Consider the following 57,671-nt stretch of genomic DNA (forward strand, 5'->3'; position numbering starts at 1 on the left):
TTCTGACCTTCGACAAGCCAGAACCTAGACAGGACAACGGCGTGCGCCACCCAGACGCCCAGAAACCACCCACACAAGCGTCAGTAGAACCACATTTTTCGGGGGTTCCATGGTGGTAGATATGCGTTACACGAAATGGGGCGGTAAGGGGCATTGGCGTTTTCCGGCCGAGGCCTTGGGAAACGACGAATTCGGCTGGTGGTACGGGAGCCGGGCGGGGACGCCGCTGCGGCGCGGGCTCGAGGAGCCGGTCATCGTGTGGCATGACTTCGTCGTGCTGGTGCCGGTCGCGGGGCGGTGGATCGCCTCGTGGAACGCGCCGGAGAACACTGAGGTCGAGGTCTACATCGATGTCACCGACCGGCCGGTGCGCACGTCGGAGCGGGTCGAGGCCGTCGACCTCGATCTCGATGTGGTTCGCATGCGGGACGGCTCGGTGCGGCTGCTCGACGAGGACGAGTTCGAGGAGCACCAGGTTCTCTACGGCTACCCGGCCGAGGAGATCGCCCAGGCGCTGGTCACCGCCGACGAGCTCATGGCCATGGTCGCCGAGCGCCGCGAGCCCTTCGACCACGTCGGCGACGTCTGGCTGGCGGCCTTCACCGCCGCTCGCTGACCGGCCGGAGCCGAGAGCGGGCCGATTCGAGAGCGGGCCGATCCGGGAGAACGGAGCCGCGGGCGCAGCCCTGAGCAAGAGCGGCGCCCGCGGCCTTCGTCAGCGACCCCGGCCGGCCAGCATGCGGCGCGGGCTGAACCGCGCCAGGGAATCGCGCAGCCGGGAGCCGGCGGCGACCATGCGGGTCGAGCCCTCGGCCATCGCCAGGCGCCAGCGGAGCAGCACCGACGGCGGGAACAGCGCCGCCGTGATGCGGGTGCGGCGGGTCGCCGAGCGGGCCAGGCCCTTGCGCACCCGGACCAGCGCCACCGTCAGCTCGCCACCCTGCAGTGGCTTGCGGGCGTAGCGCGCACGCTCCTCGGCCGTGCCCAGCAGGGTCGCGGCGGTGGCCGGCTCATCGAGGAGAACCGCGTCGGTGATCAGGCGCTGGGCGGTGACGCGCGGGGTCTCGGTGGGGTCGACGGGGATCCGGAAATCGATCATGGTGTCGAGGAGCTCGTCCCAGGCGGCGTGCGCGTCCTCGCGGGCGCGTACCGCCTCGGGTGTCACCACGATGTCGTGCTGGCCCGATGGTCCGGTGCCGGAGGCCGACAGGACCTTGGGCGCCTTGGGCGCCTTGGGCGCCGTCGCGGCGTGCCGTCGTCGGCGGACCAGAAGCCGGCGCAGCGCCGGCACCAGCAGCAGGGCGATCAGCAGTGCCAGCCCGGCAGCGATCCAGAGGGCCGTGTACGACGCCGGCGTGTTGCCCGTGTCGAAGCCGCCCGCCCCGGTCGGGTCGTCGAGGCCGCGGTCGAGCCGGTCGGGGTTGCCCGGAGCGACCGACGAGTCGGCCCCCGAGGCGGCAACGCCGGCCGGCGTGGTGGCCGCGGGAGTCGTGTTGTCGGGGTCGGGCGCCCACTCCGAGCGGGTCGAGCCGGCCACGCTCGACGCGGGCGTCGCGTCGAACGGGATCCAGCCGAAGCCCTGCAGGTAGACCTCGGTCCACGCGTGCGCGTTGCGGTTCGTGATGATCCAGGAGCTGCCCTGCTGGGCGCCCTTGGTGAAGCCGAAGGCGACCCGTGCCGGGATCCCGGCCACCCGCGCCATCCAGGCCAGCGCCGCCGCGTACTGCTGGCAGTAGCCGACCTTGTTCTTGAGGAACGCGGCGATCTGGGAGCTGCTGCCGGCCGGCTCGGTGGACAGGCTGTAGCTGAAGCCGTTCTCCTTGGAGAAGTAGTCGTACAGCGCGCGCATCTTGTCGTACTCGGTGGTCTTGCCCTTGACCAGGCCGGCCACCAGAGTGTCGACGTCGGAGTCGGGCGGGGTGTTCGTGTACTGCGTGCGCAGCGGGTTGTCCTTGTTCAGCGGCTCGGCGGTGCGCAGCTCGGCCTCGCTGTACGCAGCCCGCACGTAGTCGAAGTTGTACTTCTTCCCCTTGGTCGTCTGCCGGTTGGAGAAGATCACCTGCTGGTTGGGGTCGAAGGACCAGCCGCCGCCCAGGTCGGCCGCGCGGATCGTGTTCGAGTAGATCGGCAGCATGCTCTGCTGGAGGCCGTCGCTGACCTCGATCTGCGCGTGGTACTGCTGAAAGTCGCCGCCGGCCGTGCCACCGCGCGGGTCGGGCATGCCGCGGCTGACCGCGTTGCCGACCGGCGAGCGGTTGCCGAAGCCCTGGTTGGTGAGTTGGTCGGCGACGCCGAAGCGCAGGTAGTAGGGGTTCGGCTCGTTCGTCGTCAGCTTGATGATCTGGACGGTGTCGCCCTGGGTGAGGCGGCCGTTGAGCGACGCGAACAGGTTGATCCGCCCGCCCGTGCCGATGCCGGCCCCGCCGGTGCCGATGCCGTTGCCGCTCTGCGTGATCTGCGAGAGCAGCCCGCCGGTGACGGTCGGGACGAGCAGCGGCAGCAGCACAGCCGCGGCCACGCCGACCACACCGAGGCGCCGTCCCGCGGCGGCCAGCGGCGACGGCTCCCACACGTCGACGTCACGGCCGTCACCGGTGAATCGGCGGCCGAAACGGCGTACGCGATCGATGTTGTCGGAAACCAGAAGCCAGAGGAAACCGGTCGAGCCGACGATGAACGGAAAAACCGGGACACTGTCTACATAGATCGCGACGGGCACCGAGTAGATCGCCAGCATCGGGAGACCGGCCAGCGCCGGGCGCCGCGCGACGACCGTGAGCAGGTCGACCGCGATCGCGACCGCGCCGATGCCGAGCACCGCGACGAAGAGCAGGCCGTCCCGGTCGGGGACGGGCACGCCGTACGATCTCGTGTCCTGCCCGGCCTGGGTGAACAGATCGGCGAAGTGGCCGAAGGTGGCCGGCGTCGGGATGAAGACTTCGTGACCGCTGGGGAACATCCAGGTCAGCGACAGCAGAAGCACCACGACCATGCTCAGCGCCTGCGCCCAGGTCGGGAACCGCAGGGTGCGGGCGAGCAGCGCGGCGCCGGCGATCAGGCCGACCGCGAGGATGCAGCGGATCAGCCAGTTCCACGTGTCGAAGATCGACGTGATCGGGGCGGCGGCGAGCAGCGTGGCGGCCGCCGCGACCATCCCGAGGCGTCGCCTGCCGGTCATCGGTTCCCCCTGCCGACGGTCTCGGCCATCGCGGCCCGCCAGGCGAAGCCGCTGGAGCCGCGCGCGGCGGCCGGCCACAGGTTGGGCAGCGTGGCGCCGTGCGTGACGGGCACCGAGCGCCAGCCGGCGTGCACCAGGGCGAGCGCCGCGGCGGCGTGTTCCCGGTCGGCCTCCTGACGCTCACCGGGGGTCATCGACACCCAGGTCGAGCTGTCGATGGCGAAGCCGATGCAGGTGGCGCCGTTGCTGCGCAGGCCGGTGAGCAGCTCGGCCTCGGCGATCGTGAGCGTGCCGAAGATGCCGACCACGAGGCCGCCGTCGGAGCGGCGCCGGACCTGCTCGACGAGGAGCGAGATGTCGCCGTTCTGGGCGAGCTTGACGTCGGCGAGCGTGTCGAGGATGAGGCCCTCGCCGCCCTCGGCCGCGTCGATGTCGATGCCCGAGCCGGTGACCAGGCGCAGCTTGTAGCCGGCGTGGCGCAGGTGCATCGCGATGCTGGCGGTGGCCGAGACGGCCCACTCGAAGCTGGCGGTCGGCCCCTCGCCGCGGTGCGCGAAGACCCGGGTGTCGAGGACCACGGTGGCCCGGCTCTCCCAGGGCTGCTCCTCGCGGCGCACCATGAGCTCGCCGGTGCGGGCCGTCGAGCGCCAGTGCACGCGGCGCAGGTCGTCGCCGCGGCGGTACTCGCGGGTGGCGGCGTCGTCCTCGCCGTGCACGGCCACCGACCGGGCGCGGCTGTCGCCGGTGCCCGCGTACTCGCCGCCGATGCGGACCGCGGGGAGCGCGACCACCTGCGGGATGACCGTGAGCCGGTCGACGCTGGGGAACGAACGGGTGAGCTCGCACAGGCCGAACGGGTCGGTCAGGCGGATCACCAGCGGGCCGATCGGGTACCGGCCTCGGACGTCGGCGCGCACCGTGTATGCGACCGAGCTGGCCTGGTGCGAGCCGAGCCGCTCGAGCACGACACGAGGACGGCTGCCCAGCGCGTACGGAAGCTTGTCTTCCAGCAGAAGAGTGCCGGTGGGCAGGCGGGACATGTTCTGCAGGCGCAGGATGACCCGCGCGCTCGAGCCGACCGGGGCGCGACCGGGCTCGAGGGATCGGGTGCAGGCCAACTTGTAGCGGCTGCGCCCGACGTACGCAGCGGCGAGCAGCGGCAGCGCCGCGAGCAGCACCGCCACCCGCAGCAGGTCGCGCTCGCCCAGGACGATCGCCGAAATGCCGGCCGCGGCGGCCGCGGCCAGGAAGGACCGGCCGCGCGTGGTGAGTCCCCGCAAGGCCTCGCGCATGATCAGCGTCCCCGCGGCTCGTACTGGGCGCCGGGGGCCTGCGGCCGGGTGTCGTACGGCGAGCGGTTGCGCTCGTGCGGCAGCGGCAGGCGGTGCACGATCTCGGCCACGATGGCGTCCGTCGTACGGCGGTTGAGCTGCGCGTCGGCGGTCGGGATGATGCGGTGCGCGAGGACCGGGACGGCCAGCGTCTGCAGGTCGTCGGGGAGCACGTAGTCGCGGCCCTCGAGCGCGGCGACGGCCTTGGCGGTACGGATCAGCTGCAGGGTGCATCGCGGGGAGGCGCCCAGGCGGATCTCGGGGGCCTCACGGGTCGCGGTGACCAGGGCGATCGCGTACTGCTGGACGGCGTCGGCGGCGTGCACGTCGCGGACCGTGGCGATCAGCCGGCGGACCGTCGCCGCGTCGGCGACGGCGCGCAGGTCGTTCAGCGGGTCGTGGGCGCCGTGGCCGGTGAGCATGGCCAGCTCGGCGCGGGGGTCGGGGTAACCCATCGCGATGCGGGCGGTGAACCGGTCACGCTGCGCCTCGGGGAGCGGATAGGTGCCTTCCATCTCGATCGGGTTCTGCGTCGCGATGACCATGAACGGCGCCTGGAGCTCGTAGGTTGTGCCGTCGACGGTGACCTGCCGCTCCTCCATGCATTCGAGCAGGGCGGACTGCGTCTTGGGCGAGGCCCGGTTGATCTCGTCCCCGACCACCAGGTTGGCGAAGACGGCGCCCGGCTTGAACTCGAAGTCGCGGGTCTCCTGGTTGTAGACGCTGACGCCGGTCACGTCGCTGGGCAGCAGGTCGGGCGTGAACTGGATGCGCCGGACCGAACAGTCGATCGAGCGCGCCAGGGCCTTGGCCAGCTTGGTCTTGCCGACGCCCGGGACGTCCTCGATCAGCAGATGGCCCTCGGCCAGCAGCACGGCCAGCGCCAGCCGGACCGTCGCGCTCTTACCCTCGATGACCTGCTCGATGTTCGACATGATGGCCCGCGTCGCGGTGTGGAAGTCCTCGCCGGTCGTCGGTCCACCGGGCTCGTCCCAGGTCGGGGTTGTCACGGGCTTCCTCCAAAGTCGTTCCCGCCGCATCGGCGCCGCGAAAAGGGCGGCTCGCCGCCCGTCCCCACAGGTTAGCCCGATCACACCAAACCGCCGAGTCGGGCCAGGGGGACGATTTCGACAACCGTCAACCGGACGCCGATATCGGATGGGTAAAGAATCAGACATCGCTCTAGTTATATTTTCCGATCTTCGGACAGAGTCAGCGATCGACGGGCCACACAAGTGTGGTGCGGCCGGCGTGGGCGCTCACTCCCTGCCGGGCTGCACCGAGCCCGGCCGAGAGGGGCTGAATTGAATCCGTTATCCGTACCGTCCGTGACCCGGCGGGTGGGGACGGCGGCCGCCGGCGTGGTGTTGCTGGCGGGACTGCTGCCGGCCACTGCGCAAGCCGCACCGGACCAGAAGGGCGTGACCGGCGCCACCGACCACCAGCAGCGCCGTGCCGACTACGACAGCCGCCAGAACATCGCCGCCAAAGCCGCCGCGCAGCCCACCGCTGCCCTGAGCCGGGCGCTCGTCGCCGCGCCCAGCGCCACCGCGGTGCAGTCGCTGCGCAGCCAGCTGGGTGTGCAGGGCATCATCGACATCGACCACGCGACCGGCACGCCGCGCCGGGTCGCGAAGCTCGACGGGTTCCTGACCGGCCCGAGCCGTAAGAAGCCCACCAAGATCGCCCTCGGCTACATCGCGGCCCACCCCGACGTCTTCGGGCTGAGCGCGGCCGATCTGGCCAGCCTCGAGCTGCGCCAGGACTACGTCGACATCGAGGGCACTCACCACCTGAGCTGGTTGCAGGTGGCCGACGGCGTGCCGGTGTTCGGCAACGGCCTGAAGGCGCACGTCGCCAAGGACGGTCGCCTGATCCAGGTCGACGGGGCGCCGCTGCCGGCGTTGCCGTCCGCCGCCGGCGCCGCCAAGCTCACCGCGGCCGGCGCACGCGCCGCGGCCGTGAAGGACGTCTTCGGCACCTCCGCTGCCAAGGTCACCAAGACCGCGGCGGGCACCACCACCTTCAGCGACAGCGGCAACGCCAAGCTGGTCTGGTTCCAGACCGCCACGGGCACCCGCCTGGCCTGGCAGACGATCGTCGTCGACGAGGGTTACGTCCACGTGATCGACGCGGCCAGCGGCGAGGTGCTCTACCGGCACAGCACGATCGCCAACGACACCGCCGACGTCTGGACGAACTACCCGGGCGCCCCGCGCGGCGGGCAGCAGAAGACCACCGACATCACCAAGTGGCTGCCCAACAACGCGCCGATCCTGTCCGGCAACATCGCGCACGTCTACTCCGACGTGAACGACAACAACGTCGCCGACGCCAGCGAGGAGGTCGGCCCGTCCGGGCTGCGCAAGTGGTCGTACCCGTTCGTCGACTTCAACGACGAGGTCGGTGGGCTCTGCTCGGCGGCGTACCCGTGCTCCTGGGACCCCGAGACCCCGAACTCCTGGCAGGTCAACCGGAAGCAGAACGCGGTCCAGCTGTTCACCTTCCTCGGCACCTTCCACGACCACCTCAGGGACTCGCCGATCGGCTTCACCCGGGCCGCGGGCAACTTCGAGGCCCGTGACGGCGACGCGGTGCAGGGCCAGGCGATGGACGGCGCGAACACCGCGGACGGCCTGCCCGACCCCGACCACACCGACAACGCCAACATGAACACCCCGCCGGACGGCATCCCGCCGACGATGCAGATGTACCTGCTGAACCCGGGGCCGGAGTCGATCGCGGGCAACACCGGCGACGAGTCGGACGTGGTGTTCCACGAGTACACCCACGGTCTCTCCAACCGCCTGGTCGTCGACGCGGCCGGCAACTCCACGCTCAGCAACGTCCAGGGCGGCGCGATGGGTGAGGCCTGGAGCGACTGGTACGCCGAGGACTACCTGGTCGCCAAGGGCCTGGAGAAGGACACCGCGACCCCCGGCGACGTACGGATCGGCAAGTACTGGCAGGCCGGTGGCACGATCCGTACGGAGGGCATCGACTGCGCCGTCGGCGCGCCGGCCACGGCCTGTCCCGGCACAGCGCGGGCCGGCTCCGGCGGCTACACCTACGGCGACTACGGCAAGATCTCGTCCCGCGGCATCGAGGTGCACGCGGACGGTGAGATCTGGGCGCAGACCCTGTGGGACCTGCGTCGCGAGGTCGGCAGCAAGAAGGCTGAGTCGCTGGTAACCCGGGCCATGGAGCTGTCCCCGGGCAACCCGTCCTTCCTGGACATGCGCAACTCGATCCTCGCCGCGGACCTGGTGGTCGGCAAGGGCAAGGACCAGAAGACGATCTGGAAGGTCTTCGCCAAGCGGGGCATGGGCTACTTCGCCGCCGCGATCGACGGCGACGACTCGCAGCCGGTCGAGGACTTCTCGATGCCGCCGTCGGCGAACACCCCGCGGGGCACGCTGACCGGCAAGGTCACCGACCAGGACACCGGCGGCAATGTGAGCGGGCTGACCGTCGCGTTCGGCGGCCACGCCTCCGGCTTCGCCGGCGACTACCGGGCCACCACCGCCGCGGACGGCACGTACAAGATCGCTGGGATCATCCCGGGGACGTACGCGAAGGTGTACGCCCGGGGCGCCGGCTACGACATCGTCGTGAAGACGCTCTCGATCAACTCCGGCACCAAGGTCGAGAACTGGTCGGTCCGTAAGGACTGGGCCGCCTCCTCCGGCGGCGCCACGGTGGTCAGCTTCACCGGCCCCGACTACACGCCGTTCGGCTGCGGCCCGGCCTCGCTGATCGACCAGTCGCAGACCGCGGGCTGGGGCTCCGACGTCGCCGCGGGCGGGCAGAACATCGTGATCCGGCTCTCCGGCGCGGTGGACGTGTCCGAGCTGGTGATCAACCCGTCCGCGACCTGTGGTGACGACATCACCGCGGGCACCGGCGGCTACCGGGTGGAGACCTCGGCCGACGGCACCACGTGGGTGGTCGCCGCGACCGGCAACTTCCCGGCCTTCACCACGACCCCGACGACGGTCGCGCTGGCCGCGGGCACGGGCGACGGCATCGGGTACGTGCGGTTCACGATGGTGACCTCGCAGGGCCAGGACGCGGGCCTCTGCCCGGCCGGCCAGCCGCCGACGGTCAGCGGCTGCGTGTTCCTCGACAGCACCGAGCTGGCGGTCTACGGCCCCGCCGCGTAAGGAACGAGCGGATACCGGTCGCCGCCACAGAGCGGCGACCGGTATCATGCACGCATGGCCCGGCCATTCCTGCTTCTTAGCCGGCCGTGCTGCAGCCGCTGACTACGGGCACAGCACGGCGATCCCCTCCTGCGTGAGGGGCTTTTTTGTGCCCAACTACTGATTGAAGAGTTGCCGACCATGAGCGAGTCAGAGACCCCGCGGTTCCGGTACACGGCCGCACTGGCCAACGAGATCGAGCCGCGCTGGCAGGCCTGGTGGGCCGAGCACGGGACTTTCCACGCGCCCAACCCGGCCGGTGACCTGGCCGACCCGGCGCACCCCCGGGCCGGCGCGCCCAAGCTGCACGTCCAGGACATGTTCCCGTACCCCTCGGGCGCGGGCCTGCACGTGGGTCACCCGCTCGGGTACATCGGCACCGACAGCTACACCCGCTACAAGCGGATGGCCGGCTTCAACGTGCTGCACCCGATGGGCTTCGACGCGTTCGGCCTGCCCGCCGAGCAGTACGCGGTGCAGACCGGCACCCACCCGGCGATCACCACGGCGGCGAACGTCGAGCGGTACAAGCACCAGCTGACGCGCCTGGGCCTGGGGTACGACGAGCGCCGTTCCTTCGCGACCACCGACCCGGACTACTACCGGTGGACGCAGTGGATCTTCCTGCAGGTCTTCAACTCCTGGTACGACGAGAAGATCCGCAAGGCGCGGCCGATCTCCGCCCTGATCGCCGAGTTCGAGGCCGGCACGCGCCCGACGCCGGGCGAGCCGTGGTCGTCGCTGCCCCCCGTCGAGCGCCGCAAGCTGGTCGACGACCACCGCCTGGCCTACATCAGCGAGGCCCCGGTCAACTGGTGCCCGGGTCTGGGCACCGTGCTGGCCAACGAGGAGGTCACGCCGGACGGGCGCAGCGAGCGCGGCAACTTCCCGGTCTTCCAGCGCAGCCTGCGGCAGTGGATGATGCGGATCACCGCGTACGGCGACCGCCTGATCGAGGATCTGGACACACTGGACTGGCCGGAGCCGGTCAAGCTGATGCAGCGCAACTGGATCGGCCGGTCGCGGGGTGCGCACGTCGATTTTCCGGTCGAACACGACAAGATCACGGTATTTACGACCCGGCCCGACACGCTGTTCGGCGCGACCTACATGGTGCTGGCGCCCGAGCATGAGCTGGTCAACAAGATCACGCCCGCGGAGTGGCCGGACGGGACAAATCGGACGTGGACCGGCGGGTATGAAACGCCCGGCGAGGCGATCGCTGCATATCGGGCACAGGCTGCCGTCAAGACCGATGAGGAGCGCACGGAGTCGAAGGAGAAGACCGGCGTCTTCACCGGCGCGTATGCGACAAATCCGGTTAACCAGGCGAGAATCCCGATCTTCATCGCCGACTACGTGCTGGCCGGCTACGGCACCGGCGCGATCATGGCGGTGCCCGGCCAGGACGAGCGCGACTGGGAGTTCGCCGAGAACTTCGAACTGCCCATCATCCGTACGGTGAAAGCTCCTGATGATTTTGAAGGCGCCTTCACCGGCGAGGGTCCCGCCATCAACAGCGACTGGCTGGACGGCAAGGGCGTCGCCGAGGCCAAGGCCGCCACGATCGCCTGGCTGGAGCAGCACGGTCACGGCCGGGGCGCCACCACCTACCGCCTGCGCGACTGGCTGTTCAGCCGCCAGCGCTACTGGGGCGAGCCGTTCCCGATCGTGTACGACGAGACCGGCCTGCCGATCGCGCTGCCCGACTCGATGCTGCCCGTGGTGCTGCCCGACGTCGACGACTTCTCGCCGCGCACCTTCGACCCGGACGACGCGAACAGCGAGCCCGAGACGCCGCTGTCCCGTAAGAAGGAATGGGTCGAGGTCGAGCTGGACCTGGGCGACGGGCCGAAGCGGTACACCCGCGAGACCAACACGATGCCGCAATGGGCCGGCTCCTGCTGGTACGAGCTGCGCTACCTGGACCCGCGCAACGAGAAGGCGCTGGTCGATCCCGACAACGAGGCGTACTGGATGGGCCCGGCCCGCGACGGCGACTCCGGCGGCGTCGACCTGTACGTCGGCGGCGTCGAGCACGCGGTGCTGCACCTGCTGTACGCCCGCTTCTGGCACAAGGTTCTGTACGACCTGGGCCACGTCTCGTCCTTCGAGCCGTTCCGGAAGCTGTTCAACCAGGGCTACATCCAGGCGTACGCGTTCCGGGACGCCCGCGGCGTCATCGTGCCGGCCGAGGAGGTCGTCGAGCGCGACGGCCAGTACTTCTACGACGGCGCCGCGGTCTTCCGCGAATACGGCAAGATGGGCAAGTCGCTGAAGAACGTCGTGACCCCCGACGAGATGTGCGAGCAGTACGGCGCCGACACGTTCCGGGTGTACGAGATGGCGATGGGTCCGCTGGACGTCTCCCGCCCCTGGGAGACCCGTGCCGTGATCGGCTCGCAGCGGTTCCTGCAGCGGGTGTGGCGCCTGGTGATCGACGAGGAGTCCGGCGCCGTACGCGTCACCGACGAGCCGCTGGAGCCGTCGGTGCGCAAGCACCTGCACCGCACGATCGCCGGCGTCCGCGACGACCTGGACGAACTGCGGTTCAACACCGCGATCGCCAAGCTGATCGAGCTGACCAACACGCTGACCCCGCTGCCGGTCGTCTCGCGCGAGGCGGTCGAGCCGCTGGTGCTGATGGTGTCGCCGTTCGCACCGCACCTGGCCGAGGAGCTGTGGCGCAAGCTGGGCCACGCCGACACCTTGGCTTACGCGTCGTTCCCGGTGGCGGACCCGGCGCAGCTGAAGGCCGAGTCGATCACCTATCCGGTGCAGGTGAACGGCAAGGTGCGCGGCCGGATCTCGGTGGCGCCGGAGACCGGCGAGGCCTCCGTTCGCGAGGCGGCACTGATCGAGGTGGCCGACGTGCTGGCGGGGCGCACACCTAAGAAGGTCATCGTCGTGCCGGGCCGCCTGGTCTCGGTCGTCGTCTGATTCGCCTACGAAAAGGGGCGCCCCGCGAACCGCGGGGCGTCCCTTTTCGTGGGTTGTGTCAGGCGATTCGGCGTACGACGTAGTTGCTGCCGTACATCTTGTGCTTGCCGACCCGCGCGCCGGTGTGCGGGGAGTCGTACATGTACCCGTTCCCGGCGTAGATTCCCGCGTGGTAGCCGTACGAGCCCGAGCGGAAGACGATCAGGTCGCCGACCTTCTTGTTGCTCTTGGCGACGGCCTTGCCGTACTTCTGCTGCGAGTTCGCCTTGTGCGGCAGCGACTTGCCCACTGACTTCTTGTAGACGTACTTGGTGAACCCGGAGCAGTCGAAACGCTTCGGGCCCGCCGCGGCGAACTTGTACAGCGCACCGGTGTGACGCTTGGCTTCGGCCAGGATCTTCGCGCCGTTGCTGGACTTGACGGTCACTGCGAACTTGGCGCCGTACACCGCCGAGTTGGCGCCCGTGCCGCCGTACACGACCCGGAACCACCCGGACGCCGAGGGAGCGGCGTACAAGGTGGCGGAGCCGTTGCTGTTCAGATTCGCCTTCGAGTAGCCGATCCACTTGCCACGCCACACCATGAGGTGCGCCGTGCCGGTCGTGAGCGGCTTGCCGTTCTTGGGGTTGATGTACCGGACGGTCACCCGCAGCTTGGCGCCCTTGGAGATGGTCCTGCTGCTGATGCTGGTGGTGACCCTCGGCTTGACCTTGGCCACCGCGGCCGCCTGCACGACGGGTGTTGCGGCGACGGGGGTTACGGCGGCGCTGGCCGGTGAGGTTGCGATGAGCTGTCCCGCACAGAGACAGAGACCCAGGGACAGCGCGGCGGTTCCGGTGCCGACGGACAGGCGCCGACGCCGGCTCGAACGATGTTCGTGCACGGTAAGGGAATCCCTCCGGCACGCCTGCGAGGTTAGCTGTCGGGTTCGGGCGGGAAGGTTGCCCGGTCGCCGTGGTGGCCGACTTCACCCCGAGGTTGCCCCGTTGCCCGCCACCGGAGCGGGTGGCGGCGAGGCGGACCGGCTGTCTCTCTCGAGAAGCTGTGGGTCCCCCGTCCCTGCCCCCGTATGCCTTTGTGGTCGTGCGCGCTTCGTGGTCGCGGCGCCCGGCCCGGGGCAGGGCTCGGCGTGAGCCTGGTCGTCGCGAGCCGGTCCATGGCGGACCGGCCCAACCTTGCTACCTGATATTTCGCTTGATCGTCGGTCTTGGATCCGTCACTCAGCGTGTTTGGCACATTGGTTACTGTCCAGTTTGTTACCTCCAGGAGATAAATGCCATCGCGTACGGTCATGGCGTGATCACCTGCCGTGGAAGGTTACGGGTGAAACACAACACACAAAAAGTGGCCGTAACGGGCCCGTAACCCCTCCGTCGCTGGCCAGAGGGCATTCAGTAGACTCCGGGCCGCCGGCAACCGGATGTAACCGTTGGGTCGGGTACCCTCGCTCCCGTGACGGACGGCAAGATGCCCCTGCGGGCCAAAGTGGCGACGAGTGTCTCGAAGACCGCGGCGGCGCTCTCCAGGGCCGCGGGACGCGGCGACGGCTCGGTCATCGGCGGATGGATCGGCCTCAAGATCGACCCTGATCTGCTGGCCCACCTGGCCTCGGGCCGGGCGGTCGCGCTCATCTCGGGGACCAACGGCAAGACCACCACGACCCGCCTGGCCGCGGCCGCGATCTCGCACATCGGCCGGGTCGCCACCAACTCGTTCGGCGCCAACATGCCGACCGGGCACACGTCGGCGCTGGCCAAGGCCGGCACCACCCCGTTCGCCGTCCTCGAGGTCGACGAGCACTACCTGGCCCGGGTCATCGACGCGACGACCCCGCGAGTGGTCGCCCTGCTCAACCTCTCGCGCGACCAGCTCGACCGGGCCAAGGAGGTGGCGATGATGGCGCAGCTCTGGCGCGATGCCCTCGCCGGCCACCCGGAGGTGCGCGTGGTCGCCAACGCCGACGACCCGATGGTCGTCTGGGCGGCCGAGGGCAGCGGCCAGCAGGTCACCTGGTTCAGTGCCGGCCAGCGCTGGCACGACGACTCGTTCGTCTGCCCGCAGAGCGGCCACCCGATCGAGCGCAACGGCGGCGACTGGTGGTGCGTCGGCTGTCCGCTGCGCCGCCCGCAGCCCCACTGGCGCGTCGAGGACGACGGCGTCGTCGACCCGCGCGGCGACTGGCACCTCGTCAAGCTCCAGCTCCCCGGCCAGGTCAACCTGGGTAACGCCGCCACCGCCCTCGCGGTCGCGGCCGAGTTCGGGGTCCGCCCGATAGAGGCTCTGCCCCACCTCGCCACCGTCGCCTCGGTCGCCGGCCGCTACGCCCAGGTCGACCGGGACGGACGAAACGTCCGTTTGCTCCTCGCGAAGAACCCGGCAAGCTGGCTCGAGGCGTTCGACATGGCCGAGCAGGCACCCACCCTGCTCTCGGTCAACGCCCGGGACCCCGACGGTCTCGACACCTCGTGGCTCTACGACGTGAACTTCGCGCCGTTGCGTGACCGGCCGGTGCTGATCACCGGCGACCGGGCCTATGACCTGGCGGTTCGCCTCGAGGTGAACGGTGTGCCATTCCGGCACGTTATGAGTTTTGACGAGGCGATCCAGGCAGTACCGCCCGGCCGCCTCGAGGTGATCGCCAATTACACGGCGTTCCAGGACATTCGAGCGGAGTTGGACCGTGTCAACTGAGAGCATCTTGCGGATCGTCTGGATCTATCCGGATCTGCTCTCGACGTACGGCGACCGGGGCAACCTGCTCATCCTCGCCCGGCGTGCCGCGATGCGGGGCATCCCGGTCGAGACGTACGAGATCCGCTCGGACCAGGCCATGCCGTCCAGCGCCGACATCTACCTGATCGGCGGTGGCGAGGACGGGCCGCAGGCCCTGGCCGCGCAGCGCCTGATCAACGACGGCGGCCTGCACCGGGCGGTCAACCAGGGCGCGGCGGTCCTCGCGGTCTGCGCCGGATACCAGCTGTTCGGCCACTCGTTCTTCGCGAAGGGCGCGAAATGCCCCGGCCTGGGGCTGCTCGACCTGCACTCCGACCGCGGCGAGACCCGAGCGGTCGGCGAGATCCGCGGCGACATCGACCCGCGGCTCGGCCTGCCGGCGCTCTCCGGCTTCGAGAACCACGGCGGCCGTACCCACCTCGGCCCCGGGGTGCAGCCGCTGGCACGGGTCACCGCCGGCATCGGCAACGACGGGCACACCGAGGGCGCATGGCACGGCAAGGTCCTGGGCACGTACTCCCATGGGCCCGCGCTCGCTCGCAACCCAGCTATAGCCGATCTGCTACTGCGTTGGGCGATCGGCGCGGATAGTCTTTCGCCCGTTGACGACACCTGGCCGGAACGGCTCCGCGCCGAAAGGCTCGCTGCGGCGGGCGCATGACCAGCACACGGACAACCAGTTGGGCGGTACGACTGCATGACTGACACCCTGATCGCGCCTTCCCCGGCCCCGGCCACCCACGCTCCTTCGCTGCCGGCGCCGGCACTGCCCGCGCCCGCGACGATGGGATGGAAGCGCCGCCTGGTCCGGTTCGGCGTCTTGGGCGTCGTCGTCGGCGGTCTCGCCGCCGCCGCGGCCATCCTCCCGCTGCGCGACGTCGGCGACGCGATCCTGGCCCTCGGCCACGTCGCGCCGGTCGCGATCGCCGTGGTGGGCGGCCTCCTCCTCTCCGTGCTGGTCCCGCGCACCGCCATCACCATCGCGTGCGGCGCCCTGCTGGGCGCCGCCACCGGCGCCGTCACCGCCCTCGCGGCAGCCGTGATCGCCGCCACCGCCACCTACTACGCGGGCCGCTGGGCCGGCCGAGGCGTCCTGCACGCCCGCGCCGGCGGCCGCCTGGCCCGCCTCGACGGCTGGCTCAACCGCCGCGGCCTCTCCGCTGTTCTTCTGGTGCGCTTCCTTCCGCTCGCCCCCTTCGGCCTGATCGGCTACGCCTACGGCACTACGAGCGTCTGCCGCAAGCGCTACCTCTTCGGCACGTTCCTCGCCTCCATCCCGTCGGCCGTCAGCTACGCCGTCATCGGCGCCGCGGTAGCCAACCCCCACGGCATCAACCCGCTGAGCCTGGCCCCCGCCCTCGTCGGCTTCGCCCTCACCACCACCATCGTCTGGCGCTGGAAGCGCTCCGCCCGCCGCGCCGCGGCTGCTTCCGCCGTCGCCGCCTGAACTCCAGCTTCCGGTCGCGCCCACCGCCTCACTTGCGGTGGGCGTTTCCTTTTGTCCGGTACTTGTCTGGTACGCGCAGAGCGGCCCCGCTGCAGCGCACAGTCCTCGCTCCCCAGCCGGCTAGCGCGCCCTCAGCAAGGGCACAGTCCTCGCTCGTCGGGCGGCTAGCGAGCCTCAGCAAGGCACAGTCCTCGCTCGTCGGGCGGCGGCTAGCGGGCCTCAGCAAGGCACAGCGCTCGCTCGTCAGGCGGCTAGCGTGCCCCGGGGCAAAGCGCGGCCCCCGCTCCTCATGCTGCTAGCGCGCCCTCTCACACTCTGTCGCCCGTGTCGTGGCCTCCTCGCACCTATGAACTCGGACCTCAACCGTGGGCCCTGCCCCAAGGGGAGGGTCAAGCCCCGTGCCGACGAGCTCGGCCAGCCCGTGCGCCGTCCGCGCGATCTTGATGATTTGCAGCGCATGGCGTGCATGGCGTGCTGCAACTCATCAAGATCGCGATGCGGGGCGGGGCCGGCGAGGCGGGCGAGGCGGGCGAGGCGGGCGAGGCGGGCGAGGCGGGCGAGGCGGGCGAGGGCCGCGGAGCCGGCGAGGTGGCGCAGGCCGATGAGGCGCGTGCGGAGGCGGGCGGGGCCGGTGCGCAGGCGGATAGGGCGCGTGCGCGGGCCGGCGGGTCGGGTGCGCAGGCGGGTGCGGGCCGGGCGTGTGGGCGGGTGCGAGCCGGGCGTGTGGGCCGGGCCTGAGGGCGTGGAGGGGAGTGGGGTGGACGGGTGGCAAGGGCTCCACCTGAGGGCGCCACTTTCCTCCACGGGAGGGGTTGACAGGACGTGGTAGCGGGAGATTTAGGACATTTTACGATGGTATATGCCTTGGTGAGTAGGGGGTGTCGGGAAGGCGACGGGGTTGATCATGGGGATGCCCTCCACATTGCGGGCAAGGGTCTGAGCTGGGACTTTGCGCGTGAGGCGATCTCGCTTGCGTGCTCATTCGGCTTGCGGGTGGAGGGAAGTGGAGTAGAGTGGAGCGCAATGGCAGGGTCGAGGGGGACTGGACCTGGGAGGCCTGCCGGCCCGAGTTGACAGGCGGACCGCGAACCGCTGGGGCAGGGGGTGGACGGCCGATGTTCCTCGGCACCCATACCCCACGCCTCGATGACAAGGGGCGGCTGATCCTTCCGGCCAAGTTCCGAGATGAGCTGGCGGGAGGTGTCGTGATCACCAAGGGGCAGGAGCGTTGCCTTTACGTGTTCCCGATGCCTGAGTTCCAGCGCATCGCGGGCCAGCTTCGTGAGGCGCCGGTGACCAACAAGGCCGCCCGGGCGTACAGCCGGGTGTTCTTCGCCAGCGCTCACGACGAGGTGCCCGACAAGCAAGGAAGGGTGACCATCCCGGGACACCTGAGGGACTACGCGGCCCTGGACCGCGACCTCGTGGTGATCGGGGCGAGCACCCGCGTCGAGATCTGGGACAAGCAGTCCTGGGACGACTACCTCGCGGCGAGCGAAGACGAGTTCGCCGACATCGAGGAGGGGGTGCTGCCCGGCGGACTGTAGGGCGTGGCACCCTGCCGGGCCGATTGCGGTTCCGGACGTCACTGCCGCCGTACTGCGAGATCTCCAGCCGCTCCCGCTCCTGGCGCCTCTTCCCCGGCGCCAGGCGCGTGTCAGAAGGGAAACGCCCGCCGGCAACGGGCGCGGCCCGCGACATGAGCGGATGGGGATCTGGCGGTACGGACGACGTCCGGACCGGACAGGCTGACTTGGGAACGGCCGGGTGGGCAAGGGGGTCGACATGGGGGAGCTTCGTGGCACACATGTGCCCGTGTTGCTCGAGCGCTGTCTCGAGCTGCTCACTCCCGCGCTCGACATGCCCGGCGCCATCCACGTCGACTTCACGCTCGGGCTGGGCGGGCACGCCGAGGCGGTTCTCGAGCGCTTCCCCGAGGTGGTCCTCATCGGACTCGACCGGGACACAGAGGCGCTCGCGCACTCCCGGCAGCGGCTGGCCAAGTTCCGCGCCCGGACCCATCTCGTGCACGCGGTCTACGACGAGCTCCCGCAGGTGCTCGCCGACCTCGGGTACGAGCAGATCCACAGTGGCCTGTTCGACCTGGGTGTCTCCTCGTTGCAGCTCGACGAGGCCGACCGCGGTTTCGCGTACGCGCAGGATGCTCCTCTCGACATGCGGATGGACCAGACCAGGGGGGTCACCGCCGAGCAGGTCGTCAACGAGTACGAGCCGGGCGATCTGGTACGGATCCTGCGGCATTACGGCGAGGAGAAGTTCGCCCCGCGGGTCGTCTCGGCGATCGTGCGGGAGCGGTCGAAGGGGCGGATCACGTCGACGGCCCGGCTGGCGGAGCTGGTCAAGGACGCGATCCCGGCCGCCGCGCGACGAACGGGTGGAAATCCCGCGAAAAGAACGTTTCAGGCGTTACGCATTGAGGTAAACGGGGAGCTCGCCGCCCTTGAGTCGGCGCTTCCGGCGGCTTTGGACGCACTCGCGCCAAAGGGCCGGCTTGTGGTGATGAGCTACCAATCGTTGGAGGACCGGATCGTCAAGCGCGAGCTCACCGCGAGGTCGCGCAGCACGGGCCCGATCGACCTGCCGGTCGAGCTGCCCGGGACAGGTCCGACCGTGCGGCTGCTGACCAGGGGGTCGGAGCCGCCGACCGACGAGGAGGTTGCGGCGAACCCGCGAGCGGCTTCGGTGAAGCTGCGCGCGGTGGAGCGCCTCGGCCGGAACGACCAGGCATCGGGTCGCGAGCGACCCCGCATGTCAACGCACGGGGGACGAGGGCGGTTACGCCCGGGGGAACGCGACGAGGGGGAGGGAAAGAAATGAGCGAGCGCGCCAACTCGCCGCGGCCGGGGGGCCGCAACGCGGATGGTCGGCGAAGTGACGCCCGGGGGGCGCGCCACTTCAGCGACGACCAGGCCGACACGCGCCGTTCCGGGATCCGGGGGGACTCCGAGCAGACGCGGCGTGAGAGCCGGGAGAGCGGCGTGCCGCGGGCACGGTTCAATGACACCGATTCCGTACGCGCGGAGCGCCGCGCGACGGATGACGGGCGTGGTGAGCGCCGCCCGGGTGCGGACCTGGCGCGCGGCAAGGGCCGCCGTCCGGAGCCGATGATCGGCAAGAGCCGGTCGGAGGCCACCCGTAAGCGCGACACGGGCTCGGTCGAGGGCCGCAAGCGTGAGGTCGAGGGCCGCAAGCGTGAGGTCGAGGGCCGCAAGCGTGAGGTCGACGGCCGCAAGCGTGAGGTCGACGGCCGCAAGCGTGAGACGGGCACGGTCGACGGCCGCAAGCGCGACACCGGTTCCGTTGCGGCTCGCAAGCGTGACACCGGCCCGATCGAGGGCGGGCGCAAGCGGGATCTCGGCGTGCTCGCGGAGCGCGGGATGGGCAAGACCGTGCTCGGCGGACGGCGGCGCGACGCGCGGGCCGGCGGGCGGCGTCCGGTGCTGGACGCACCCGTGGACGGCACGGCTGCCCTCAAGCCCGAGGCGGTCATCGAGCTCGACGTGGCGACGCCCGAACCGCTGCGGATCACGCCTCCGGTGCGGAACACCGGCGAGGTGGAGCCGCCGCGTCTGCGGGTCGCTCCGCCGGCGCCGATCAGCGCGCCGCGGGCGCCGTTCGTGGCGTCGGTCATCGGCCTGGTGATCGTCGGGGTGCTCGGCATCCTGCTGATCAACACCAAGACCAACGAGAACTCGTTCCGCATCGACGACCTGAAGAAGCAGGACGCCGCGCTGGACAACACCGAGCAGGACCTCGACAACCAGTTGGTCGCGGTCTCCAGCATCGGCAACCTCGACGCGGCGGCTCGCCGTCTCGGCCTGGTCAAGGCGGAGAACCCGGCCCTGTTCACGCTGCCCGACGGCAAGATCATCGGGGTGCCGACGCCGGCCAAGGGCAAGCCGGCCGTGACGGCGCAGGACGCGGCGACCGCCGGCGCCGGCAAGACCGCCGCCACCGGCACGGCCAAGACCGCTGACGGGCAGCAGGCCGGCAACACGGCCGCGACCGGCAACGCTGCGGCCAACGGGACCACGGCGAACAACGGGACCACCGCGAACAACGGGAATACCGCGGACGGGAGCCAGATGACCACCGGCACGACCAGCGGCACCGACGGCACCGGGCAGTAGCCATGTCGCCGCGCAACGACGACGACACACCGCGCCGGGGCGACTCGCCCCGGCGCGGTACGTCTCGCGACCTTCCGACCGAGGGCGACGAGACCCCCGACACCGGCCGGAGCCGTGGCTTCGGCGGGATCGGCGACGCGCGGGCGTACACCCCGCGCGGTCGCACCATGGCCGAGCGCGACCAGCGCACCCGCTCGCCGCGAGCCGGCCGCACCACCGACCCGTTCCGCCCCGCGCTCCAGGTGCTCGACGGCGGGCGCCCGCAGCGTGGCCGGCGACCGGCCGAGCCCGAGCCGCCGGCCCCCAGCGATGCCACCAAGACCAGCGATGCCACCAAGACCGGCGCGAAGACCGAGAAGCCCGTCCGGACAGGACAGCGGGACCCGCGGCGCGAGCCGCCGCGCAGCCGCCGTCCGGAGGCCGCCGAGGACGACGGCGACGAGCTCCGGCAGCGCCGCGAGCGGGCCGCGGGACGCGGTGTCCGGGTGCGGGACGGCGCGCGGTCGGGCGCGAAGACCACGCGTGACGCCCGGTCGCCCTTCGCCGCCCGTACGCGCAAGGAAGCCGCCGGAAAGCCACCTGGCCGGACCATTGCCAAGGGGTCGCCGGCGGCGGCCAAAAGCCCTGCCAAGAGCCCGGCGGCCAGGAAGCCGCCGGCGAAGAGCCGCGCCGTGCGCGCGATCGCCCCCGAACCGCCCAAGCTGGCCAATTCCACCAGGCGCCTGCGGCTCGGCACCGTGCTGGCGCTCTCGCTGTTCGTGATGATCGGCGTGCGGCTGGTCGTGCTCCAGGTCGCCTCGTCCCCGGCGGATGCCGCGCGGCTCGTCAAGCTGCGTGAGGACCGGATCAGCGCGATCACCCTGCCCGCGCCGCGCGGCAGCATCCTCGACCGGGACGGCACCGTGCTCGCGCACAGCGTGGAAGCGCGCTACGTGGCGGCCGACCCGATGCTGGTCAAGAACCCGTCGCAGACCGCGGCCGTCCTCGCGCCGCTGCTCGGCGTCGCCCAGTCCAAGCTGATCCCCAAGATGACCAAGCACACCCGGGCGGACGGGCGGCAGTCCCGCTTCGAGTTCCTGGCGCAGGGCGTGGACATCGCGGTCGGCGAGCGGATCGCGGCGATGGAGCTGGACGGCATCGTGGTGCGCCAGGACGAGCGTCGCGACGCGCCGGGCGCCGACCTGGCGGCGAACCTGATCGGCTTCACCAGCGCCGACAACTCCGGCCTCGAGGGCATGGAGGCGCGCTACGACTCGCTGCTTCGCGGCACACCGGGCAAGCAGGAGTTCGAGATCGGCAAGGGCGACCTGGACGCGCCGATCCCGGGCGGCTACCAGAGCTACACGGAGCCGCAGCCGGGCAACTCGATCGAGCTGACCATCGACGGCGACCTGCAGTACGAGGTGCAGCGCATCCTCGGCGAGCAGTTGCGCGACTGGAAGGCGTCGATCGGCGGCGCCGTGGTGATCGACGCGAAGACCGGCGAGGTGCTCGCGCAGGCCAGCTACCCGCCGTACAACGCCGCGCAGCCGCTCGAGGTGTCGCCGTCGAACCGGGACGACGTGCCGAGCGGCATCGTGGCCGACCCGGGCTCGGTGCACAAGGCGTTCATGATCGGAGCGGCTCTGGAGGAGGGCGTGATCACGCCCGATTCGGCGATAACCGTCGGGCCGGGGCTGGAGCGGGGCGGATACCCGTTCCAGGACAGCCACATGCAGCCCAAGGGCACCAAGATGACGATTCCGGGCATCCTCGCGCTGTCGTCCAACGTCGGCACCATTCTGATCGCCGATCGGCTGGGCAAGCAGAAGGTGTACGAGTACCAGCAGAAGTTCGGTCTCGGCAAGCTGACCAACGAGGGCGTGGCCGGCGAGGTGCCCGGCAGGATCCTCGCGCCCGACGAGTGGAGCGGTTCGGCGTCCGGCTCGGTGCCGATCGGGATGAGCGTCGACGCGACCCTGGTGCAGATGGCGGCCGGGTACGCGGCGATCGCGAACGACGGCGTGTACATCCAGCCGCACCTGATCAAGGACGTCATCTCGGGCCGGGACGGCAAGGTCATGCCGGCGGCCGAGCCCGAGACGCACCGGGTGCTGCGACCGGAGGTGGCCAAGGAGCTGCGGACCATGATGGAGGCGGTCGTCGACGAGGACGACGCGACCGGCACCCAGGCTCGGGTCAACGGCTACCGGGTGGCGGGCAAGACCGGCACCGGCAAGCGGCTGATCGACGGAAAGTACACGAGCAGCAACTACGGGTCGTTCATCGGCATGGCGCCGGCGGAGAACCCGCGGTTCGTGATCGCGGTCTCGGCCGAGGTGCCGCACGGCACCGGCGGCGACGTGGCGGCGCCCGCGTTCAGCAAGATGATGTCGGACGCGCTGCTCCACTACCGGGTGCCGCCGTCGACCACCCCGCCGCCGAAGTTCCGCATCCATCCGTGAGCCGTGGCGTTTTCTTCTCGTATGCGGGCACCGGGTAGGGTCTGACGCCGTGTCCGGCATTCCCCGTCCCGAGTCCGTCGCGCCGACGCGGCTGGAGCGCTTGGCGGCCCTGCTGCCGGCGGCGCTGGCCGGCGTCGACGTCGAGGTCACCGGCATCACGCACAGCAGCAACGACGTGCGTCCCGGTGACCTGTACGCCGCCCTCGCCGGGGCCAACCGGCACGGCGCCGAGTTCATCCCGGGGGCCGTGGCCGCCGGCGCGGTGGCGGTTCTGACCGACGCCGCCGGTCTCGAGCGGGCGCGGGCGGCCGGGCTACCGGCTCTGGTCGCCGACGACCCGCGGGCGCTGCTCGGCGCGGCCGCGGCGGCGATCTACGGCGACCCCTCCGCGCGTCTCACGATGATCGGCATCACCGGCACGGCCGGCAAGACCTCGACCGCATACCTCGTGGAATCGGGGCTGCGCGCCGCCGGCCTGGTCACCGGGCTGATCGGCACGGTCGAGACCCGCCTGGGCGACCTGGTGGTGGCGAGCGTGCGCACCACGCCGGAGGCGACCGACCTCCAGGCGATCCTGGCCGCGGCGGCCGAGCGCGACGTCAGCGCGGTTGTCATGGAGGTCTCCAGCCACGCGCTCGCGGTCGGCCGGGTCAACGGGATCGGGTTCGCGGTCGGCGGCTACACCAACTTCGGCCTCGACCACCTCGACTTCCACGCGGATGTCGACGACTACTTCGCGGCCAAGGCGCGGCTCTTCGACGGGCGCAGCCGGGTCGAGGTGCTCAACTACGACGACCCGGCGCTGAAGCCGCTGTTCAAGCCGGCCACGGTGTCGTATTCGGCCGCCGGTGCGAAGGAAGCCACCTGGTGGGCCGACGAGGTGCGGCCGTCGGCGTTCGGGCAGCGGTTCGTGGCGCACGGGCCGGGCGGGATCACGGTCGAGGCCGGGGTCTCGCTGCCGGGCCGGCACAACGTGGCGAACGCGCTGCTCGCGCTGGCCTCGCTGGTGGCGGTCGGTGTGGACGCCCAGGTCGCGGCCCGGGGGATCGCGGCGTGCCCGGGGGTGCCGGGACGGCTCGAGCGGGTGGACGCGCCGGGCGAGGTGCTCGGGGTGGTCGACTACGCCCACAAGCCGGACGCGATCGTGGCGGCCCTGACGGCCCTGCGCGAGCTTGCTGCCGGGCGCGGCGGGCGGGTCATCAGCCTGATCGGGGCGGGCGGGGACCGCGACAAGGGCAAGCGCCCGCTGATGGGCGCGGCGGCGGCGCGCGGGTCCGACCTGGTGATCGTGACCGACGACAACCCGCGCACCGAGGACCCCGCGGCGATCCGCGCGGCCGTGCGGGCGGGGGCCGAGGAGGCCGCGCTGTCACCGGAAAAGGCGAAGGTGATCGAGGTGGCCGGCCGGCGTGCCGCCATCGACGAGGCGGTCCGGCTCGCCGGTCCCGGCGACGTGATCGCGTTGCTCGGCAAGGGACACGAGCGGGGCCAGGAGGTCAACGGGCAGATGCTGCCGTTCGACGACCGGGTCGAACTGGCGGCGGCCCTGGGGAGTGGCTCTTGATCCGCATGACTCTGGACGAGATCGCCAAGGTCACCGGGGGGCGTCTCGTCAACGCCTCGCCGTCGGTGGCCGTGACCGGGCCGGTCGAGTACGACTCCCGGAAGATCGGGCCGGGCGGGCTTTTCGTCGCCTTCGCCGGCGAGAAGGCCGACGGGCACGACTTCGCGAGCAGGGCGGTCGCCGCCGGCGCCGCGGCCGTGCTGAGCACCCGGGACACCGGGGAGCCGGGTGTCGTCGTCGACGAGCCGCTCGCGGCGCTGGCCTCGCTGGCGCGGGCCGTGGTCGAGCGGCTGCCGGAGCTGACGATCGTCGGGTTGACCGGCTCGTCCGGGAAAACGACGACGAAGGACTACATCGGCCAGCTCCTGGCGAGAAATGGGGCGACCATCGCCCCGGCCGGGTCGCTCAACAACGAGCTGGGCTTCCCGTACACGGTGCTGCAGGCGACCGAGCAGACCCGGTTCCTGGTGCTCGAGATGGGGGCGCGGGGGATCGGGCACATCCGCTATCTCTGCGAGATCGCCCGGCCCGAGGTGGGCGTGGTGCTCAACATCGGGGCCGCGCACATCGGGGAGTTCGGCTCGGTCGAGGGGACGGCGCTGGCCAAGGGCGAGCTGGTCGAGGCGCTGCCGGCCACCGGGGTCGCGGTGCTGAACGCCGACGATCCGCTGGTGGCGGGGATGGCGCCGCGGACGCGGGCGCGGGTTCTGCTCACCGGGGAGGCGGCCGGAGCCCAGGTCCGTGCCACGGACGTGGCGCTCGACGCCGCGGGCAAAGCCACGTACACGCTGCATTTCAATCAGCAGGTCGGAAGTGTCCGGCTCGGGGTGGCCGGGCGGCATCAGGTGGCGAACACGCTGGCGGCGGCGGGGGTGGCGCTGTCGCTGGGCATGATCTTCGAGGACGTCGTGAGCGCCCTGGGCGAGATCGGGATCGTGTCGAGCCGGCGGATGGACGTCTTCGTCCGCCCGGACGGCGTCACGGTGATCGACGACTCCTACAACGCGAACCCGTCCTCCACCGCGGCCGCCCTGCACGCGCTGGCGGCGATGAGCGCGGGGGGCCGCCGCATCGCCGCGCTGGGCTACATGGCCGAGCTCGGCGAGCACGAGCGCGACGGCCACGAGGAGGTCGGCCGGCTCGCGGCCGAGCTCGGCGTCGACCGGCTCGTCGCGGTCGCCGGGAATGCCCGTCCGATCCTGGACGGCGCCGCCGGGGTCCAGGGGTGGACCGGCGAGGCGATCTTCGCGGAGGATCAGGCCGCCGCGCTCGAGATCGTCAGGGGGGATCTGCGGGCCGGCGACGTCGTGCTCGTGAAAGGGTCCAGGTACCGCACGTGGGACGTGGTCGATGGACTGCGTCCCGAGGAGGGTCGCCCGTGAGGGCAGTCATAGTCGCGGCCGCGGTCGCGTTCATCATCTCGCTGTTCGGCACGCCGGTGGCCATCCGAGTCTTCACCGCGCTCAAGGCCGGCCAGCCGATCCGTACCCTCGGCCCGGCCAGCCACCAGGGCAAGAAGGGCACGCCCACGATGGGCGGCGTGGCCTTCATCGTGGCCACCGTCTTCGCGTACGTGGCGGGGCACGTCGCCCTGACCACCCTGCCCGACCGGCAGATCGCGCAAGAGGGCCCGACGATGACGGCCCTGGTCCTGCTCGGGCTGTTCGTGTTCTGCGGCGTGGTGGGCTTCCTGGACGACTTCCTCAAGGTGCGCCGGCGCAACTCCGACGGACTGAGCGCCAAGGGCAAGCTGCTCGGCCAGCTCATCGTCGGCGCCGGCTTCGGCATCGCGGCGTTGTACGTGGCGAGCACCAACGGCCAGACCGTGGCGAGCGAGCACATCTCGTTCATCCGGGACATCAGCTGGCTCGACGTCGGCAAGGTCGGCTCGGTGATCGTGTTCGTGTTCGTGATCATGGCGATGTCCAACGGCGTGAACCTCACCGACGGTCTCGACGGCCTCGCCACCGGCGCCTCGATCCTGGTGCTCGGGGCGTACGCGCTGATCGGTTTCTGGCAGTACCGGCACTGGTGCGGCGACACCGACTACGCCCGGGTCAACGACTACTGCTACCAGGTGCGGGATCCTCTGGAGATCGCGATGATCGCCGCCGCCGCGGCGGCCGCCTGTGTGGGCTTCCTGTGGTGGAACACGTCCCCGGCCCGGATCTTCATGGGCGACACCGGCGCGCTCGGCCTCGGCGGCCTGATCGGCGGCCTGGCCGTGTCGACCCGCACCACGCTGCTGTCGATCATCATCGGCGGCCTCTTCGTGATCGTCACGATGTCCGTGGTCATCCAGATCATCTCGTTCAAGACCACCGGTAAACGGGTGTTCCGGATGTCGCCGCTCCAGCACCATTTCGAGCTGGCCGGCTGGAGCGAGGTCAATATCGTGGTCCGGTTCTGGATCGTCGCGGGCATCTGCGTGGCGATCGGGCTGGGCCTGTTCTACTCGGACTTCCTGGCGGTCATGGGCTGAGTCACATCGAGCGGCGACACGCCAGCGTGGCGACAACGGCTGGCGTGTCGGCCGCACGATGATGTGTCCATGGCGGACGACCGGACACAAAAGGTGGCTCGCCCGTCGCTCAGCAGGCAGCTCCTGCCCGCCGTGCACGGGTTGCTCGCCCGGCCCCTCTCCTCGTACTACCTGCTGATCGCCAGCTCGGGCCTGCTGCTGCTCATCGGCCTGACCATGGTCTTCTCGGCGACCAGCGTGAAGGCGTACGCGGAGAACGGGAACGCCTTCTCGTCGATCGCCAATCAGACGGTCTACGCGCTGCTCGGCCTCGTGATGTTCTGGGTCTGCCAGCGGCTGCCCGCCGGCACCCTGCGCGACCTGGGCAAGTACATCCTCGGCGTGGCCATCGTGCTGCTCGCGATCCTCGATCTGCTCGGCGCGCTCGTCTCGGTCGGCGCGCTCGAGAAGCCCATCCTCGGCCCGATCCACGCCAACCTGCTCTGGTTGTACCTCGGCCCGGTCGGCCTGCAGCCGGCCGAGCTGGCCAAGCTGGGCATGGTGCTCTGGGGCGCCGACGTGATCGCCCGCAAGGGCCCGGCGCTCGGGCACTGGCGCGAGCTGTCCCGCCCGCTGTTCCCCATGGTCGGCCTGCTGTTCGTCCTGGTCGGCTACAACGACCTCGGCACCATGCTGGTGCTGCTCGCGCTGATCGTCGGCCTGCTCTGGGCGGCCGGGGTGCGGCTGCGGGTCTTCGCGGCGCTCGGCGTGCTCGGCCTGGCCGGCGTCGGCCTGCTGATCGCGGCGGCCTCCGGCGGCGCGGGCTCCGGCTCGACCGGCGACGACGAGAACTACCGCCTCGCCCGGCTCACGAACTTTCTCCAGCCGATCGAGAAGTGCAACCTCAACGACGCCTGCTACCAGATCATCCAGGCCCGTTCGGCGATCTTCGAGGGCGGCTGGTTCGGCGTGGGGCTGGGCAAGGGTGTGCTCAAGTGGAACTGGCTGCCCGAGGCCTCCAACGACTTCATCTTCGCCGTGGTCGCCGAGGAGCTGGGGGTGGTCGGCTGCGTGGTGATCCTCGCGCTGTTCTCGGTGCTCGCGTACACCGGCTTCCGGATCGCGCGCCGCTCGGCCGACCCGTTCCGCCGGCTGGCCGCCACGGCCATCACGACCTGGCTGGTCAGTCAGGCCGTGATCAATGTCGGCGGCGTGACCGGCATGCTGCCGATCACCGGCCTGCCGCTGCCGTTCATCTCCTCGGGCGGCAGCGCCCTCGTCGTGACGCTCGCGGCGATCGGCATGCTCGCCTCGTTCGCCCGCGCCGAGCCGGACGCGGCCAAGGCCCTGAACGCCCGTCCGCCCGCGAGATGGGTGCGGCTACTCTGGGCCCCGCTGCCGCCGCTCCCCCCGCAACGGCAGCCGGGTTCCGGCCGGGCGCCCGCTGGCACAAAAGGCCGTCTTTAGTCCGGTTAAGGGCGGTGGGTGGGGCGGTTGATGGGAGAGGAGACGGTGATGTCGCTGCGGTCGGTCGTGCTCGCCGGAGGAGGCACCGGTGGTCACATCTATCCGCTGCTCGCCTTCGCCGACGCGCTGAAGAGGCACTTCCCGGACGTGCGTATCACCACCGTGGGCAGCCCCAAGGGCATGGAGAACGAGCTGATCCCGGCGGCCGGGTACGACCTGCGGGTCATTCCCGCGTTCCAGCTGCCCCGCTCGGTCAACCTGAACCTGCTGCGCACCCCCGACCGGATGTACAAGTCCGCGCACGCCGCCGGCAAGATCCTCGATGAGGTGCAGGCCGACGTGGTGGTCGGCTTCGGCGGGTACGTCTCCGTCCCGGCCTACCTGGCCGCGTGGCGCCGCGAGGTGCCCATCGTCATCCACGAGGTGAACGTGCCGCCGGGCGTCGCCAACCGGATGGGCATGAAGTTCACCAAGAACGTGGCGGTCGGCTTCCCCACCCAGCCGCAGCAGGCCGAGTCGCTGCGCGACGCCCGGGTGGTCGGCGTGCCGCTGCGCACCGCGATCACCCACCTCGACCGGGCCGCGCTGCGCCCGCACGCGCTCTACCAGTTCGGCCTGCGCCCCGACCTGCCGGTGCTGTTCGTCTCGGGCGGCTCCTCCGGCGCCCGCACGATCAACCTGGCCGTGGCGGCGGCGGCCAAGCGGCTCGCGCACGCCGGCATCCAGGTGCTGCATGTGCAGGGCGGGCGCAACGACCCGTTCGACGTGCCCAACGACCTCCCGGTGCCGTACGTCGTGATCCCCTACCTCTCCGACATGCAGCTGGGGTACGCGGCGGCCGACCTCATGCTCTGCCGGGGCGGCGCGATCACGGTGGCCGAGACGACCGCGCTCGGCGTGCCGGCGGTCTACGTGCCGTACCCGCACAGCAACCAGGAACAGAAGCGCAACGCCCTGCCGGTGGTCGAGGCGGGCGGCGGCGTCCTGGTCGACAACAGCGAGCTCACTCCCGAGTGGATAGAGCAGCACATCATCCCGTTGGCACGCGACCGGCAGCGGCTCGCGATGATGGGCGCGGCCGCTTCGCGGTACGGACGCCGCGACGGTGACGAGGCCCTCTTGGAGTTTGTGTTGGAAGCGGTGGCGAAGGCAAGATGATCTCTTCTTCCGAGCTCACCCCGGCCGGCGAGTTGACCGCCGAAGACCTGGGCAGCGTGCACCTCATCGGGATCGGCGGGGTCGGCATGGGCGGCCTGGCCCGGCTGCTGCTCACCCGGGGCGTGCCGGTCTCGGGCAGCGAGCTGCGCGAGTGGCCGGCGCTCGCGGCGCTGCGCGCGCTCGGCGGCACGGTGCACATGGCGCACGTCGCCTCGAACCTCGACGGCGTCGACACGGTCGTCTACTCGACCGCCATCCCGCACGATCATCTCGAGCTCGTCGAGGCGCGCCGCCGCGGCCTGCGGATCATGCACCGGTCCGAGGCGCTCGCCGCCGCGATGACCAACCGGCAGACGATCGCGGTGGCCGGCACGCACGGCAAGACCACCACGACCTCGATCATGACGGTGATCCTGCAGCACGCCGGGCAGGACCCGTCGTTCGTGATCGGCGGCGAGATCTCCGAGGCCGGCTCCAACGGCCACCACGGCACCGGGCCGCACTTCGTGGCCGAGGCCGACGAGAGCGACAAGTCGTTCCTGATCTACCGGCCGCACGTCGCGATCATCACGAACATCGAGGGCGACCACCTCAACAACTGGGGCGACCTCGACGGGCTCAAGGCGGGCTTCCTGGAGTTCGCTTCGTTGACCGACCCCTCCGGTTTCGTCGTGACATGTGCCGACGATCCGGGCACGCAGGATCTGATCGCGGCGCTTCGCGCTCAGGGCAAGACCGTTTACACGTACGGCGAGAGCGAGCTCGCCGATCTGCGCATCGCCGAGGTGGTCTCCACGGTGAGCGGCGTGCGCTACGACGCGTGGCTCGACGGGCGGCCGCTCGGCGAGATCAAGCTGGCGCTCCCGGGCCGGCACATGGGGTTGAACAGCGCGGCCGCGGTGCTCACCGCGCTGCGCCTGGGCCTACCGCTCGACAAGATCACCGAGGCGCTGGCCTCGTTCCCGGGGGTGCGCCGGCGCTTCGAGCGCAAGGGCATCGTGGCCGGCGTGCGGGTCTACGACGAGTATGCGTACCACCCGACCTCGGTCAAGGCGGCGCTGCTGACCCTGCGCGAGGTGGCCGGCGACGGCCGCCTGCTGGTGGTCTTCCAGCCGTACCGGGTGTACCGCACCCGCGACCTGCAGGCCGAGCTGGCCGAGGGGCTCGCGATCGCCGACCAGGTGATCGTCATGGAGGTCTTCGGTCCGGGCGAGGTGCGCGGGCCGGGCGAGGGCGGGGTGGCGCTGACCGCCGCGATCGACCTCCCGGCCGAGCGCAAGGTCTTCGTCCCCGACTGGGAGGACGTGCCGGCCGAGGTGTTGCGCCGGTCGCGGCCCGGCGACGTGGTCGTGACCATGGGCGCCCCGCCGATCTCGTTGATGGGCGACGAGCTGCTGGCCGCGCTCGCCGGAGAGGGCAACGAGGAGTAATCACATGAGCGGGCGCAACTGGCGGCTGGTCCGGGCGAACACCGACGCGGTGCCGTCCTCGGCCCGGCGGTTCATGGCGCGCGCCCGCCAGCGCCGGATGCGGGCGGCCCTGCCGTGGGCGGTCGCGGGCGGGGTCCTGCTCGTCGCCGGCGCGCTCGTCTGGACGGTCTACGGCACCTCGGTGCTCGCCGTACGGCAGGTCAAGGTCGTCGGCGTCCAGTTGGTCACCCCGCTGCAGGTCGAGCAGGCCGCCGCGGTGCCGCAGGACGAGCCGCTCGCCCGGGTCGACCTGGACGCGGTGCGGGCCCGGGTACGCGGCATCCCGGCGGTCGACCGGGTGACCGTGCGGCGGGGCTGGCCGTCGACGCTCGTGGTCGAGGTGGTCGAGCGCACGCCGGTGGCGGCCGTGCCCGCCGCGCCCGGCAAGCTGACCCTGATCGACGCGACCGGCATGCCCTACCGCGAGGTGGCCCGCAAGCCGGAAGGGCTGCCGCTGGTGCGCACCGCGACTCCCGGGCCGTCCGATGTGAACACGAAGTCGGCGCTGAACGTGCTCGGCGCGCTCAGCCCCGAGCTGCGCGAGCAGCTGGTGTCGATCTCGGTGGCGGCGCCCGCGCAGATCAGGCTGGAACTGAGCAAGAGCCGCACGGTGATCTGGGGCGACGACACCCAGAGCGACACGAAGAGCCAGGTCGCGACGGCGCTGCTGAAGAAGGCTTCGAAGGAGATCGACGTCAGCGCGCCGTCCGTCGTGACGATCCGCTGATAGTCGGACATTGCGGCACGAACGGCGTATTTTGCGGGAGGTTACGGCCGCGTCGGATATTCGCCACGTAAGCGGGTCTCGACACGCCGCGCCGGTCCTTGGTTGATGCCTGCCGTCCGCTTACGTTGCCTCCAGAGGTTGAATGGTTGACATAACCCTAAGCCTCTAGTAGAGGGTGAGGGTTTCCTCGCCCTCCCTTACACGGCAGCGGATGTTCGACATGCGGATTCCTGGCCGGGACCGCACGGGGCCCACGACATCCGCCAACCCCGAAGGGAAGGCTGAGCCCGATGACACCTCCACACAACTACCTGGCCGTCATCAAGGTGGTCGGTATCGGCGGTGGCGGCGTCAACGCCGTGAATCGCATGATCGAGGTGGGGCTCAAGGGCGTCGAGTTCATCGCGATCAACACCGATGCTCAGGCGCTGCTGATGAGCGACGCCGACGTCAAGCTCGACGTCGGCCGCGAGCTCACCCGCGGCCTCGGCGCCGGCGCTCAGCCGGATGTCGGCAAGAACGCCGCCGAGGACCACCGCGACGAGATCGAGGAGGTGCTCAAGGGCGCCGACATGGTCTTCGTGACGTGCGGCGAGGGTGGCGGCACAGGCACCGGCGGCGCGCCCGTCGTGGCGAACATCGCCCGCAAGCTCGGCGCGCTCACCATCGGCGTGGTCACCCGGCCGTTCTCGTTCGAGGGCAAGCGCCGCCAGGTCCAGGCCGAGGCGGGCATCGACGAGCTGCGCAACCAGTGCGACACGCTGATCGTGATCCCGAACGACCGGCTGCTCGCGCTCGGCGACCGTGGCATCAGCATGATGGACGCGTTCCGTCAGGCCGATCAGGTGCTGCTCTCGGGCGTCCAGGGCATCACCGACCTGATCACCACGCCGGGTCTGATCAACCTGGACTTCGCCGACGTCAAGAGCGTGATGAGCGGCGCCGGCAGCGCGCTGATGGGCATCGGCTCGGCCCGCGGCGACAACCGCGCCGTCGAGGCGGCCGAGAAGGCGATCTCCAGCCCGCTGCTGGAGCAGAGCATGGACGGCGCCCGCGGCGTGCTGCTCTCCATCGCCGGCGGCTCCGACCTCGGGCTCTTCGAGATCAACGACGCGGCGCAGCTGGTCACCGACGCGGCCCACCCGGACGCGAACATCATCTTCGGCGCGGTCATCGACGACGCGCTCGGCGACGAGGTGCGGGTCACCGTGATCGCGGCCGGGTTCGACGGCGGCGCGCCGTCGTACAAGCCGGCCGAGCCGGCCCGCAAGGCGCCGCCGGTCCAGTCGACGTCCGTACCGGCCGCGGCCACCTCGGCGCCGGTGGTCACCACGCCGACGCCCGCGCCGGCCCAGACGTCGCGCCGGGTGCTCTTCGACGATGTGGACGTGCCGGACTTCCTCAAGAACGGCTCGTGATAGACACCGCCGGTCGTCAGGACCAGCTCGCCGCCTCGCTGGCCGAGGTGCGGGAGCGGATCGCCCGCGCGTGTTCGCGTGCGGGGCGGCCGGCGGAGGACGTCACCCTGGTCGCGGTGACCAAGACGTACCCGGCGAGCGACGTCGTGCTGCTGGCCGGGCTCGGGGTCACCGACGTGGGGGAGAACCGCGATCAGGAGGCGGCCGCCAAGGCCGCCGAGGCGCGCGCCGCCGGCGCGACGCCGCGCTGGCACTTCATCGGCAGGCTTCAGCGCAACAAGGCCAGATCCGTGGCCGGGTACGCGGATGTGGTCGAGTCGGTCGACTCGCTCCGGCTGGTCTCGGCGCTCGAGCACGCTTGCGACGAGCGCCCCGGAAAGCTCGAGGTGCTCGTGCAGGTGAGCATCGACGGCGATCCGGCCCGCGGGGGAGCGGCCGGCGACGATCTATGGCGGATATCCGACGCCGTGGCGGCCTCGCCGTCGCTGCGACTGGGCGGGCTGATGGCGGTCGCGCCGCAGGACTGGGACCCGGACCGCGCGTTCGAGCAGCTCGCCGTCCTGCACCGGCGCCTGCTCGCGGCGCACCCGGCGGCGACCACGGTTTCGGCGGGCATGAGTGGCGACCTCGAAGCGGCCGTCCGGCACGGTGCGACACACGTCCGGATCGGCACTTCTTTGCTCGGAATGCGAAACCCGCTGCGGTAGCCTTGCGGCGGGCAGCAAACTACATAGGTGTTGTTTACCGCGCCGCCGGGAACAGGGTCGCGGGGAACAGCACGGTTTCGCCGCGGGTCGCCCGTCCGTTTCGGACTCCGGCCCGTGCAAGGGGGGAATGCGGTACGCCAGGGGGCGCGGGCCGCTCAGCGGACAAAGGTGGGGGACATGGCTGGTCGGGTCGGCACTTTCGCCGGGGTGCGGAGTGAGGTGGGGGCATGAGCGCGCTTCGGAAGGCGGGCGTCTGGCTGGGCCTCGTCGAGGAGGATGACGAGCGGTACGACGACCGCGAGTACCGCGAGACCTCCTACCACCGCAACCGCGATCGCGACCGCGACCGGTACTCGTCCGACCGGTACGCCGAGGAGTTCGGCGACGAGGACGACGACGTCGAGGAGGAGCGGGCCGTCCCGCGCGCCCGCAGCGAGCGGTCGCGGATCTCGGAGCGGCTGTCCCGCGCCGACCTCGACGACCACGATCGAGTGGAAAACACGGATCGGGCACGCGTGCGCTCCATCACCCGGCCGACCACGGCGAGCGAGCCCGCGACCACGTCGAGCTACGCCACCCGCGAAAACCTCGCCCTCGCGCCGCAGCAGGTGCACCAGACGCAGCCGCAGTCGCGCCCGGTCGAGGAGGAGCAGCGGTACCAGATCACGACGCTGCACCCGACCACGTACCGTGAGGCCCGGACCATCGGCGAGCACTTCCGCGACGGCGTGCCGGTCATCATCAATCTCACCGAGATGGATGAGGGCGACGCCCGCCGACTGGTCGACTTCGCGGCGGGTCTGGCGTTCGGCCTTAGGGGTACGATCGAGCGCGTGACCAACCGGGTTTTCCTGCTCTCGCCGGCAAATGTCCAGGTCACGGCGGAGGACAAGGCCAAAATCGCAGAGGGTGGGTTCTTCAACCAGAGCTGACCCGGCAGAACTGACCCGACCGGGGGACCCTCAGACGTGCTGTCGATCCTTTTCCAGATCCTCTACCTCATCGTGTACCTCTTCTTTCTGGTGCTGCTGGCCAGGTTCGTCCTGTCCGCTGTGCTCCAGTACGGACGGCGGTGGCAGCCCGGCCGGGGCGCCTCGGCGGCACTCGAGACGGTGTGGACCGTCACTGATCCGCCTCTCAAGGCGTTGAGGCGTGTGATCCCACCGCTGCGCATTGGTAACGTGAGCTTGGACCTGGCGTTCATCGTGCTGCTGGTTATCCTGTTCGTGCTCATGGAGTTCGTGCTCAAGAATCTGATCGTGACGTACAGCTAGACAGCAGCCCCAACCGCGGCCGCGACTGACCCGAGGAGTTTCGATGCCGCTGACCCCGGCCGACGTGCATAACGTCGCCTTCAAGAAGCCCCCGATCGGCAAGCGGGGGTACGACGAGGAGGAGGTCGACGCCTTCCTTGACGAGGTTGAGCGTGAGCTCGCCCGTCTGATCGAGGAGAACAGCGAGCTGCGCGCCCAGATGGAGCGCGGCGGCCGAGGTGGCGCACCAGCCGTCTCGGGTGCCGACCCCCGTCTTGCCGCCGAGCTCAACGATGTGAAAGCGCAGCTCGACCGCGTGCAGCGGGACAAGGCGCAGGCCGAGCAGGCCGCTCGCCAGATGCAGGCCGAGCTGGAGCAGGTGCGGGCCCAGGGTGGCCCGGTCGGCGCGCCCAGCGGGGCCGGCGGTGACGGTGAGCAGCAGGCCCTCCGGGTGCTGATGATGGCCCAGCGCACCGCCGACGACCACGTCGCCGACGCCCGCCGCGAGGCCGACAAGCTCCTTTCCGACGCCCGTTCCAAGGCGGAGGAGGTCACCCGCGAGGCTCGCGCCAAGGCCGACGCCCTCGAGCGTGACGCGCGTCAGCGGCACCAGGAAGCCATGGGCGGCCTGGACGCCAAGCGCTCCGCGCTGCAGAAGCACATCGAGGAGCTCAAGCAGTTCGAGCGCGAGTACCGCACTCGACTGAAGGCGTACCTCGAGAGCCAGCTGCGCGACCTCGACGGCCGGGGCCAGGGCCTCGACGCCGAGTTGTCGCGTGCCGACTCGAGCCGTGCGGTCGGCGGATCCGGCGGCCTTGCCGCAGCCGGTCTCGCCGGGTCGTACGGCGGCTCCCGCACGGGCGCCATCGAGTCCGGGCGCTGACCCAACTTCCTTCCGGAACCTCGACGAGGATGAGCCATGATCGTTGCTAGCCTGCTGCTCATCCTCGTCGCGGTGACGTTGCTCGTGCTGGGCCTCACCGGCGGATCGAGCAACCTTCTGATCAGCTCGATCGTGGCCAGCCTGCTGGCCGCGGTCGCCCTGGTCATCGGCGCGCGGCAGAGCGGAGCGGCCCGTCGGGCCGCCCGAGAGCCCGCAGCCGGCCCCACCGCGCCCGAGTACGCCGCGGAGCCCGCGCCTGCCGAGCGCATCACCGATGATTTTGCCCCGGCGGGCGCGACCTTCGCCGCTGAATCGGCCCAGTCCGATTTGTCGGACAAGCGGGAAACCGTCCAGCTCGAGCCGGTCGCCTACGACGACGTGGATCTCGAGGAGCCCGAGCCCGCTCCGGAGCGCGAGCCCGGGCACGCCGAGGCCTATGACGAGGTCTACGACGAGGCCTTCGAGGCCGGGCGTCGCGACGCCGCCGCCGGCATGACCGGCGCCTCGGGTGCGCGCCGCGACCCCGACCTGGCCGATCCCGACCGTGACCTCGCCGCCGAGGCGATCAACGCGGCCCGCAGCGAGAACCCCGATGAGCACGCCTGGCGCCGGCCCGAGGCCGCCGCCCACGCCGAGTCCTCCGCGGTGGCCGAGCACGACGCCGCGTTCGACCTCGACGACGCCGACGACGACGATCCGGCCGACGAGCCGCTGCCGCAGAAGGTCAGCCCCGCCGATGCCGCGCGGGTGGCCCGGCTCGACGCCGAGGTGCTGGTCGTCGACGGGCGGCCGCGCTACCACCTGCCGGAATGCCCGCACCTGATCGGCCGGCTGACCGAGCCCATCCCGGTGAACGAGGCGGTCGAGCTCGGCTTCAGCCCGTGCGGCCTCTGCCGCCCGGTCGACCACCTGGTCGCCGCGGCAGCGCGGCATTAGGCCCTGGCGCTGTGCGACGCCTTCTGCACAATGAGGCATGCTCAACCGCCCCGCAGGTCTCTCCGTCCCCGTTCGCGTGCGACCCGGGGCCGGGCGAAACCGGGTGGGTGGCCGATATGAGGGCCCGCACGGGCCCGCGCTGATCGTCGCGGTGGCGGCGCCGGCGGTCGACGGGAAGGCCACCGAGGCGGTCCGGCGCGCGCTCGCCGACTCGCTGGGGCTGCGGCCGGCCGACGTGGAGCTGCGGCTCGGCCGGACCAGCCGCGACAAGGTCTTCACGGTGCCGTCCGGCGACGAGATCCGGACTCGTCTTGCCGCCCTGCGCGACGGCCCCCCGGCCCCGTGACGGGGCACCTCGACCTCGCGCTGCTCATCGGCGCCGCGGTGCTGCTGGTGGCGGTGGCCGCGGTGCGTCTGTCCACTCGCCTCGGCCTGCCCAGCCTGCTCGTCTACCTGGCGCTCGGGATGGTCATCGGCGAGGCCGGCTTCGGCATCCGCTTCGACGACGCCGAGCTCACCCGTACGCTCGGCTTCTGCGCCCTCATCGTGATCATCGCGGAGGGCGGGCTCACCGCGCGGTGGAGCACGCTGCGGCCGGTGCTCGGGCTCAGCGTCTCGCTCGCGACGGTCGGCGTCGCGGTGAGCATCGTGGTGGTCGGCCTGTGCGCACACCTGATCTTGGGTCTGAATTGGCGATTGGCGCTGCTTTACGGCGCGGTGCTCTCCTCGACCGACGCCGCCGCGGTCTTCGCGACCCTGCGCCGGTTGCGGCTGCCGCCGCGCCTCGTGGCCACCCTCGAGGCCGAGTCCGGCCTCAACGACGCCCCGGTGGTCCTTCTGGTCGTGCTGCTGAGCGCCACGAGCGTGGCCGTTCACCCCTGGTGGTACGAGGTCCTGATCGTCGCCTACGAGCTGGCCGCCGGCGCCGCGATCGGGCTGGCCGTGGGCGCGGCCGGCCGGTGGACGCTGCGGCACGCGGCGCTGCCCTCGGCCGGCCTCTACCCGATCGCCGCGGTCGGCCTCACCGTCCTCGCCTACGCGGCCGGCGCCGTCGCCCACGCCTCCGGGTTTCTCGCCGTCTACGCGGCCGGGGTGGTGCTCGGCAACGGCAAGCTGCCGCACCGCCGGGCCGTCCTCGGGTTCGCCGACGGCCTCGCCTGGGTGGCCCAGATCGGCCTGTTCGTGCTGCTCGGCCTGCTCGCCTCGCCGGGCCGGCTGGGCGGCGCGCTGGTGCCGGCCCTGGTCGTGGGCCTGGCCCTGGTGCTGCTGGCCCGGCCGCTGTCGGTGATCGTCGCGGCCGTGCTGGCTCGCCCGTTCCGCCGCCCGCGCCGCTCGTTGCCTGGCCCGCGCCGCTCGTTGCGTGGCCTGGGCCGCTCGTTGCGTGGCCTGGGCCGCTCGTTGCGTGGCCTGGGCCGCTCGTTCCGTGGCCTGGGCCGGCGCCCGCGCCGCTCGGGCGACCGGGGCTGGGCCGCCGGCGCGTGGCCGTTCGTGCGCAGCGGAGTGCCCGAGACCCTCCGGGTCGGCTGGCGCGGGACGGCGTTCCTCTCCTGGGCCGGGTTGCGCGGCGCGGTGCCGATCGTGCTGGCCACGATCCCGCTCTCGGCCGGGACGCCGGGCGCGGACGGCCTGTTCGACGCGGTCTTCGTGCTGGTCATCATCTTCACGCTGCTCCAGGCCAGCACGCTCGGGCCGGCCTCGCGCCTGCTGCGGGTCACGGCGCCGCACGAGCCGGCCGAGATCCACGTCGAGACGGCGCCGCTCGAGAACATCGCCGCCGATCTGCTCCAGCTGGACGTGGCGCCGGGTTCGCGGCTGGCCGGGGTGTACATCGACGAGCTTCGCCTGCCGGTCGGGGCGTCGGTGACCCTGGTGGTCCGCGACGGCGCCGGCTTCGTGCCGGGTCCGGACACCCGCTTGCGTACGGGCGACGCCTTGCTCATCGTGGCGACGGCGGCCGTGCGGGACGTCGCCGAGCGGAGGCTGCGCGCGGTGAGCCGCCGTGGCCGGCTGGCCCGCTGGTTCGGCGAGGAGGGGCGCGAGGAGCCGGCCGGCCGGTGAATCGGGAACGGTCAGGTATCCGACTGGGGGATTTATGACCTTTACTCCCACAAGATCGGAAGCTCTTGTTGTCGCTGCCGGATACGTTCCGTATCCTTGCCACCCTCCGGAGTGCGCGGCTGTCGGTTCAGCCGCGCCATTTGTGCAGGTGGGGCAAGATCTACGGGTCCGGGCACCACCGGGGGGCGTGGTGGGTGGGCCACGACCGGCACGACAAAGGGGACCCTGCCCCGGGTCCGAAGACCGCTGATCGCCGCGCCGGGGGGTGCGGCTGAGGGAGCGACCATGGCCAAGGCAACCGATACCCGCACGACCACGACCGCCAAGGCCGCAACGAAGCGGACGCGTAGCGCGGCCGAGACCGAGAAGATCCGGGTGGCGCTGGTCGAGCGCCGCGACGATCTCCAGAGTGAGTACGACAGCTCGCTCAGCGAGCTCACCGAACTCCAGCGCGACCGGCTCTCCGACTCGGCCGGTGACGACCAGGCCGACACCGGCACCAAGACGCTCGAACGTGAGCAGGAGATCACTCTCGCGAACAATCTGCGCGACCGGATCACACAGGTGGAACGCGCCATCGACCGGCTCGGCGAGGGCAACTACGGTTGGTGCGAGCGGTGCGGCAACGCGATTCCGGTCGAGCGTCTGGCGGCGTTCCCCTCCGCTACCCTCTGTGTGTCCTGCAAGCAGCTGGAGGAACGACGCTGAACGCCGACGAGGCAACATCGGCCGCGGTAGAACCGGAGCCGGGCGCCCGGCCCAGGTTCAGCGGCCGTGCCGTCGTGGTGCTCGGGCTGACCGCGGTGATCGCGGTGGCGCTCGACCAGTGGGTCAAGTGGCTGAGCACCGAGCATCTGACCGAGGGCGAGCCGGTGCGCATCCTCGGTGGCCTGATCTACCTGTCGCTGCTGCGCAACAGTGGCGCCGCGTTCAGCATGGGCAGTGACCACACGTGGGTGTTCCCGGTGGTCACGCTCGTGGTGATCGGCTGGATCACCTACATGGCGACCCGGCTGCGCTCGATCCCGTGGGCGATCTCGCTGGGGCTGGTCCTCGGCGGCGCGTTCGGCAACCTCGCCGACCGGTTGTTCCGCGCCCCCGGCCCGTTCCGCGGGCACGTGGTCGACATGATCAGCCTCTTCGCGCCGTACGCGGAGAAGTTCGCCGTCTTCAACATCGCCGACAGCTGCCTCACCGTGGGCGTCATCCTGGCCGTGCTGCTCGAGCTGACCGGGCGTCAGCGGGACGGCCGCCGGGTCGTACGGAAAAAGCCGGAGCCCGCACAGTGACCCAGCGTTCCCTGCCGGTGCCCGACGGGTTGGACGGCATGCGTCTCGACCAGGCCGTCTCGCGGCTCTTCGGGCTGTCCCGCACGGCGGCGGCCACCCTGGTCGAGGCCGGCGACGCGCTGGTCGACGGCTATCCGCGGCCCAAGTCCGACAAGGTCAGCGCCGGTTCCTGGCTCGAGGTGACGCTGCCCGCGCCGGTCTCCGCGCCCGTCGTGGTGGCCGAGCCGGTGACCGGGCTGACGATCGTCTACAGCGACGACGACATCGTGGTGGTCGACAAGCCGGTCGGCGTGGCCGCGCACCCGAGCCCCGGCTGGACCGGGCCGACCGTGGTCGGCGGCCTGGCCGCGATGGGGCAGAACGTCGCGACCAGCGGCGCGGCCGAGCGGCAGGGCATCGTTCACCGGCTCGACGTGGGCACCACCGGGCTGATGGTGGTGGCCAAGAGCGAGCTCGCCTACAGCGTGCTCAAGCGGGCCTTCAAGGAGCGTGAGGTCGACAAGCGGTACCACGCGGTCGTGCAGGGCCACCTCGACCCGCTGCGTGGCACCATCGACGCGCCGATCGACCGGCACCCGACCGCCGACTACAGGTACGCGGTGATGACCGGCGGCAAGCCGAGTGTCACCCACTACGACACACTCGAGGCGTTCCGCTCCGCGAGCCTGGTCGACGTGAAGCTCGAGACCGGCCGCACCCACCAGATCCGGGTGCACTTCTCGGCGATGCGGCACCCGTGCGTCGGCGATCTCACGTACGGCGCCGATCCGACGCTCGCGGCCCGGCTCAAGCTGAACCGGCAGTGGCTGCACGCCCGAGAATTGGGGTTCCTCCACCCCCGAACGCACGATGAGGTTCGGTTCATCAGCGACTACCCTGACGACCTGAAGTACGCGCTGGACGTCCTTCAGGACGCGAGCTGATCTCGGGGAGCAAGTCAGGTGGGACCCGCGGAGGATGTGCGGGGACCGGTGGCCGGCGCCACCGTGCTGCGGTCCTTGATCGGGCTCGCCATCGTGTCGGCCTTCGCCCTGCTGCTCGCCGCGATCTGGGTCAGCCAGCGTGACGACGACTCCCCTTCAGAGATTCAAGGCGATCCCGTACGTGTCGGGGTCGTCCAGGGGCAGTCCGTCCCCGGATACCTCGATCATGCGCGCGAGGAGCTCTCGGCGCTGACCGACCCGTCGGCGCCGGCGGCCGGCGACACCTGGGCGCTGGTGAGCCTCGACGACTATGTGCCGCCCGGCGCCCTGCCCGCCCTGTTCGACGGCGCGGCGGTGGCTCAGGTCTACACCCGCGTGCCGCTGGCCGGGAAGCACACCCAGGTGGTGCGGATCCCGGTCTACCGGCTGCCCGCCGACGTCATGTCCGGCATGCTCGACGCGGCGATCCAGCGCGACCAGGAGAAGGCGGAGTACCTCCAGCTCGGGCGGCGGCTCACCGGGGACGACGCGAACGTGGCGCGGGCCCGCCGGGCGTACCAGTCGGCGGCCGCCCAGGCGGGGGCCGAGGCCGACGCGTACCGGTCGGGGTGTGCCTGTGTGTTCGCGGCCGTGATCCGCGCTGCCCCGGCCGCGTTGCAGGTGGTCGCGGAGAGAGCGGGAGTGCGAGCGGTCGATCCCGCGCCCGAGGTGCGACGGCTGGATCACACCGAGTTCCGGCCGCCGCTGCCCGAACAGGACGGGACGATCCCGGCGGAACCGAGCGGATCTCCGATTCCTGTGCCAAACGGCGGTTCAGCCATTGCCTCGCGGACGCCCGCGCCGATACTGTCTGCGTCCGGGCTCCCTGTGACATCTGACTCACTGGCGAGTCTCGACCCCCTGCCCGATCCATCCGCCGCGGCACCGGAAGAGCGCACTGCCGTGCCGTCAGCTTCAGATGTGAGTGCTGCTCGCGGGCTGCCAAGCTCGTGATCAACAGCACCTCGAACGCCGTCCGCCCGTTAGTTCTCTCGTCCGCGAAACGTACGGATGGCCACTCGCTCACCACCGTGGTGCTGAAGTTCGATCAAGGAGAACGACCGGGGATGGTCGGTCGGGCAGTGGCCCGAATAGGGTTCGCTCCGTAGCCTGTCATGGGCGACGGGCAGCCGTGGGCATCACCAGTTTGGCAGGGAGGACGAGCCGTGGATGGGACCGAGACCGGCTGGGGCCGGCCTGCGGAACCAGCCCCGCGTTGGCGGGCGCTGCTCGACCGTGCCCGGCATGGCCGCACCACCGCCGAGGAGCAGGCCGAATCCGAGCGGGAGGCGCCGCCGCAGGCTCCGCAGCAGCAGTTCGGGCAGCCGTTGCCGCGCCGCCCGTACAACCCCTTGGAATCCCGGGCGCCTTTGGATTCCCGGGCGCCCTTGGATTCCCGGGCGCCCTTGGATTCCCGGGCGCCCTTGGATTCCCGGGCGCCCTTGGATTCCCGGGCGCCCTTGGATTCCCGGGCGCCTTTGGATTCCCGGGCGCCGCAGCATGGGTATGAGCAGCAGCCCCCGGCCTCCTCCTTCGAGTCGCGCCAGCCGATGCCGCAGCGGCCACCGATCAACCCGCTCGATCCGCGGCACCAGGGCCGGGCCGCGCCGGCTCCCGCTCCCGCCCCGCCGGTCGAGCAGCCGCACAGCTACTTCAGCCCCAGCACCGCGCGTTCGGCGCCGGTGGCTCCGCCGCCCCCGCCGGCCGCCCATCCGCCGGTCGCCCATCCGCCGGTCGCGCCTGCGCCCGCTGCGCCTCCGCAGCGCGACTACCCCCAGATCCGCGCCTCGGCGGCCGCGCCTGTGCGCCCGCCGGCTCCCGCGCCGGCCCCGGCGCCCGCGCCCACCTCGCCGGCCGGCGCCCGCATCGAGTGGCGGCAGACCCAGCCCGACAACGAGCTCGAGCGGGCCGTCGCGGTGCTGCGGCGCAAGCTCGGCAAGCCACGCGTGCTGGCCTTCGCCAACCCCAAGGGCGGCGTGCACAAGACGACCGCGACCGTGCTGGCGGCGGCCACCATCGGCAGCGTCCGCGGCCGCGGCGTGCTCGCCTGGGACGACAACGAGCTGCGCGGCACCCTCGGCCTGCGGGCCGGCAGCGCCCGGCACGCCCGCACCATCAAGCACCTGCTCGCCGATCTCATGCAGATCGAGGCGCTGCACGGCGACGGGCTGCTCTCCGAGCTCGACAGCTACCTGCGGCACGCCTCCGACGGGTCGTACGACGTGCTCGCCGGCGAGGAGAACCCGCGCTTCGCGCAGCGTCTCGACCAGGGCACCGTGCGCCGGGTGATGGACCTGCTGCGCCGTACCCACGACGTGATCTGTGTCGACACCGGCAACAACGTCGAGAGCGTCAACTGGCAGACCGTGATGCGCCAGGCCGACCAGTTGGTGATCACCACGGTGCCGCGTGAGGACGCCGCGTTCACCGCCGACTGGATGCTCGACGTGCTCGACGAGAGCGGCATGGGCGACTTGGTGTCCAACGCCGTGACGTTGATCTCGTGCCCGTCGCCGGGGCCGCTGCCGATGCTCAACGACTTCGCCAAGCACTTCGCCACCCGTACCCGGGGCGTGGCGATCGTGCCCTACGACCCGTCGCTCGAGGTCGGGTCGTCGATCGAGTATCAGGACCTCCAGCCGGAGACCAAACAGGCGTGGCTCCGCGCCGCGTCGATGATGGTCGAGCCGTTCGCGGAGTGACCGCCTTTCTCGGCGTGGACCCTCGTTTCTTGTCGTATGGGCCGACTAGAGTCGCTCGCGTCGTCACAACTTAAGGGGGCCCGGGGTGTCTGACTCGTTCGTGCATCTCCACGTGCACACCGAGTATTCGATGCTCGACGGGGCCGCGCGGATCAAGGACGTGCTGGCCGAGGCTGCCCGGTTGGGCATGCCCGGGGTGGCGATCAGCGACCACGGCAACATGCACGGGGCGTATGACTTCTACACCCAGGCCAAGGCCGCCGGGGTGACCCCGGTGATCGGCGTCGAGGCATATGTGGCGCCCGAGTCCCGTCTCGACAAGGCGCGCATCAAGTGGGGCCGCCCCGAGCAGAAGAGCGACGACGTCTCCGGTAACGGCGCGATCACCCACATGACGATGTGGGCCCGCAACGCGGTCGGCCTGAAGAACCTCTTCCGGCTCAACTCGCGCGCCTCGATGGAGGGTCAGCTCGGCAAGTGGCCGCGAATGGACTTCGACATCATCGCGGAACACGCCGAGGGCATCATGGGCACCACGGGCTGCCCGTCCGGCGCGGTGCAGACCCGGCTGCGGCTGGGCCAGTTCGACGAGGCCCTCAAGTCCGCCGCGAAATACCAGGAGGCGCTGGGGAAGGACAACTACTTCCTCGAGATCATGGAGCACGGCCTCGAGATCGAGAAGCGGGTCCGCGACGGCCTCCTCGAGATCGGCCGCAAGCTGGGCATCCCGCCGCTGGTCACCAACGACTCGCATTACACCTACGCGTCGCAGGCCGAGGCGCACGAGATCCTGCTGTGCGTGCAGACCGCCAGCAACATCGCCGACCCCAACCGGTTCCGGCTGGAGGGCGGCGGCTACTACATCAAGTCGGCCGACGAGATGCGCGCGGTCGACTCGTCCGAGGCGTGGCTGCAGGGCTGCCGCAACACCTTGCTGGTGGCCGAGAAGGTCGACACCGAGGGCATGTTCACCTTCAAGAACCTGATGCCCCGGTTCCCGATCCCCGAGGGCCGCACCGAGGAGGAATACTTCCGCGACGTCGCGTTCGAGGGCCTGCGCAACCGCTTCCCCGACGGCATCCCCGAGACGCACATCAAGCAGGCGGAATACGAGCTCGGCGTCATCATCCAGATGGGCTTCCCGTCGTACTTCCTCGTGGTCGCCGACTTCATCCAGTGGTCCAAGCGCAACGGCATCGCGGTCGGTCCCGGCCGTGGCTCGGCGGCGGGCTCGCTGGTCGCGTACGCGATGGGCATCACCGACCTCGATCCGCTGCCGCACGGCCTGATCTTCGAGCGGTTCCTCAACCCCGAGCGCATCTCGATGCCCGACGTCGACATCGACTTCGACGAGCGCCGGCGCGGCGAGGTCATCAAGTACGTGACCGACCGGTGGGGCGAAGACAAGGTCGCCCAGATCGCCACCTTCGGCACGATCAAGGCCAAGGCCGCGATCAAAGACTCGGCCCGCGTGCTCGGCTTCCCGTTCGCGGTCGGCGACCGGATCACCAAGGCGCTCCCGCCCGACGTGATGGGCAAGGGCATCCCGCTGGCCGGCATCTTCGACAAGGAGCACAAGCGGTACAGCGAGGCGGGCGAGATCCGCACGATGTACGAGCAGGACCCCGACGTCAAGAAGGTGATCGACACCGCGCGCGGCATCGAGGGCCTGATCCGGCAGACCGGCGTGCACGCGGCCGGCGTGATCATGTCGGCCGAGCCGATCATCGATCACATCCCACTGATGCGCCGGCCCGCCGACGGCGTGATCATCACGCAGTTCGACTACCCGACCTGCGAGACGCTCGGCCTGCTCAAGATGGACTTCCTGGGCCTGCGGAACCTGACGATCCTCGACGACGCGGTCAAGAACATCAAGCTCAACCACAGCATGGAGATGGACCTGCTCCAGCTGCCGCTCGACGACCCGGCGGCGTACGAGCTGCTGGCCCGCGGCGACACCCTGGGCGTGTTCCAGCTCGACGGCGGGCCCATGCGGTCGCTGCTGCGGCTGATGAAGCCCGACAACTTCGAAGACATCTCGGCCGTCCTGGCGCTGTACCGGCCCGGCCCGATGGGCGTCGAGTCGCACACCAACTACGCCCTGCGCAAGAACGACCTGCAGGACATCACGCCGATCCACCCCGAGCTCGAGGAGCCGCTGCGCGAGATCCTCGAGCCGACCTACGGCTTGATCGTCTACCAGGAGCAGGTGCAGCGCGCCGCGCAGATCCTCGCCGGGTACACGCTGGGCCAGGCCGACCTTCTCCGCCGGGCCATGGGTAAGAAGAAGAAGGAGATCCTCGACAAGGAGTTCGGCCCGTTCCAGCAGGGCTGCATCGAGCACGGGTACTCCAAGGAAGCCATCCAGGCGGTGTGGGACGTTCTGGTCCCGTTCGCCGGGTACGCGTTCAACAAGGCGCACTCCGCGGCGTACGGGCTGGTGTCGTACTGGACGGCCTACCTCAAGGCGCACTACCCGGCCGAGTACATGGCGGGCCTGCTCACCAGCGTCGGCGACGACAAAGACAAGATGGCGATGTACCTGGCCGAGTGCCGGCGCATGGGCATCCAGGTCCTGCCGCCGGACGTCAACCAGTCCGCCGGCCCGTTCACCCCGGTCGGCAAGGACATCCGGTTCGGTCTCGCCGCGGTCCGCAACGTCGGGCACAACGTGGTCGAGGCGATCGCCCGCTGCCGCCAGGAAAAGGGCCAGTACCAGGACTTCTACGACTTCTTGTCGAAGGTGGACGCCGTCGTCTGCAACAAGAAGACCATTGAATCCCTGATCAAGGCCGGGGCGTTCGACTCGATGGGGCACAGCCGCAAGGGTTTGCTCGCCGTGCATGCCGAGGCCATCGACGCGTACGCGGATGTGAAGCGCAACGAGGCGGCCGGGCAGTTCGATCTGTTCGGGGCGTTCGGCGACACCGAAGGCGGCAGCGCGGCCACGGTCGCGATGCCGCCGATCGGCGACGGCGAGTGGGACAAGCGCGACAAACTGGCCTTCGAGCGCGAGATGCTCGGCCTGTACGTCTCCGACCACCCGCTCGCCGGCCTCGAGCAGCTGCTGGCCAACGCGGCCGACACGTCGATCGCGGCGCTCAACGAGGAGGGGTCCGTCCCCGACGGGCAGATCGTGACGCTCGCGGGCATCCTCACCGGCGTGCAGCGGCGGATCACCAAGCAGGGGCGGGCGTGGGCGTCGGCCACCCTCGAAGACCTGGCCGGCGGGGTCGAGACGCTGTTCTTCCCCAACACGTACGAGGTGATCGGCCAGTACATCGCCGAGGACGCCATCGTGGTCGTCAAGGGCCGGGTCGACCGGCGCGACGACACCCCACGGATCATGGCGATGGACATGTCGCTGCCCGACGTCAGTCACAACCCCGACAGCAAGCCGGTCACCCTCACCATGCCGATCACCAGGTGCACGCCGCCGCTGGTGGCCGAGCTCAAGGAGATCCTCACCAGCCACCCCGGCGACTCCGAGGTGCACGTCCACCTGCAGAACGGCAGCCGCACGACGCTGCTGCGGCTGGGCGCCGTGCGGGTCGCGCCGACGCCGGCGCTGCGCGCCGACCTCAAGATGATCCTCGGCCCGTCCGCGGTCGCCTGAGTTTTACCAGGTGGGTTGCGGTGGGCCGGGGCGACGACGACGTTTCTCAGCCGGACCTGGCAGGATCGTAGGGTGAACCCGAGTCAGGAGTCGGCCCCGAGCCCGGAGCCGGCGCAGTCCTCCGGCCCGCCGCCGGTCGATCCGACGGCGGACCCCGGCGCGTACGGCGCCGCGCCCACGCAACCGGCGGCCGGCGGCTCGCACCCCGGAAATCTTCCGATCTCGGAAGCCTCGCCCGCGCCGGTGGGGCCCGAGGTCTACGGGCTTCCCGCCGACGGTGGTGGGTATGAGCTCGCGCATCCCACGGGGCCGGCGGCGAGCCGCGCCTCGAAGTGGTGGGGGATGGGCACGGCGCCGCGGCGACCGTGGAAGCGGACCGCGCTGGTGGCCGTGCTGAGCGCGGCGGTCGTGTTCGTGCTCGGTGGGCCGCTGGGGTTGCTCTGGGCGTGGGTCGCGCCGAGCGTCCCGGTGATCGCCACCGGCCAGAACATCGTGGTCAGCGACCCGTCGCCCGAGGAGTACATCGCGGCCGATGGCTGGTACACGCTGCTGGGGCTCGGCTTCGGCGTGCTCGTCGCGGCGATCGCGTGGCTGGTGCTGCGGCGCGACCGCGGCCCGTTCCTGCTCCTCGGCGTCGTCGCCGGCACGCTCGGCGCCGGCTTCGTGGTGGCGCGCTGGGTCGGCCAGATGATCGGCGAAAGCGCCTACGAGCAGTGGCGAGAGACCGCCGTCCGGGGAGCGACCTACCTCGCGCCGCCCGAGGTGCACGCGGTGGGACCGAGGTTGGTGCCCGCCTTCGCGGCCGCGATCGTGCTGACCCTGCTGGCCGGCTGGTCCAACGACCCCGACCTCGACGAGCCCGGCGCGAAGCCCGGCTACGGCCCCAACGCGGCGGCCGCCCACCACGGCGCCCCACCCCCGTGGCCCGGCACCGCGGAGAACCTCGAGCAGTACGACCCCGATTCGTCGCTCGCCGATTCGTCGGGCACCTGGGCGTCGGGAGCTGGGGCGTCGGGAGCTGGGGCGTCGGGAGCTGGGGCGTCGGGAGCTGGGGCGTCGGGCGCCGGCTCGCTCGACCACACGTCGGTCAACTCCGAGTCGTCCGGCCACGCGGCGTCCGGTGCCGGGCCGTCCGACCACGCAGCGGGCCGCCCGCAGACTTCACCCGAGCCGCCGCGCCCCTGACCCACCGCGCTCCCGCCATGCCGTTTGCCGCAGCAGGCCGCCGCGCGGTGCAGTGCGCCCTGCCCCGGCCGCAATCTTGATGTTGTGGTGCGCGGGGCGCGCGGGAACTCATCAAGGGTGAGTTGCTGCGCTCGCCAGGGTGGCTTGCTTGGGCGGCGTGGTTGCGATCTTGATGTTGTGGTGCGCGGGGCGCGCGGGAACTCATCACGGCGTTCGGGGGGCGACTCGCTGGGGCCGGGCGGCGGTGTGGGGTCAGTTGGGGCTGGCGGGGCGGGCCAGGTCGGAGAGGGGGACCGGGACGGCCCGGACCTTGGCCAGCAGGCCTGCCTCGCGGTTGAGGAGCTTCAGCTCGGCGCGCAGGCGGGTTGCCGTGTCGGGGGCCGCCAGCAGGAGCTGGCGCTCGTCGATGGTCAGCTGGGCCGTGGCGGCAATCAGATGGGAGAGGACCGTCGGGTCGGCGGGGACGGTGTCGATGGCCTCGGAGTCGGGGCGCAACAGATCGAGGTAGGTGCGGAAGGCTGCCAGCGCGCGAGGGGCCAGCTGGGCCGCGATCTCGTCGGAAGACTCGTCGGGGAGCCACTCGACCTTGGCGGTCAGGTAGGGCTCCTCGCCCTGGCGGACGTCGACGACGGTGAAGCGGCGGCGGCCCACCGTCATGATGTCGAAGCGGCCATCGGGCAGCTCGGTGACCTGGCGCAACTCGGCGGTGCAGCCGACTGGATAGAGGTCGTCGAGCTTGACGGGCGGGGGCTCGGGGGCGGGGCCGTCCTCGGCCTCGGACGAAGGAGCCTCGACGCCGCGGCGCAACGTGACCACGCCGAACTCGTGCGGGCCGTCCTCGGGGCTGGCCACGAGCTCGCGCACCAGCGAGCGGTAGCGTTCCTCGAAAATGTGCAGGGGTAGCACAAGGCCGGGAAACAGCACCGTACCCAGGGGGAACACCGGCAGCCGCTCACTCACCGGTTCAGCCTATCGGCACCCCGACCATGGTCAACCCGCCCGGGATCGCGGCCAGAGGTGATCACTGTCCCAAGGCCTGGGCCGCACTGTGGCCGTAGGGGCGATCACGAGGTCGCCGCCTAGAATTGGCGCGTGCTGAATCGGACTGACCTGCGTGGGTCCCAGAGGGATCCCCGAGGACTGCTGCCCCGTGCCCGGCTCGACGTCTCCGCTGCCGTCGCGCAGATTCGACCCACTGTCGAGGCGGTCCATCAGCATGGCTTCAGCGCGATCAAGGAAGCCACCACGAGATTCGACGGCGTCCAGCTCGAGCGGCTGCGCGTGCCGCGAGAGGCCATCGCCGCGGCGGCCGAGAGTCTCGACCCCGAGGTCCGGGCCGCGCTGCTCGAGTCGATCAAGCGAGCCCGCAAGGTGCACGCCGACCAGCGCCGGCAGGACGTGACGACCCACGTGGTCGACGGCGGCACGGTCACCGAGCGGTTTGTGCCGGTGAGCCGGGTCGGCCTCTACGTGCCGGGCGGCCTGGCCGTCTACCCGTCGACCGTGGTCATGAACGTGGTGCCCGCGCAGGAGGCCGGCGTCGAGGGCCTCGTCGTGGCCAGCCCGCCGCAGAAGGAGAACGGCGGACTGCCCGACTCCCGGGTGCTCGCGGCGTGCGCGCTGCTCGGGGTCGACGAGGTCTACGGTGTCGGCGGCGCCCAGGCGATCGCGATGCTGGGCTACGGCTCGCGCGGCACCGCCGCGGCGGAGGAATCAGCCGGCGGCGCGGCGAGCGATTCGGCCGGCGGCGCGGCGAGGGATTCGGCCGGCGGCGCGGCGAGCGATTCAGCCGCCGGCGCGGCGGCGGATTCGGCCGTGACCGGCGATTTTGAACACTGCGAGCCGGTCGACGTCATCACCGGGCCGGGCAACATCTGGGTGACGGCGGCCAAGCGACTGCTGCAAGGTGTTGTGGGCATCGACGCCGAGGCCGGTCCCACCGAGATCGCGATCCTCGCCGACGAGACGGCCGACCCGCGGCACGTGGCGGCCGACCTGATCAGCCAGGCCGAGCACGACCCGATGGCGGCGAGTGTGCTGGTCACCGACTCCGAGGCGCTGGCCGCGGCGGTCGAGGCCGAACTGACCCGGCAGGTGGCGTCGACCAAGCACGAGCAGCGGGTGCTGACCGCGCTCACCGGTGAGCAGTCCGGCTTGGTGCTGGTCGACGACCTCGAGGAGGGGTTGCGGGTCGTCGACGCGTACGCGGCGGAGCATCTCGAAATCCAGACGCGCGACGCGCGGCAGTGGGCCATGCGGGTCCGCAACGCCGGCGCGATCTTCGTGGGCGCCTGGTCGCCGGTCTCACTGGGCGATTACGCGGCGGGCTCCAACCACGTGCTGCCCACCGCGGGCTGCGCGCGGCACTCCTCCGGCCTGTCGGTGCAGTCGTTCCTGCGCGGCATCCACGTCGTCGAGTACGACGAGGCCGCGCTGCGCGACGTGGCCGGCCACGTGGTGGCGCTGGCCAACGCGGAAGACCTGCCCGCACACGGCGACGCCGTGAAGGCGAGGTTTGCGTGAATATCGACGATCTGCCGATCCGCGATGATCTGCGCGGGCAGTCGCCGTACGGCGCGCCGCAGCTCGACGTCGCGGTCCGGCTGAACACGAACGAGAACTCGTATCCGCTGCCCGACGAGGTGGCCGAGGCGATCGGCAAGGCGCTGCAGGCCGAGCTGCGCGACCTCAACCGCTACCCCGACCGGGACGCGGTGGCGCTGCGCACCGACCTGGCCGGCTACCTCGGCCACGACCTGACCACCGCCAACCTCTGGGCGGCCAACGGTTCCAACGAGGTGCAGCAGCAACTGCTCCAGACGTTCGCCGGCCCGGGGCGCTCGGCTCTGGGCTTCGGGCCGTCGTACTCGATGCACCCGCTGCTCGCCCAGGGCACCGGCACCCGGTGGATCGCCGCGCTGCGCGACCCCGACTTCGGGCTGACCCCGGCGGCGGCGCGCGAGCAGCTCGCCCTGCACGACCCCGACCTGGTGTTCCTCTGCTCGCCGAACAACCCGACCGGCACGGCGCTCGACCCCGAAGTGATCACCGAGGTGCTGGCGAACGCGCGCGGCATGGTGATCGTCGACGAGGCGTACGCGGAGTTCGCGCGGGAGGGCACGATCAGCGCGCTCGCCCTGATCGCCGACCACCCGCGGCTCGTGGTGACCCGCACGATGAGCAAGGCGTTCGGGTTCGCGGGCGGCCGGCTCGGCTACTTCGCGGCGCACCCGGCGGTCGTGGATGCTGTCCAGCTGGTGCGGTTGCCGTACCACTTGAGCTCCTTGACCCAGGCGGCCGCGCGCGCTGCACTGGCGCAACGTGACGCTCTGCTCGCGACGGTCGAGGCGATCAAGGAGCAGCGTGACCGCATCGTGGTGACGCTACGGTCGCGCGGCTTCCGGGTCGCCGACAGCGATGCCAACTTCGTGCTGTTCGAGGTCGGCGGCGACCAGAAAATCGCTTGGCAGCGGCTGCTCGACCGGGGTGTATTGATCCGCGACGTCGGCCTGCCGGGCTGGCTGCGGGTGACCGCCGGCACCCCTTCGGAGACCGACGCCTTCCTGGCGGCCCTGCCCAAGGAGATGCGATGAGCCGCACCGCGCGCGTGGAGCGCGTCACCAAAGAGACCAAGGTGCTCGTCGAGATCGACCTCGACGGCGCCGGCAAGGGCGACCTGAGCACGGGGGTCGGCTTCTACGACCACATGCTCAACCAGCTCGCCAAGCACGGCGGGTTCGACCTGACCGTGCGCACCGAGGGCGACCTCGAGATCGACGCGCATCACACCATGGAAGACACGGCCATCGCGCTCGGTGAGGCTTTCTCGCTCGCTCTGGCTGACAAGGCCGGCATCCGACGGTACGGGTCGGCCACGATCCCGATGGACGAGGTGCTCTGCCGCGCGGCCGTCGACCTCTCCGGCCGGCCCTATGTGGTGCACGACGAGCCCGAGCTGGCGCCGTACATCGGCCCGGTCTACCCGACCAGCATGACCCGGCACATCTTCGAGTCGTTCGGCTTCGCCGCCAAGGTCACCCTGCACGTCAGCGTGCTGCGCGCGGCCCGCGACGGCGGCAAGCCCGACGCGCACCACGTGGTGGAGGCGCAATTCAAGGCGTTCTCCCGGGCGCTGCGCGAGGCCGTCGAGATCGACCCGCGCAACGCGGGCGCGCTGCCCTCGACGAAGGGCGTGCTCTGATGGCGGGCGTGCTGCCCTCGACGAAGGGCGTGCTCTGATGGCTGTCGTGCTGTTCGTCGTGGCCGGCTTCCTGGTCGGCGGCGTGATCCAGCTGGTGCGGTCGGGCGCCACCAAGTTCAGCGTCGGGCTGGTCGGCGTGCTCGCGGCCCTCGCGGTCGCCGGCGGCGTGGCCTGGCTGCTGCCCGGGGGCGACTGATGACGACGGTGGTGGTGCTCGACTACGGGTCGGGCAATCTGCGGTCGGCCGAGCGGGCGGTGGCCCGCACCGGGGTGGACGTGACGGTGACCAGCGATCTCGACGCGGCCGCGGCCGCCGACGGGCTGTTCGTGCCGGGCGTGGGCGCCTACGCGGCGTGCATGGCCGGCATCGACGAGCTGGGCGCCGGCCCGGTGATCGCCGAGCGGATCGCCCAGCGGAAAAAGGTGCTCGGCGTCTGTGTGGGCATGCAGATCTTCTTCGACTCGGGCGTCGAGCACGGCGTCGAGACGAAGGGACTCGGCCTGCTGCCGGGCGTGGTCACCAAGCTCAAGGCCGAGCGCATCCCGCACATGGGTTGGAACACGGTCGACATTCCGGAAAAGTCCGAATTGTTCGAGGGTGTCAAAAACAACAGCACGCGGTTCTACTTCGTCCACTCGTACGCGGCCTCTGATCTTGATGCGCTGCGGCGAGCCGGCGCCAAGGTGACCACCGCGAGCCACGACGAGCCCTTCGCGGCCGCGGTCGAGCTCGGCAGCCTGTCGGTCGCGCAGTTCCACCCGGAGAAATCGGCGGACGCGGGCTTCGCGCTGCTGCGCAACTGGGTCGCCGGGCTGTAGCGGCCGGTGTCCAAGGAGCGTGCGAAACGGCGCGCCGAGCGGCTCGCCGTGCAGGAGCGGGCACGGGAGGCCCGCGCCCGCAAGGATGCCCGCCGGCAGCGTCGCCGTGCCCTGACCAGGAGGCTGACCCCGCGGATCGGCCGGCCCGGACGGATCTACCGGCGCAGTCGCGGCGAGCGGATCGGCATCGTGCTGGTGCCGCTACTTGCCGCCGCCGCGGTCTGGCTGTTCGTGCCCGACCTGGCGCTGCGCATCGTGCTCACCATCGTGATCGTTATGGCCGTGCCGGCCCTCGTAGTAGTGATCCTGGGTAAGAAAGCCTAGAAGGAGAGACCGTGACCCTCGCTCTGTTGCCCGCCGTCGACGTCGCGGACGGCCAGGCCGTCCGGCTCGTGCAGGGCGCCGCCGGCTCGGAGACCGCCTACGGCGATCCGCTCGAGGCCGCGCTCGCCTGGCAGAACGACGGGGCCGAGTGGGTGCATCTGGTCGACCTGGACGCGGCCTTCGGGCGGGGCTCCAACGCCGATCTGCTCGCCGGCGTGGTGCGCCGGCTCGACGTCAAAGTCGAGCTCTCCGGGGGCATCCGCGACGACGCGTCGCTGACCCGGGCGCTGGCCACCGGCGCGGCCCGGGTCAACATCGGCACCGCGGCGCTCGAGGACCCGGACTGGTGCGACCGGGTGTGCGGCGAGTACGGCGACCGCGTGGCCATCGGGCTCGACGTGCGCGGCCGTACGCTGTCGGCGCGCGGCTGGACCCGCGACGGCGGCGACCTGTACGAGGTGCTGGCGCGGCTCGACAAGGCGGGCGCGTCCCGCTACGTCGTCACCGACATCACCAAGGACGGGACGATGCGCGGGCCGAACCTCGATCTGCTGCGCGAGGTGTGCGCCGCCACCGACAAGCCGATCATCGCCAGCGGCGGGGTGTCCACGCTCGACGACCTGCGGGCGCTCGCCACGCTCGAGCCGGTCGGGGTCGAAGGGGTCATTGCCGGTAAAGCCCTTTATGCCGGGGCGTTCACCGTGCGTGAGGCCCTCGCCGCGCTCGCCTGATGCCAAGAATCCCGTAGCGCTTGCTCGGCGGCCCTGATCGCCGGGCGGGCCGCTGCGGCGTCGCGCCAGGCGATGACGACCCGGCGGCGGGGTTCCGGCGTCAATCGAACAATGCGGACACCCTCCGGAAGGGATGGGGGCCGCGCAAGCCGGGGGATGATCGCCACCCCGAGGCCCGCCGCGATCAGCGTCAGCTGCGTCTCGAACTCGCCGACGTGGAAATCCGGCTGGACGCCCGGCTGCACCCGGAGCAGCCACTCGTGGCAGATGTCCCCGGCCTTCGCGGAGATCCACCGCTCGTCGCGGCACTTGGCGAGCGTCGTCGTGCCGGTCAGCCGGTGGCCGCTCGGCACGATCAGGTCGGCCACGTCCCAGCCCAGCTCGACGTGCGTGATGCCGGCCGGGTAGCGCAGCGCCACCTCGGGCCAGTCGTCGAGCACGGCCAGGTCGACGTGCCCCCGGTGCAGCGCCTCGAGCCCTTCGTGCGGGTTCGCCTCGACCAGCCCCGTGGTCAGCTGCGGATGGTCGGCGGCCATCCGGTGCAGCGCCCACGGCAGCAGCGCCCGGCAGGCGGTGGCGAACGCGGCGACGGTGAGCCGGCCGGTGACCGTGTCGCGGTGGGCGGCCAGCGCGGACTCGGCCTCGTCGACCGTGGCGAGGACCCGCTCGGCGTGCTGCGCCAGGATGCGGCCGGCCTCGGTGAGCCGCAGCCCGCGCCCGTCCTTCTCGACGAGTGTGGCGCCGGTCTCGCGCTCGAGCTTGGCGAGCTGTTGCGAGACCGCGGACGGCGTGCAGTGCAGCGCCTCGCCGGCGGCCAGGACGGTCTTGTAGCTGGCCACGGCGTGCAGGGCCCGCAGCCGGCCGAGGTCAATCATGTAGCAACCCTACATTGTTGGTGTAGGACTATTCGATGGTGCTTAGCTTTTCAAAAACGCAGGCTCAACGACATGAGACCTCGTGACCTCGCGCTGGCCGTCGCCGTCATGGCGATCTGGGGCGTCAACTTCGTCGCCATCGAGACCGGCCTCGACCACTTCCCGCCCCTCGAGTTCAACGCCCTGCGCTTCACGCTCGCCGCCTTCCCGGCGATCCTGTTCGTGGGCCGCCCGCAGGTGCCGTGGCGCTGGATCGTGGCGACGGGTGTGATCCTCGGCGTCGTGAAGTTCTCGCTGCTCTTCGCGGGCATGGCCGCCGGGATGCCGGCCGGGCTGAGCTCGCTGGTGCTGCAGAGCCAGGCCGTCTTCACCGTGCTCTTCGCGGTGGTGCTGCTCCGCGAGCGCCCGCGTCGCCTTCAGGTCGGCGGCCTTGTGCTGGCTGTCGCCGGCATCGGTGTGGTGGCGACCCGGATGGGCGCCAACCTCGGCGCCTTCCTGCTGATCATCGGGGCGGCCGCGGCGTGGGCCCTGTCCAACATCGTCACCCGCAAGGCCGCGCCGCCCGACACGCTGCGTTTCATGGTGTGGGCGAGCGCCGTCGCATCGGGACCGCTGATCGTGCTGTCGCTGCTGGTCGACGGTCCGTCGGCCGACGTCTCCGCGCTGCGCGCGATCGACGGCGAGGCCGTCATGGCTCTGCTGTGGGTCGCGCTGATCTCGACACTCGCGGGTTTCGCGGGCTGGGGTTTCCTGCTGCGACGGTACGGGGCTGCCACCGTCGCCCCCTTCTCGATGCTCGTCCCCTTCTTCGGCATCGCGTCGGCCGCCCTCGTGCTCGGCGAGCCCATCCACACGGTCGACGTGATCGGCGGCATCCTGGTGATCGGCGGCATTCTGCTCGGCCTGGTCCGTCAGTCGCCGAAGACGATCGCACCGTCCACGACACTCCAGGAGATCGAGGGGTCCAGCTCCTTCGCCCGCCGGAAATCGGCATCCGCCTCGTCCGCCTGACCGAGCTCCTGGTGAATGACGCCGCGCAGGACGAGGTAGGTGCCGTCTTCGCCGTCGAGCGCGATGCCACGGCTGACGTCGGCGAGCGCGTGCTCGTGGTCGCCGAGACGCCGATGGACGTCGGCGCGCTCGAACACCGCCCACTCCTGCTTCCCGTTCAGCGCGATCGATCGATTCAGGTCCTGCAGCGCCGCCGCGAAATCCTTCAGGGCGGCGTGGGTCTGGCCACGGCTGCCTACGGTCCACGCGTCGTCCTCGCCGAGTTCGATCGCGCGGTCGAAGTCGGCGAGCGCCTCCTGGTTACGCTCCTGCAGGCGGTAGGTCTCGCCGCGCGCGGCGAGCGCCCAGGCATTGTCGGGATTGAGCTCGAGGGCCAGGTCGAAATCGGCGACGGCCTCGTCGTACCGCTTCTGGCTCCGGTAGGCGGCGCCGCGTTCGGTCATTGCCCAGACGTAGTCGTTGCTGAGCTCGAGGGCGCGGCCGAGATCGTCGAGGGCCTGCTCGTAACGCCGCATCGCTCGATGTGTGGCGCCGCGCCGGCCGAAGAGCTGGGCACTGTCGCCGCCGAGCTCGACCGCGTGATCGAAGTCGGCGATCGCTTCCTGGTGGCGGTTCAGCATGCGGTAGACCTCGCCGCGCTCGTCGAACAGCCAGGCGAGGGCGCCGTTGAGCTCGATGGCCTGGTCGAGGTCGGTGAGCGCCTCGTCGTAGCGATCCATCGCGAGAAGGGTCTGGCCCCGGCTGCCGATGGTCCAGGCGTCGCCCGTCCTGCTGAGCGCGACGGCACGGTCGAAGTCGGCCAGGGCCTCGTCGTGGCGATCCAGGAGCCGGTAGACCTCGCCCCGCTGGCTGATCGCCCAGCCGTTGGCGCCGTTGAGCTCGATGGCGCGGTCGAGGTCGTCGAGGGCCTCGTCGTGGCGGTTCATCCAGCAGTAGGCCTGGCCGCGCCGCGACAGAGTCCAGGAGTCATCGGGGCTCAGCCGCAGCGCGTGCCCGAAGTCGGCCAGCGCCTCGTCGTATCGGTCGAGGTAGGTGCGGGCGGCGGCGCGCAGCGCGTACGCACGGGCCAGGCCCGGGTCGTGGTGGAGCGCCCGGGTGCAGTCCTCGATGGCCATCTCGTCGAGGTTGCCCAGGAAACGCAGACGCGCGCGTTTCAGCAGCAGGACGGCCTGGCCCACGCTGTCTTCCCGGCCCAGGTCGATCAGCAGGGTGAGCAGCTCGATGGCCTGGTTCTCGTCGCGGGCGGCGGCCTCGAAGAGGCGACACCCGATCTCGTACGTCTCGGCGTCGTCGCCGTCCCGGCCGGCTTCCATGATCATCTCTGCCCAGCGCCGGGCGACCCCGATGCCCGCCTCCACCACCTGACCCGCGTTCGCCAGCGCCTCGTCGAGCGTCAGCTCGCGCGCGCAGAGACCGTGATAGTCGG

48 protein-coding genes and 1 riboswitch (1 of these 49 running past the window's edge) are annotated in these 57,671 nt (G+C 71.0%); of the genes, 41 read left to right on the forward strand and 7 right to left on the reverse strand.

Features of this window, described 5'->3' with window-relative positions:
• Positions 1-121: 121 nt before the first annotated feature.
• Positions 122-616 (forward strand): DUF402 domain-containing protein, encoded by a 495-nt coding sequence (locus tag ACIA5D_RS44490; protein WP_396036713.1) that lies wholly within the window; start codon positions 122-124, stop codon positions 614-616.
• Positions 617-715: 99 nt separating this feature from the next.
• Here ACIA5D_RS44490 and ACIA5D_RS44495 read toward each other — a convergent pair whose 3' ends face one another.
• From ACIA5D_RS44495 to ACIA5D_RS44505, 3 genes are read right to left on the reverse strand one after another with little or no spacing between them, the layout of a single operon-like run.
• Complete coding sequence (locus ACIA5D_RS44495; protein WP_396036714.1) at positions 716-3,178, reverse strand: DUF3488 and DUF4129 domain-containing transglutaminase family protein; 2,463 nt, start codon at positions 3,176-3,178, stop codon at positions 716-718.
• Complete coding sequence (locus tag ACIA5D_RS44500; RefSeq protein ID WP_396036715.1) at positions 3,175-4,470, reverse strand: DUF58 domain-containing protein; 1,296 nt, start codon at positions 4,468-4,470, stop codon at positions 3,175-3,177. The genes ACIA5D_RS44495 and ACIA5D_RS44500 overlap by 4 nt, the downstream gene beginning before the upstream one ends.
• Before the next feature lie 2 nt (positions 4,471-4,472).
• Positions 4,473-5,519, reverse strand: coding sequence for an AAA family ATPase (locus tag ACIA5D_RS44505; RefSeq protein WP_396036716.1), 1,047 nt, complete (start codon positions 5,517-5,519; stop codon positions 4,473-4,475).
• A gap of 318 nt (positions 5,520-5,837) precedes the next feature.
• On the opposite strand from ACIA5D_RS44505, the gene ACIA5D_RS44510 reads away from it, so the two are divergent.
• Positions 5,838-8,672 carry a M36 family metallopeptidase gene (locus tag ACIA5D_RS44510; protein ID WP_396036717.1) on the forward strand — a complete coding sequence of 945 codons (2,835 nt, stop codon included), beginning with the start codon at positions 5,838-5,840 and terminating at the stop codon, positions 8,670-8,672.
• Positions 8,673-8,852: 180 nt separating this feature from the next.
• Positions 8,853-11,651, forward strand: a complete 2,799-nt coding sequence (leuS, locus tag ACIA5D_RS44515; protein WP_396036718.1) for a leucine--tRNA ligase — start codon at positions 8,853-8,855, stop codon at positions 11,649-11,651.
• A gap of 58 nt (positions 11,652-11,709) precedes the next feature.
• Here leuS and ACIA5D_RS44520 read toward each other — a convergent pair whose 3' ends face one another.
• Positions 11,710-12,534: a C40 family peptidase gene (locus tag ACIA5D_RS44520; protein WP_396036719.1), complete on the reverse strand. Its 825-nt coding sequence runs from the start codon at positions 12,532-12,534 to the stop codon at positions 11,710-11,712.
• A gap of 6 nt (positions 12,535-12,540) precedes the next feature.
• A riboswitch (cyclic di-AMP (ydaO/yuaA leader) is annotated at positions 12,541-12,672 on the reverse strand.
• A gap of 446 nt (positions 12,673-13,118) precedes the next feature.
• Here ACIA5D_RS44520 and ACIA5D_RS44525 point away from each other — a divergent pair.
• From ACIA5D_RS44525 to ACIA5D_RS44670, 30 genes are all read left to right on the forward strand, one after another.
• Complete coding sequence (locus ACIA5D_RS44525; RefSeq protein WP_396036809.1) at positions 13,119-14,342, forward strand: MurT ligase domain-containing protein; 1,224 nt, start codon at positions 13,119-13,121, stop codon at positions 14,340-14,342.
• Positions 14,332-15,045 carry a type 1 glutamine amidotransferase gene (locus ACIA5D_RS44530; protein ID WP_396036720.1) on the forward strand — a complete coding sequence of 238 codons (714 nt, stop codon included), beginning with the start codon at positions 14,332-14,334 and terminating at the stop codon, positions 15,043-15,045. The genes ACIA5D_RS44525 and ACIA5D_RS44530 overlap by 11 nt, the downstream gene beginning before the upstream one ends.
• A 36-nt stretch (positions 15,046-15,081) precedes the next feature.
• Positions 15,082-15,831, forward strand: coding sequence for a TVP38/TMEM64 family protein (locus ACIA5D_RS44535; RefSeq protein ID WP_396036721.1), 750 nt, complete (start codon positions 15,082-15,084; stop codon positions 15,829-15,831).
• Positions 15,832-16,302: 471 nt separating this feature from the next.
• Positions 16,303-16,569: a hypothetical protein gene (locus ACIA5D_RS44540; RefSeq protein ID WP_396036722.1), complete on the forward strand. Its 267-nt coding sequence runs from the start codon at positions 16,303-16,305 to the stop codon at positions 16,567-16,569.
• 377 nt (positions 16,570-16,946) lie between these two features.
• Positions 16,947-17,378, forward strand: coding sequence for a division/cell wall cluster transcriptional repressor MraZ (gene mraZ / locus ACIA5D_RS44545; RefSeq protein WP_396036723.1), 432 nt, complete (start codon positions 16,947-16,949; stop codon positions 17,376-17,378).
• A 238-nt stretch (positions 17,379-17,616) separates the two neighbouring features.
• Complete coding sequence (gene rsmH / locus ACIA5D_RS44550) at positions 17,617-18,669, forward strand: 16S rRNA (cytosine(1402)-N(4))-methyltransferase RsmH (RefSeq protein WP_396036724.1); 1,053 nt, start codon at positions 17,617-17,619, stop codon at positions 18,667-18,669.
• 161 nt (positions 18,670-18,830) lie between these two features.
• Positions 18,831-19,982, forward strand: a complete 1,152-nt coding sequence (locus ACIA5D_RS44555; RefSeq protein WP_396036725.1) for a hypothetical protein — start codon at positions 18,831-18,833, stop codon at positions 19,980-19,982.
• A gap of 2 nt (positions 19,983-19,984) precedes the next feature.
• Entirely contained in the window at positions 19,985-22,426 is a 2,442-nt protein-coding gene (locus ACIA5D_RS44560) for a penicillin-binding transpeptidase domain-containing protein (RefSeq protein WP_396036726.1), read from the forward strand.
• 49 nt (positions 22,427-22,475) lie between these two features.
• The gene (locus ACIA5D_RS44565) at positions 22,476-23,990 is read left to right on the forward strand and encodes a UDP-N-acetylmuramoyl-L-alanyl-D-glutamate--2,6-diaminopimelate ligase (protein WP_396036727.1); all 1,515 of its coding nucleotides are present in this window, start codon (positions 22,476-22,478) and stop codon (positions 23,988-23,990) included.
• Positions 23,987-25,372, forward strand: a complete 1,386-nt coding sequence (gene murF, locus ACIA5D_RS44570) for a UDP-N-acetylmuramoyl-tripeptide--D-alanyl-D-alanine ligase (RefSeq protein WP_396036728.1) — start codon at positions 23,987-23,989, stop codon at positions 25,370-25,372. The genes ACIA5D_RS44565 and murF overlap by 4 nt, the downstream gene beginning before the upstream one ends.
• Positions 25,369-26,472 carry a phospho-N-acetylmuramoyl-pentapeptide-transferase gene (mraY, locus tag ACIA5D_RS44575; RefSeq protein WP_396036729.1) on the forward strand — a complete coding sequence of 368 codons (1,104 nt, stop codon included), beginning with the start codon at positions 25,369-25,371 and terminating at the stop codon, positions 26,470-26,472. The genes murF and mraY overlap by 4 nt, the downstream gene beginning before the upstream one ends.
• Positions 26,473-26,541: 69 nt before the next feature.
• The gene (locus ACIA5D_RS44580; RefSeq protein WP_396036730.1) at positions 26,542-27,918 is read left to right on the forward strand and encodes an FtsW/RodA/SpoVE family cell cycle protein; all 1,377 of its coding nucleotides are present in this window, start codon (positions 26,542-26,544) and stop codon (positions 27,916-27,918) included.
• Positions 27,919-27,963: 45 nt separating this feature from the next.
• Entirely contained in the window at positions 27,964-29,076 is a 1,113-nt protein-coding gene (gene murG, locus ACIA5D_RS44585; protein ID WP_396036810.1) for an undecaprenyldiphospho-muramoylpentapeptide beta-N-acetylglucosaminyltransferase, read from the forward strand.
• Positions 29,073-30,506, forward strand: coding sequence for a UDP-N-acetylmuramate--L-alanine ligase (gene murC, locus ACIA5D_RS44590; protein ID WP_396036731.1), 1,434 nt, complete (start codon positions 29,073-29,075; stop codon positions 30,504-30,506). The genes murG and murC overlap by 4 nt, the downstream gene beginning before the upstream one ends.
• A 4-nt stretch (positions 30,507-30,510) precedes the next feature.
• Positions 30,511-31,272, forward strand: coding sequence for a cell division protein FtsQ/DivIB (locus ACIA5D_RS44595; RefSeq protein ID WP_396036732.1), 762 nt, complete (start codon positions 30,511-30,513; stop codon positions 31,270-31,272).
• A 290-nt stretch (positions 31,273-31,562) separates the two neighbouring features.
• Complete coding sequence (gene ftsZ, locus ACIA5D_RS44600) at positions 31,563-32,690, forward strand: cell division protein FtsZ (RefSeq protein ID WP_396036733.1); 1,128 nt, start codon at positions 31,563-31,565, stop codon at positions 32,688-32,690.
• A complete protein-coding gene (locus ACIA5D_RS44605; protein ID WP_396036734.1) occupies positions 32,687-33,397 on the forward strand; it encodes a YggS family pyridoxal phosphate-dependent enzyme in 711 nt (236 codons plus the stop codon). Before ftsZ ends, ACIA5D_RS44605 begins: the two co-directional genes overlap by 4 nt.
• Positions 33,398-33,624: 227 nt before the next feature.
• A complete protein-coding gene (locus ACIA5D_RS44610; protein WP_396036735.1) occupies positions 33,625-34,329 on the forward strand; it encodes a cell division protein SepF in 705 nt (234 codons plus the stop codon).
• Positions 34,330-34,365: 36 nt separating this feature from the next.
• A complete protein-coding gene (locus tag ACIA5D_RS44615; RefSeq protein WP_396036736.1) occupies positions 34,366-34,671 on the forward strand; it encodes a YggT family protein in 306 nt (101 codons plus the stop codon).
• 43 nt (positions 34,672-34,714) lie between these two features.
• Positions 34,715-35,533, forward strand: a complete 819-nt coding sequence (locus ACIA5D_RS44620) for a DivIVA domain-containing protein (RefSeq protein ID WP_396036738.1) — start codon at positions 34,715-34,717, stop codon at positions 35,531-35,533.
• Positions 35,534-35,569: 36 nt separating this feature from the next.
• A complete protein-coding gene (locus ACIA5D_RS44625; protein ID WP_396036815.1) occupies positions 35,570-36,469 on the forward strand; it encodes a hypothetical protein in 900 nt (299 codons plus the stop codon).
• A gap of 37 nt (positions 36,470-36,506) precedes the next feature.
• Positions 36,507-36,815: a DUF167 domain-containing protein gene (locus tag ACIA5D_RS44630; RefSeq protein ID WP_396036739.1), complete on the forward strand. Its 309-nt coding sequence runs from the start codon at positions 36,507-36,509 to the stop codon at positions 36,813-36,815.
• Positions 36,812-38,527: a potassium/proton antiporter gene (locus ACIA5D_RS44635; RefSeq protein ID WP_396036740.1), complete on the forward strand. Its 1,716-nt coding sequence runs from the start codon at positions 36,812-36,814 to the stop codon at positions 38,525-38,527. Before ACIA5D_RS44630 ends, ACIA5D_RS44635 begins: the two co-directional genes overlap by 4 nt.
• A gap of 285 nt (positions 38,528-38,812) precedes the next feature.
• Positions 38,813-39,235, forward strand: coding sequence for a TraR/DksA family transcriptional regulator (locus ACIA5D_RS44640; RefSeq protein ID WP_396036741.1), 423 nt, complete (start codon positions 38,813-38,815; stop codon positions 39,233-39,235).
• Complete coding sequence (gene lspA / locus ACIA5D_RS44645; RefSeq protein ID WP_396036811.1) at positions 39,232-39,816, forward strand: signal peptidase II; 585 nt, start codon at positions 39,232-39,234, stop codon at positions 39,814-39,816. The genes ACIA5D_RS44640 and lspA overlap by 4 nt, the downstream gene beginning before the upstream one ends.
• A 38-nt stretch (positions 39,817-39,854) precedes the next feature.
• Positions 39,855-40,739, forward strand: coding sequence for an RluA family pseudouridine synthase (locus ACIA5D_RS44650; RefSeq protein WP_396036812.1), 885 nt, complete (start codon positions 39,855-39,857; stop codon positions 40,737-40,739).
• Positions 40,740-40,757: 18 nt separating this feature from the next.
• Positions 40,758-41,732 carry a hypothetical protein gene (locus ACIA5D_RS44655; RefSeq protein ID WP_396036742.1) on the forward strand — a complete coding sequence of 325 codons (975 nt, stop codon included), beginning with the start codon at positions 40,758-40,760 and terminating at the stop codon, positions 41,730-41,732.
• Positions 41,733-41,893: 161 nt separating this feature from the next.
• A complete protein-coding gene (locus tag ACIA5D_RS44660; protein ID WP_396036743.1) occupies positions 41,894-43,480 on the forward strand; it encodes a MinD/ParA family protein in 1,587 nt (528 codons plus the stop codon).
• Positions 43,481-43,565: 85 nt separating this feature from the next.
• Complete coding sequence (gene dnaE, locus ACIA5D_RS44665) at positions 43,566-47,099, forward strand: DNA polymerase III subunit alpha (RefSeq protein ID WP_396036744.1); 3,534 nt, start codon at positions 43,566-43,568, stop codon at positions 47,097-47,099.
• A 72-nt stretch (positions 47,100-47,171) separates the two neighbouring features.
• Positions 47,172-48,284 carry a hypothetical protein gene (locus tag ACIA5D_RS44670; protein WP_396036745.1) on the forward strand — a complete coding sequence of 371 codons (1,113 nt, stop codon included), beginning with the start codon at positions 47,172-47,174 and terminating at the stop codon, positions 48,282-48,284.
• Positions 48,285-48,536: 252 nt separating this feature from the next.
• Here the strand turns inward: ACIA5D_RS44670 and ACIA5D_RS44675 are convergent, their stop codons facing one another.
• Positions 48,537-49,244, reverse strand: coding sequence for an LON peptidase substrate-binding domain-containing protein (locus tag ACIA5D_RS44675; RefSeq protein WP_396036746.1), 708 nt, complete (start codon positions 49,242-49,244; stop codon positions 48,537-48,539).
• A gap of 132 nt (positions 49,245-49,376) precedes the next feature.
• Here ACIA5D_RS44675 and hisD point away from each other — a divergent pair, with 132 nt between their 5' ends.
• From hisD to priA, 7 genes are read left to right on the forward strand one after another with little or no spacing between them, the layout of a single operon-like run.
• Positions 49,377-50,807, forward strand: a complete 1,431-nt coding sequence (hisD, locus tag ACIA5D_RS44680; protein WP_396036747.1) for a histidinol dehydrogenase — start codon at positions 49,377-49,379, stop codon at positions 50,805-50,807.
• A complete protein-coding gene (locus ACIA5D_RS44685; protein ID WP_396036748.1) occupies positions 50,804-51,877 on the forward strand; it encodes a histidinol-phosphate transaminase in 1,074 nt (357 codons plus the stop codon). Before hisD ends, ACIA5D_RS44685 begins: the two co-directional genes overlap by 4 nt.
• Positions 51,874-52,485 (forward strand): imidazoleglycerol-phosphate dehydratase HisB, encoded by a 612-nt coding sequence (hisB, locus tag ACIA5D_RS44690; RefSeq protein ID WP_396036749.1) that lies wholly within the window; start codon positions 51,874-51,876, stop codon positions 52,483-52,485. The genes ACIA5D_RS44685 and hisB overlap by 4 nt, the downstream gene beginning before the upstream one ends.
• Positions 52,486-52,522: 37 nt before the next feature.
• Complete coding sequence (locus ACIA5D_RS44695) at positions 52,523-52,681, forward strand: hypothetical protein (RefSeq protein WP_396036750.1); 159 nt, start codon at positions 52,523-52,525, stop codon at positions 52,679-52,681.
• The gene (gene hisH / locus ACIA5D_RS44700; RefSeq protein WP_396036751.1) at positions 52,681-53,304 is read left to right on the forward strand and encodes an imidazole glycerol phosphate synthase subunit HisH; all 624 of its coding nucleotides are present in this window, start codon (positions 52,681-52,683) and stop codon (positions 53,302-53,304) included. The genes ACIA5D_RS44695 and hisH overlap by 1 nt, the downstream gene beginning before the upstream one ends.
• Before the next feature lie 6 nt (positions 53,305-53,310).
• On the forward strand, positions 53,311-53,628 hold the full coding sequence (locus ACIA5D_RS44705; protein ID WP_396036752.1) for a hypothetical protein: 318 nt from the start codon (positions 53,311-53,313) through the stop codon (positions 53,626-53,628).
• Positions 53,629-53,639: 11 nt separating this feature from the next.
• Positions 53,640-54,359 (forward strand): bifunctional 1-(5-phosphoribosyl)-5-((5-phosphoribosylamino)methylideneamino)imidazole-4-carboxamide isomerase/phosphoribosylanthranilate isomerase PriA, encoded by a 720-nt coding sequence (gene priA / locus ACIA5D_RS44710; RefSeq protein WP_396036753.1) that lies wholly within the window; start codon positions 53,640-53,642, stop codon positions 54,357-54,359.
• Here the strand turns inward: priA and ACIA5D_RS44715 are convergent.
• Positions 54,311-55,234 (reverse strand): LysR substrate-binding domain-containing protein, encoded by a 924-nt coding sequence (locus ACIA5D_RS44715; protein WP_396036754.1) that lies wholly within the window; start codon positions 55,232-55,234, stop codon positions 54,311-54,313. The two genes, priA and ACIA5D_RS44715, sit on opposite strands and share 49 nt — an antisense overlap.
• A gap of 72 nt (positions 55,235-55,306) precedes the next feature.
• Here ACIA5D_RS44715 and ACIA5D_RS44720 point away from each other — a divergent pair, with 72 nt between their 5' ends.
• Positions 55,307-56,245, forward strand: a complete 939-nt coding sequence (locus ACIA5D_RS44720) for an EamA family transporter (RefSeq protein WP_396036755.1) — start codon at positions 55,307-55,309, stop codon at positions 56,243-56,245.
• Here the strand turns inward: ACIA5D_RS44720 and ACIA5D_RS44725 are convergent.
• Positions 56,146-57,671: the 3' portion of a tetratricopeptide repeat protein gene (locus tag ACIA5D_RS44725; RefSeq protein ID WP_396036756.1), read on the reverse strand. 1,282 nt of this gene lie beyond the right edge of the window; 1,526 of the gene's 2,808 nt are visible here — the last part of the coding sequence; the start codon falls outside the window, past its right edge; the stop codon is at positions 56,146-56,148. The genes ACIA5D_RS44720 and ACIA5D_RS44725 overlap by 100 nt on opposite strands.

It is taken from the genome of Actinoplanes sp. NPDC051513 (genome assembly GCF_044454685.1).
Classification (GTDB): Bacteria; Actinomycetota; Actinomycetes; order Mycobacteriales; family Micromonosporaceae; genus Actinoplanes.

Coding starts and splice junctions, on each gene's coding strand:
- ACIA5D_RS44695 (WP_396036750.1), top strand. CDS start 52,523: ATGGCTGTCGTGCTGTTCGTCGTGGCCGGCTTCCTGGTCGGCGGCGTG.
- ACIA5D_RS44715 (WP_396036754.1), bottom strand. CDS start 55,234: ATGATTGACCTCGGCCGGCTGCGGGCCCTGCACGCCGTGGCCAGCTAC.
- ACIA5D_RS44630 (WP_396036739.1), top strand. CDS start 36,507: ATGCTCAACCGCCCCGCAGGTCTCTCCGTCCCCGTTCGCGTGCGACCC.
- murC (WP_396036731.1), top strand. CDS start 29,073: ATGATCTCTTCTTCCGAGCTCACCCCGGCCGGCGAGTTGACCGCCGAA.
- ACIA5D_RS44595 (WP_396036732.1), top strand. CDS start 30,511: ATGAGCGGGCGCAACTGGCGGCTGGTCCGGGCGAACACCGACGCGGTG.
- hisH (WP_396036751.1), top strand. CDS start 52,681: ATGACGACGGTGGTGGTGCTCGACTACGGGTCGGGCAATCTGCGGTCG.
- ACIA5D_RS44640 (WP_396036741.1), top strand. CDS start 38,813: ATGGCCAAGGCAACCGATACCCGCACGACCACGACCGCCAAGGCCGCA.
- mraZ (WP_396036723.1), top strand. CDS start 16,947: ATGTTCCTCGGCACCCATACCCCACGCCTCGATGACAAGGGGCGGCTG.
- rsmH (WP_396036724.1), top strand. CDS start 17,617: ATGGGGGAGCTTCGTGGCACACATGTGCCCGTGTTGCTCGAGCGCTGT.
- ACIA5D_RS44660 (WP_396036743.1), top strand. CDS start 41,894: ATGGGCGACGGGCAGCCGTGGGCATCACCAGTTTGGCAGGGAGGACGA.
- ACIA5D_RS44625 (WP_396036815.1), top strand. CDS start 35,570: ATGATCGTTGCTAGCCTGCTGCTCATCCTCGTCGCGGTGACGTTGCTC.
- ACIA5D_RS44500 (WP_396036715.1), bottom strand. CDS start 4,470: ATGCGCGAGGCCTTGCGGGGACTCACCACGCGCGGCCGGTCCTTCCTG.
- hisB (WP_396036749.1), top strand. CDS start 51,874: ATGAGCCGCACCGCGCGCGTGGAGCGCGTCACCAAAGAGACCAAGGTG.
- ACIA5D_RS44650 (WP_396036812.1), top strand. CDS start 39,855: ATGCGTCTCGACCAGGCCGTCTCGCGGCTCTTCGGGCTGTCCCGCACG.
- ACIA5D_RS44720 (WP_396036755.1), top strand. CDS start 55,307: ATGAGACCTCGTGACCTCGCGCTGGCCGTCGCCGTCATGGCGATCTGG.
- ACIA5D_RS44620 (WP_396036738.1), top strand. CDS start 34,715: ATGCCGCTGACCCCGGCCGACGTGCATAACGTCGCCTTCAAGAAGCCC.
- ACIA5D_RS44495 (WP_396036714.1), bottom strand. CDS start 3,178: ATGACCGGCAGGCGACGCCTCGGGATGGTCGCGGCGGCCGCCACGCTG.
- leuS (WP_396036718.1), top strand. CDS start 8,853: ATGAGCGAGTCAGAGACCCCGCGGTTCCGGTACACGGCCGCACTGGCC.
- ACIA5D_RS44580 (WP_396036730.1), top strand. CDS start 26,542: ATGGCGGACGACCGGACACAAAAGGTGGCTCGCCCGTCGCTCAGCAGG.
- ACIA5D_RS44610 (WP_396036735.1), top strand. CDS start 33,625: ATGAGCGCGCTTCGGAAGGCGGGCGTCTGGCTGGGCCTCGTCGAGGAG.
- ftsZ (WP_396036733.1), top strand. CDS start 31,563: ATGACACCTCCACACAACTACCTGGCCGTCATCAAGGTGGTCGGTATC.
- ACIA5D_RS44490 (WP_396036713.1), top strand. CDS start 122: ATGCGTTACACGAAATGGGGCGGTAAGGGGCATTGGCGTTTTCCGGCC.
- ACIA5D_RS44525 (WP_396036809.1), top strand. CDS start 13,119: ATGCCCCTGCGGGCCAAAGTGGCGACGAGTGTCTCGAAGACCGCGGCG.
- ACIA5D_RS44535 (WP_396036721.1), top strand. CDS start 15,082: ATGACTGACACCCTGATCGCGCCTTCCCCGGCCCCGGCCACCCACGCT.
- ACIA5D_RS44560 (WP_396036726.1), top strand. CDS start 19,985: ATGTCGCCGCGCAACGACGACGACACACCGCGCCGGGGCGACTCGCCC.